Source organism: Candidatus Methanoperedens nitratireducens (assembly GCF_000685155.1).
GTDB classification, from domain to species: domain Archaea; phylum Halobacteriota; class Methanosarcinia; order Methanosarcinales; family Methanoperedenaceae; genus Methanoperedens; species Methanoperedens nitratireducens.
Window position 1 is genome coordinate 15,136 of sequence record NZ_JMIY01000004.1, and the last position, 49,256, is coordinate 64,391.

The 49,256-nt window shown below is 42.3% G+C and carries 46 protein-coding genes and 1 pseudogene; 18 read left to right on the top strand and 29 right to left on the bottom strand.

What is annotated here, in order from left to right:
• Nucleotides 1-148: 148 nt before the first annotated feature.
• Genes ANME2D_RS08485 through proC form a run of 3 tightly spaced genes read right to left on the bottom strand, consistent with a single transcriptional unit; the run spans nt 149 to nt 2,598 of the window.
• Nucleotides 149-952: a class I SAM-dependent methyltransferase gene (locus ANME2D_RS08485; protein WP_048090657.1), complete on the bottom strand. Its 804-nt coding sequence runs from the start codon at nt 950-952 to the stop codon at nt 149-151.
• Nucleotides 952-1,761, bottom strand: coding sequence for a methanogenesis marker protein Mmp4/MtxX (mtxX, locus tag ANME2D_RS08490; protein WP_048090659.1), 810 nt, complete (start codon nt 1,759-1,761; stop codon nt 952-954). The genes ANME2D_RS08485 and mtxX overlap by 1 nt, the downstream gene beginning before the upstream one ends.
• Before the next feature lie 15 nt (nt 1,762-1,776).
• Nucleotides 1,777-2,598, bottom strand: a complete 822-nt coding sequence (gene proC / locus ANME2D_RS08495; RefSeq protein ID WP_048090661.1) for a pyrroline-5-carboxylate reductase — start codon at nt 2,596-2,598, stop codon at nt 1,777-1,779.
• A gap of 113 nt (nt 2,599-2,711) precedes the next feature.
• Here proC and lysA point away from each other — a divergent pair, with 113 nt between their 5' ends.
• Nucleotides 2,712-3,992, top strand: a complete 1,281-nt coding sequence (gene lysA / locus ANME2D_RS08500) for a diaminopimelate decarboxylase (protein WP_048090664.1) — start codon at nt 2,712-2,714, stop codon at nt 3,990-3,992.
• 30 nt (nt 3,993-4,022) lie between these two features.
• Here lysA and ANME2D_RS08505 read toward each other — a convergent pair whose 3' ends face one another.
• The gene (locus tag ANME2D_RS08505) at nt 4,023-5,456 is read right to left on the bottom strand and encodes a TrkH family potassium uptake protein (protein ID WP_048090665.1); all 1,434 of its coding nucleotides are present in this window, start codon (nt 5,454-5,456) and stop codon (nt 4,023-4,025) included.
• 174 nt (nt 5,457-5,630) lie between these two features.
• On the opposite strand from ANME2D_RS08505, the gene ANME2D_RS08510 reads away from it, so the two are divergent.
• The 4 genes from ANME2D_RS08510 to ANME2D_RS08525 are packed head-to-tail and all read left to right on the top strand — an operon-like array spanning nt 5,631 to nt 11,514.
• The gene (locus ANME2D_RS08510) at nt 5,631-6,635 is read left to right on the top strand and encodes a hypothetical protein (protein WP_048090667.1); all 1,005 of its coding nucleotides are present in this window, start codon (nt 5,631-5,633) and stop codon (nt 6,633-6,635) included.
• 29 nt (nt 6,636-6,664) lie between these two features.
• Nucleotides 6,665-8,062: an FAD-dependent oxidoreductase gene (locus tag ANME2D_RS08515; protein ID WP_048090669.1), complete on the top strand. Its 1,398-nt coding sequence runs from the start codon at nt 6,665-6,667 to the stop codon at nt 8,060-8,062.
• Between the two features lie 12 nt (nt 8,063-8,074).
• On the top strand, nt 8,075-8,887 hold the full coding sequence (locus ANME2D_RS16890; RefSeq protein WP_052368721.1) for a universal stress protein: 813 nt from the start codon (nt 8,075-8,077) through the stop codon (nt 8,885-8,887).
• Nucleotides 8,884-11,514, top strand: coding sequence for a cation-translocating P-type ATPase (locus ANME2D_RS08525; RefSeq protein ID WP_048090672.1), 2,631 nt, complete (start codon nt 8,884-8,886; stop codon nt 11,512-11,514). The genes ANME2D_RS16890 and ANME2D_RS08525 overlap by 4 nt, the downstream gene beginning before the upstream one ends.
• A gap of 24 nt (nt 11,515-11,538) precedes the next feature.
• Here the strand turns inward: ANME2D_RS08525 and lysS are convergent, their stop codons facing one another.
• Nucleotides 11,539-13,047, bottom strand: coding sequence for a lysine--tRNA ligase (gene lysS / locus ANME2D_RS08530; protein WP_048090674.1), 1,509 nt, complete (start codon nt 13,045-13,047; stop codon nt 11,539-11,541).
• A 67-nt stretch (nt 13,048-13,114) separates the two neighbouring features.
• On the opposite strand from lysS, the gene ANME2D_RS08535 reads away from it, so the two are divergent.
• Nucleotides 13,115-13,576: a phosphopantetheine adenylyltransferase gene (locus tag ANME2D_RS08535; RefSeq protein WP_048090676.1), complete on the top strand. Its 462-nt coding sequence runs from the start codon at nt 13,115-13,117 to the stop codon at nt 13,574-13,576.
• A 14-nt stretch (nt 13,577-13,590) separates the two neighbouring features.
• On the opposite strand, the gene ANME2D_RS08540 is transcribed toward ANME2D_RS08535, so the two are convergent.
• Together ANME2D_RS08540 and ANME2D_RS08545 are read right to left on the bottom strand one after the other, a co-directional pair.
• Nucleotides 13,591-14,349, bottom strand: coding sequence for a CPBP family intramembrane glutamic endopeptidase (locus tag ANME2D_RS08540; protein WP_157834029.1), 759 nt, complete (start codon nt 14,347-14,349; stop codon nt 13,591-13,593).
• Nucleotides 14,346-15,209 carry a DUF1616 domain-containing protein gene (locus tag ANME2D_RS08545; RefSeq protein ID WP_048090680.1) on the bottom strand — a complete coding sequence of 288 codons (864 nt, stop codon included), beginning with the start codon at nt 15,207-15,209 and terminating at the stop codon, nt 14,346-14,348. Before ANME2D_RS08545 ends, ANME2D_RS08540 begins: the two co-directional genes overlap by 4 nt.
• Nucleotides 15,210-15,285: 76 nt before the next feature.
• Here ANME2D_RS08545 and ANME2D_RS08550 point away from each other — a divergent pair, with 76 nt between their 5' ends.
• The 3 genes from ANME2D_RS08550 to ANME2D_RS08560 all read left to right on the top strand — a co-directional run bounded on the left by ANME2D_RS08550 (nt 15,286) and on the right by ANME2D_RS08560 (nt 21,223).
• Nucleotides 15,286-16,572, top strand: a complete 1,287-nt coding sequence (locus ANME2D_RS08550; RefSeq protein ID WP_048090682.1) for a lipopolysaccharide biosynthesis protein — start codon at nt 15,286-15,288, stop codon at nt 16,570-16,572.
• A gap of 400 nt (nt 16,573-16,972) precedes the next feature.
• Nucleotides 16,973-19,051, top strand: coding sequence for a hypothetical protein (locus tag ANME2D_RS08555; RefSeq protein WP_048090684.1), 2,079 nt, complete (start codon nt 16,973-16,975; stop codon nt 19,049-19,051).
• Nucleotides 19,052-19,843: 792 nt separating this feature from the next.
• Entirely contained in the window at nt 19,844-21,223 is a 1,380-nt protein-coding gene (locus tag ANME2D_RS08560) for a hypothetical protein (RefSeq protein ID WP_157834030.1), read from the top strand.
• 39 nt (nt 21,224-21,262) lie between these two features.
• Here the strand turns inward: ANME2D_RS08560 and ANME2D_RS08565 are convergent, their stop codons facing one another.
• From ANME2D_RS08565 to ANME2D_RS08595, 7 genes are all read right to left on the bottom strand, one after another.
• Nucleotides 21,263-22,435: a glycosyltransferase family 4 protein gene (locus tag ANME2D_RS08565; protein WP_157834031.1), complete on the bottom strand. Its 1,173-nt coding sequence runs from the start codon at nt 22,433-22,435 to the stop codon at nt 21,263-21,265.
• A 108-nt stretch (nt 22,436-22,543) separates the two neighbouring features.
• Complete coding sequence (locus ANME2D_RS08570; protein WP_048090694.1) at nt 22,544-23,608, bottom strand: DUF362 domain-containing protein; 1,065 nt, start codon at nt 23,606-23,608, stop codon at nt 22,544-22,546.
• Nucleotides 23,605-24,603, bottom strand: a complete 999-nt coding sequence (locus tag ANME2D_RS08575; protein ID WP_048090696.1) for a Gfo/Idh/MocA family protein — start codon at nt 24,601-24,603, stop codon at nt 23,605-23,607. Before ANME2D_RS08575 ends, ANME2D_RS08570 begins: the two co-directional genes overlap by 4 nt.
• Before the next feature lie 114 nt (nt 24,604-24,717).
• Nucleotides 24,718-26,064, bottom strand: a complete 1,347-nt coding sequence (locus ANME2D_RS08580) for a phenylacetate--CoA ligase family protein (RefSeq protein ID WP_048090698.1) — start codon at nt 26,062-26,064, stop codon at nt 24,718-24,720.
• Between the two features lie 110 nt (nt 26,065-26,174).
• Entirely contained in the window at nt 26,175-27,131 is a 957-nt protein-coding gene (locus ANME2D_RS08585) for a glycosyltransferase family 2 protein (protein ID WP_198527386.1), read from the bottom strand.
• Nucleotides 27,132-27,257: 126 nt separating this feature from the next.
• Entirely contained in the window at nt 27,258-27,773 is a 516-nt protein-coding gene (locus ANME2D_RS08590; RefSeq protein WP_048090700.1) for a hypothetical protein, read from the bottom strand.
• A 4-nt stretch (nt 27,774-27,777) separates the two neighbouring features.
• Nucleotides 27,778-28,488 (bottom strand): glycosyltransferase family 2 protein, encoded by a 711-nt coding sequence (locus tag ANME2D_RS08595; protein ID WP_198527387.1) that lies wholly within the window; start codon nt 28,486-28,488, stop codon nt 27,778-27,780.
• A gap of 327 nt (nt 28,489-28,815) precedes the next feature.
• Here ANME2D_RS08595 and ANME2D_RS08600 point away from each other — a divergent pair.
• Both ANME2D_RS08600 and hmgA read left to right on the top strand, forming a co-directional pair.
• Nucleotides 28,816-29,211: pseudogene (locus ANME2D_RS08600) on the top strand (DsrE family protein); the annotation flags it as partial.
• A gap of 42 nt (nt 29,212-29,253) precedes the next feature.
• Nucleotides 29,254-30,462 (top strand): hydroxymethylglutaryl-CoA reductase (NADPH), encoded by a 1,209-nt coding sequence (gene hmgA, locus ANME2D_RS08605; protein ID WP_048090702.1) that lies wholly within the window; start codon nt 29,254-29,256, stop codon nt 30,460-30,462.
• Nucleotides 30,463-30,466: 4 nt separating this feature from the next.
• On the opposite strand, the gene ANME2D_RS08610 is transcribed toward hmgA, so the two are convergent.
• The 4 genes from ANME2D_RS08610 to tatC all read right to left on the bottom strand — a co-directional run bounded on the left by ANME2D_RS08610 (nt 30,467) and on the right by tatC (nt 33,308).
• On the bottom strand, nt 30,467-30,748 hold the full coding sequence (locus ANME2D_RS08610) for a hypothetical protein (RefSeq protein WP_048090704.1): 282 nt from the start codon (nt 30,746-30,748) through the stop codon (nt 30,467-30,469).
• 1 nt (nt 30,749) lies between these two features.
• On the bottom strand, nt 30,750-31,496 hold the full coding sequence (locus tag ANME2D_RS08615) for a B12-binding domain-containing radical SAM protein (RefSeq protein WP_048090706.1): 747 nt from the start codon (nt 31,494-31,496) through the stop codon (nt 30,750-30,752).
• 12 nt (nt 31,497-31,508) lie between these two features.
• Complete coding sequence (gene ilvC / locus ANME2D_RS08620; RefSeq protein ID WP_048090708.1) at nt 31,509-32,504, bottom strand: ketol-acid reductoisomerase; 996 nt, start codon at nt 32,502-32,504, stop codon at nt 31,509-31,511.
• 72 nt (nt 32,505-32,576) lie between these two features.
• Nucleotides 32,577-33,308, bottom strand: coding sequence for a twin-arginine translocase subunit TatC (tatC, locus tag ANME2D_RS08625; protein ID WP_048090710.1), 732 nt, complete (start codon nt 33,306-33,308; stop codon nt 32,577-32,579).
• Nucleotides 33,309-33,383: 75 nt separating this feature from the next.
• On the opposite strand from tatC, the gene thiL reads away from it, so the two are divergent.
• Nucleotides 33,384-34,352, top strand: a complete 969-nt coding sequence (gene thiL / locus ANME2D_RS08630; protein ID WP_048090712.1) for a thiamine-phosphate kinase — start codon at nt 33,384-33,386, stop codon at nt 34,350-34,352.
• On the opposite strand, the gene ANME2D_RS08635 is transcribed toward thiL, so the two are convergent.
• The 3 genes from ANME2D_RS08635 to proS form a co-directional block, all read right to left on the bottom strand.
• Entirely contained in the window at nt 34,336-36,249 is a 1,914-nt protein-coding gene (locus tag ANME2D_RS08635) for a beta-CASP ribonuclease aCPSF1 (protein WP_048090713.1), read from the bottom strand. The two genes, thiL and ANME2D_RS08635, sit on opposite strands and share 17 nt — an antisense overlap.
• 43 nt (nt 36,250-36,292) lie before the next feature.
• Nucleotides 36,293-36,925 (bottom strand): archaeal proteasome endopeptidase complex subunit beta, encoded by a 633-nt coding sequence (psmB, locus tag ANME2D_RS08640; protein ID WP_048090715.1) that lies wholly within the window; start codon nt 36,923-36,925, stop codon nt 36,293-36,295.
• Nucleotides 36,926-37,050: 125 nt separating this feature from the next.
• On the bottom strand, nt 37,051-38,496 hold the full coding sequence (proS, locus tag ANME2D_RS08645) for a proline--tRNA ligase (RefSeq protein ID WP_048090717.1): 1,446 nt from the start codon (nt 38,494-38,496) through the stop codon (nt 37,051-37,053).
• A 111-nt stretch (nt 38,497-38,607) separates the two neighbouring features.
• Here proS and ANME2D_RS18410 point away from each other — a divergent pair, with 111 nt between their 5' ends.
• Nucleotides 38,608-38,766, top strand: a complete 159-nt coding sequence (locus ANME2D_RS18410) for a hypothetical protein (protein WP_198527388.1) — start codon at nt 38,608-38,610, stop codon at nt 38,764-38,766.
• A 22-nt stretch (nt 38,767-38,788) separates the two neighbouring features.
• On the opposite strand, the gene larB is transcribed toward ANME2D_RS18410, so the two are convergent.
• The 4 genes from larB to ANME2D_RS17370 form a co-directional block, all read right to left on the bottom strand.
• Nucleotides 38,789-39,565 carry a nickel pincer cofactor biosynthesis protein LarB gene (larB, locus tag ANME2D_RS08650; protein ID WP_048090718.1) on the bottom strand — a complete coding sequence of 259 codons (777 nt, stop codon included), beginning with the start codon at nt 39,563-39,565 and terminating at the stop codon, nt 38,789-38,791.
• 80 nt (nt 39,566-39,645) lie between these two features.
• A complete protein-coding gene (locus tag ANME2D_RS18835) occupies nt 39,646-39,768 on the bottom strand; it encodes a hypothetical protein (RefSeq protein WP_277812927.1) in 123 nt (40 codons plus the stop codon).
• Nucleotides 39,769-39,782: 14 nt separating this feature from the next.
• A complete protein-coding gene (ftsZ, locus tag ANME2D_RS08655) occupies nt 39,783-40,922 on the bottom strand; it encodes a cell division protein FtsZ (RefSeq protein WP_048090720.1) in 1,140 nt (379 codons plus the stop codon).
• A 20-nt stretch (nt 40,923-40,942) separates the two neighbouring features.
• Nucleotides 40,943-41,173: a ribbon-helix-helix domain-containing protein gene (locus tag ANME2D_RS17370; protein WP_198527389.1), complete on the bottom strand. Its 231-nt coding sequence runs from the start codon at nt 41,171-41,173 to the stop codon at nt 40,943-40,945.
• Between the two features lie 215 nt (nt 41,174-41,388).
• Here ANME2D_RS17370 and ANME2D_RS08665 point away from each other — a divergent pair, with 215 nt between their 5' ends.
• From ANME2D_RS08665 to ANME2D_RS08680, 5 genes are all read left to right on the top strand, one after another.
• The gene (locus ANME2D_RS08665; RefSeq protein WP_048090721.1) at nt 41,389-43,287 is read left to right on the top strand and encodes a threonine--tRNA ligase; all 1,899 of its coding nucleotides are present in this window, start codon (nt 41,389-41,391) and stop codon (nt 43,285-43,287) included.
• 42 nt (nt 43,288-43,329) lie between these two features.
• Nucleotides 43,330-44,745 carry a phosphoglucosamine mutase gene (locus ANME2D_RS08670; protein WP_048090723.1) on the top strand — a complete coding sequence of 472 codons (1,416 nt, stop codon included), beginning with the start codon at nt 43,330-43,332 and terminating at the stop codon, nt 44,743-44,745.
• Nucleotides 44,742-44,918 carry a hypothetical protein gene (locus ANME2D_RS17965; RefSeq protein ID WP_157834034.1) on the top strand — a complete coding sequence of 59 codons (177 nt, stop codon included), beginning with the start codon at nt 44,742-44,744 and terminating at the stop codon, nt 44,916-44,918. The genes ANME2D_RS08670 and ANME2D_RS17965 overlap by 4 nt, the downstream gene beginning before the upstream one ends.
• A gap of 71 nt (nt 44,919-44,989) precedes the next feature.
• Entirely contained in the window at nt 44,990-46,132 is a 1,143-nt protein-coding gene (locus ANME2D_RS08675; protein ID WP_052368727.1) for a zinc ribbon domain-containing protein, read from the top strand.
• A gap of 42 nt (nt 46,133-46,174) precedes the next feature.
• Entirely contained in the window at nt 46,175-46,918 is a 744-nt protein-coding gene (locus ANME2D_RS08680; RefSeq protein WP_048090725.1) for a hypothetical protein, read from the top strand.
• 8 nt (nt 46,919-46,926) lie between these two features.
• Here ANME2D_RS08680 and ANME2D_RS08685 read toward each other — a convergent pair whose 3' ends face one another.
• From ANME2D_RS08685 to ANME2D_RS08700, 4 genes are all read right to left on the bottom strand, one after another.
• Nucleotides 46,927-47,331, bottom strand: a complete 405-nt coding sequence (locus tag ANME2D_RS08685) for a M67 family metallopeptidase (protein ID WP_048090727.1) — start codon at nt 47,329-47,331, stop codon at nt 46,927-46,929.
• A gap of 99 nt (nt 47,332-47,430) precedes the next feature.
• A complete protein-coding gene (locus ANME2D_RS08690; RefSeq protein ID WP_052368729.1) occupies nt 47,431-47,655 on the bottom strand; it encodes a nucleotidyltransferase substrate binding protein in 225 nt (74 codons plus the stop codon).
• A complete protein-coding gene (locus tag ANME2D_RS08695) occupies nt 47,643-47,951 on the bottom strand; it encodes a nucleotidyltransferase domain-containing protein (RefSeq protein WP_048090728.1) in 309 nt (102 codons plus the stop codon). Before ANME2D_RS08695 ends, ANME2D_RS08690 begins: the two co-directional genes overlap by 13 nt.
• A 27-nt stretch (nt 47,952-47,978) precedes the next feature.
• Nucleotides 47,979-48,953, bottom strand: a complete 975-nt coding sequence (locus ANME2D_RS08700; RefSeq protein WP_081810221.1) for a radical SAM protein — start codon at nt 48,951-48,953, stop codon at nt 47,979-47,981.
• Nucleotides 48,954-49,256 lie beyond the last annotated feature (303 nt).

Genomic DNA, 49,256 nt, shown 5'->3' on the forward strand with positions numbered 1-49,256 from the left:
TGTTGTCATTACCCCACATTACCCTACATTGTAATTCTTCTACTTTTCGGATAGGCTCTAAGCCAGAGTTATCCTCTACTAAAAAGAATCTAAAAGGTTATATATCTTTTCATATAGCCCATATCCTTCCCCCGTGGTGTTCCACGATCTAATTGAACTGCTGTCTTCTCAGGTCGAAGACATACCTCTTCACCCGCGGGGCAATCCCTCCGCAGGCTCTATAAAAATCGATCTGCCATCCCTTTATCTCAAGTAATCTTTTAAAATGGGGTATTTCAAAATCTTTCTTGAATGTATAAAAATGGATGATCCCTTCAGGCGCCAGTATGGATCGGGCAATATTCAGGAAATGATCCTGACCATATGGAATCGGCATCACTATCCTGTCAAAAGGTTTTTTGAAAAGATGATCTATGGAATTCGCATCGGCAAGGATAATAGCGGCATCTATATTATTAAGCTGTGCATTCTTTTTGAATAAAGCGCATGCAGTCGGATTATTATCAAGCCCTGTTATATTGACGTCTCTTTTTTTCTTTATCGGCATCAGAAACGGTCCGACACCGCAGAATAGTACAAGGACGTCCTCACCATCGCTTACCTTCTGCACTATTCTATTTCGTTCATATGCCAGTTTTCCTGAGAAATATGTTTTTGCTATATCCACATGGAAGATGCAGCCGTTCTCATTGTGGAGCGTCTCAGTTGTATCTCCCAGCAGTAGTTCAAATTCCCCGGTACGCCGTGCACCTTTGAGCTTATGCGTTTTTCTAAGGACAGCCCTTATGTCTTTCCTGTGGGATACCAGTGCTTCTGCGATAAGATATTTCTCATTATCCAGAGGCTGAGGGATATTGATAATAGCAATATCTCCTATCACCTCAAAGCCTCCGGGAAGAATAGAGATCTTTTCCCTGGATAGTCTGTCTTTTAGAAGATCCTTAAGTGACATCAAATAGCTGGATTTTTAAGTGCGCTGGCAAGCATGATAGCCCTGGTAGAATCGTCTTTAGCCCTGGATGTGTCCACAAATACCTTCTCCATCAGCACAGGGGCTCCATAACCGTATCCACCGCCAAGGAATACAAGCGTCCTGAAGATAAGGTTACCTGATATCCCATCAGGTGCCACTATAAAGTTAGCCTCTTTGATGGCATCTTCTATCAGGATTGAATAGTGCCCTGCATTGATTCCCTTATCACATACCATCTTAGTTACAAGCTCTGTATCTGCAAGCGTCCTGTCAACACGCTCATCCCTGCCTATATCTTCAAATCGTCCCCCTGAGAGAAGACCTGCTCTTACCTCGATACCAAGTCGCCCGATGTACTCTGCGCCCCGTTTTATTAACTCGATCTTATCTGCAATCGAATTTCCTTCATCGATTCCTACCGGTGCCAGAAAAAAAGGCGTTCCATCTGCGGTTTCCAGCAGCGCAACCCTGTATAATCTGTTAATACCCAGCGATTTTTTTAATGCAGAGAGCGTCTTTGTGGCACTGAGAGTCCCCCTGACCGCCCCATCTATCTTACCTTCTGCCAGTAGCTCTATTAATCTCTTTGATGGCTCTGTGGAATGGATTACCTCAAGATGAGTACCTGCTGCATTGATCTTTTCCTCATCACCCACAAGCACGACCTCAGCATACTCACATGCGTTCTCCGCGCTTTTAATAAGTTTCTCTGAGACCTCACCAATCCCAAGTCCTATCCTTGCATGGTTGCTTCTTGCTCTTCTCTCAATCTCAGAAAGTATATTCATAGACCGATGCTCGCTTTATTTCTTTTTGCCCAGTTCCTTTGATCTCTCGCATGATGCAATAACAGCATTTATCATTGCTGCACGGACACCGCGCTCTTCCATTACCCTGATGCCCCGTATTGTCGTTCCGCCAGGCGAGGTCACCATATCCTTTAGTTCTCCTGTATGTGTTTCATAGTCCAGTACCATTTTAGCTGCTCCAAGAACTGTCTGAGCTGCAAGGAAGTTTGCGGTTTTCCTGTCAAGGCCTTCATACACCGCGCCATCAGCAAGCGCTTCAATTAGAATAAAGATATATGCACAGCCGCTTCCAGAGAGTCCGGTCACTGCGTCCATGAGATGCTCGGATAATGTTACGGTCCTACCTATGGAATTAAAGATCTCACTTACAACGGCTACATCCTCATTTGATACAGTACTTCCCGGACTGATCGCACAGGCTGCTTCTCTTACAGTCGCTGCTATATTAGGCATTACCCTCACTACTCTGGTTCTCAGGGGCAGAGCATCTTCAAAAGTTTGTATCTGGACTCCAGCAGCTATTGATACAACAATCTGGTTCTTTATTGAGTCTCTTATCTCCTCCAGAACCTCCATGACCGTCTGGGGCTTAACCGCAATTATGAGTATATCTGAATTCAGGGCAACGTCACAGTTATCCTTATAAGTGTTAATCTTATATTCGCTCTCCAGCAGCTCCAGTTTCTCAGAGTCCATGTCACTTGCATGGATTCTGGAAGGCAGGACAAGTTCAGCCTGGAGTATACCTTTAATCAGGGCTTCGCCCATCTTTCCTGTACCTATAAATCCTATTCTTCTATTATCAGCGCCAGTCATTATTATCGGAACCCTGCTCAATAACGTGACTGAATCAATAAAAAGATTTTCATGGAATTAAAACTCAGAGGTAGTGAGATAACTATAATATCCTCTCAGTTAATTCTGGCACCATGTTCACTATTAAAAACCATCTTGAGGTGCAGAATAACCATCTTATAATAGGTGGCGCAGATACCACAGAACTTGCAGAAAAGTTCGGAACGCCGCTGTATGTCACCAACGAATCAAGAATCGTAGAGAATTTTTCTGCATACAGGAGAGCATTTCCGGATGCTGATATATACTATGCAGCCAAGGCCAACGGAAGTCTGGCGATCCTGAGGATACTTGCTAGGCAGGGGGCAGGCGCGGATGTCTTTAGCTTCGGTGAGCTTTATATGGCGCTTCTTGCAGGAATCCCGCACGATAAGATCCTCTTTAACGGCAATTCAAAGACCGACTTTGAGCTTCAAAAAGCCACAGAGCTGGGAGTAAGAGTATCGGTTGATTCACTGGATGAGCTGCATACCTTATCAGAGATAGCACAGAGATCGGGAAAAACAGTAGAGATAGCTTTCCGTGTGAATCCCGATGTTTCCCCGGATACGCATCCCAAGATATCAACAGGGTTGCGTACCTCAAAGTTCGGAATACCGGCAGAAGAAGTTGTCAATACCTATCGTGAGGCATCAGATCTCCCGGGGATCGCACCCTGCGGGATACACTGTCATATAGGTTCGCAGATACTGGATACTGAACCTTTTATTGAAGCTACAGAGAAGATGATGGACCTGGTGGAGCAGGTAATGAGAACTGGAATCGACCTTAAGTTCGTTGATATTGGCTCGGGTCTTGGGATTCCATATAAGAAGGGAGAACGAACGCCACAGCCGCAGGATCTTGCCAGTGTGGTTCTCCCTATATTCAATGAGAGGACGCAGGCTCTTGGGATCTCTCCTAAACTCATCCTTGAGCCAGGGCGCTACATCATCGGTGATACCACTGTCCTTCTTACCCGTGTCAATACAGTTAAAAAAGCAGCCCGGAATTTTGTAGGCGTGGATGCAGGTTTTAATCTCCTTATCCGCCCTGCGATGTATGACTCTTACCACCATGTACTTGTGGCGAATAAGGCCGCATCGCCTCCTGAGGGTGTATATACGGTCGTGGGACCTATCTGCGAAACCGGGGATGTACTTGCCAGGGACAGGGAGCTTCCAAATGTAGAAAAAGGGGATATTGTGGCCCTGCTCGATGCAGGGGCATACGGGTTCAGCATGAGCAGCCAGTATAACGGAAGGCCAAGATGCGCTGAGGTATTGGTAAAAGACGGGATAGTGGATATTATAAGAAGCCGTGAGGATATCGAGGACCTGGTTGCAAAGCAGAGGATTCCGGCACGATTGATGTAATCCTGAACTTCCACTCTTTCAGGATACTCACTATCTTTTCCAGAACGATGGAACAAACAGTACAAGTACGGTCAATACTTCAAGTCTTCCTATCCACATATTGATTAGTAGGATTATCTTCCCTATTTCAGGAATTGCGGCGAAATTTGGGCCTACAAGATTAAAGCCAGGCCCCACATTGCCAAGTGTTGTTGCAGATGCACTCATGCTGGTTATCAGATCAAGTCCCATTGCACTCAGGATCAACGTACTTCCAACGAACGCAAGTAAATAGAGGACAAAAAACGAAAGGATTGCCTGCATCACATCATCAGGGATAGATGTGTCGCCAATCCTGATAGGTCTGACCATTTTTGGATGGATCAACCTATATATTTCACGAAGACCGTATTTTATAAGAAGAATAACCCTGATGACCTTCATGGCACCGGCTGTAGAACCAGCAGAGCCGCCCACGAACATCAGCAATAGCAGTATCATCTTCGTAGAATCGGGCCAGAGATCAAAATTAGCTGATGCAAATCCTGCTGTTGTCATAATAGAAACAACCTGGAATGAAGCGTACCTGAATGCAGTCTGTAATGTTTCACCCCAGTTCCAGAGATAGAGTGTGATGATGAGTGTTGAAATAGCAATAATAAAAATATAGGCCTGGAACTCTTCATCTCTTATGAGGGATTTTCGCTCCACGCGCAGCGTTCGGTAGAACATACTGAAGTTAACCCCTGCTATAAGCATGAATATGATTATAACGGCTTCAATAAAGGGGTCACCAAATGCGGCTATGGATTCATTTTTCGGAGAAAAACCGCCCGTTGCCATGGTAGAAAACGTATGCACGATAGCATCGTACAGCGTCATCCCTGCAAATTTAAGAATAATTATTTCAAGAAGTGAAAATGTTAGATAAACACCCCATAAGATCTGTGCAGTATCCTTGAGCCTTGGTCTTAGTTTATCCTTCATAGGGCCGGTTGTCTCTGCTCTGAACATCTGCCTGCCTGCCACGGCAAGCCTGGGGAGGATCGCTATGACAAGGACAATAATTCCCATGCCTCCAAGCCACTGGGTCATACTTCTCCAGAAAAGGATGCTTCTTGAATAGATTTCAATCTCTGGCAGAATACTTGAGCCTGTTGTGGTAAACCCTGACATTGACTCAAACAATGAATCTATCGGGGATATTCCTGCTAACAAAAAAGGGATTGCTCCGAGCAGAGCTACTAAAAACCAGCCCATTGCCACAATGACAACACTCTCCCTGTGCGTGAGTTCATCAAACTCTGGCCTGTTTGTATATTCAAGTATTGCCCCCATCACGGATACCAGAATGAATGTGATTGCAAAAATCAAGATGGATTCAGGCTCATTATAATACACTGCCACCACCAGCGGAATTAACAGAGAAATCCCGAGAAATTTTATCACAGTACCAAGTATATTAAAAACGACCCTGTAGTTCATTGACGTTTTAATTCAAGTATGGTTTATTAAACCTTGCTATCAAAATACTAAAAATACTATATTTTTCTAGTTGCAGACAGGGGAGAAGAAGCAGGGTGAAAAAAGCATCCACAGCCCCGAACCGGGTTATACTTATATAAGCATAATAACATACCTTAACTTGGGAGTGAACGTATGTCCAAATTATTTAATGAAATGGAGGATTTTGATAAAATCGAGAAGAAGATCAGCGGCTGGACTTTAAGACCGGTAGATAAAGAAAAGACCGATCCTCTTGAGATGGTTGATCTGAATTCTGGTTATGCGGTTGAGCAGTATCAATGGGATTATTACCATCAGGCTTTCGCTCTGACCCAGGACAGGGAACTGCAAAAATTATTTGCCAGAATCAGCCTTGAGGAGGAAGAACATGTCTCAATACTGGGATCTATTATAGATCCGAAAATGACCTATATTGAATCAGGTATAGCACTTCAGATGACTGCAATCCAGGGATTCACAGAGGCTGCGCAACTGGAACCAGATGAATCCCTGAGGAACGCTTATAATTACATGCTCTTGGATCACCTTACCCAGATGAGGATATTCTCTGATACCGCTCTCAGCCAGGGAACCAGGTCCCAGGATATCACCAAAGATAGCCTGAGAATTATGGAAGGCAGGCCTTTTGAGAAACAGTTTATCCCAACTGAAGCTCTACTTAAACAGCCCCTGGATAAAGACACAGCAGACATAATGAGCTTTGTCAATGCGCACACTATCCTGGCAAATGAGACTCAGCTCAGGAATGATCTTCAAATGTTCAGGAAAACGCTGCCAGCACAGGATCTACGCAGGCTTTTTAATATGGTAGCTGCTGTTGAGAACCTGCATATTCTAATGCTTGAATCATTGCTGGACCCTGCGATCAGTCCGTTAGAGTATGCAATGATCAATGAATTAATGGAGATCAGAAAGCATAATCAGGGTATGCAGTCAGCTAAACATAAGGATATTAGATCTGCTCATGAATACACCATGAAAGAGGATGAGGTGCATCTGAGCCTGCTTATGGATGCTTACAGCAGTTATGGCCCTTCAGATAGATTTGAACTGACAGATAGACTCTTTGCTCAACCTGAGATGTCGACTAATAAATATATTAACCATTTTATGGATCAGATCCACCAGGCTATATAAGATATAAGCATTAACGATACATTAGAGCAATGTCAAAATCTGGTTCACCCTTACGTATTGTTGTGATTGGTGGCGTTGCTGCCGGGATGAGTGCAGCGAGTAAAGCGCGAAGACTGAGGCCAGATATTGAGATTTTTGTGTTTGAGAGAAGCGGTCATGTATCCTATAGTTCCTGCGGTATACCTTATTTTGTATCTGATATAGTTAAATCTCCTGAGAATCTTGTTGCCTATGATGCAAAATTCTTTAAGGAAAAAAGAAATATCAATGTATTTCTATATCATGAGGTAATTTCGCTACACCCGGAAAAACAATCCATTCTTGTTCGGGACCTAAAGACTGGATTGGAGAATGAATACAGGTATGACAAACTCGTGATTGCAACAGGTGCAAGAGCGAATATACCGCAGATCAAAGGGATTGAACTTAAGGGAATTTTTACGATACGAATACTTCAGGATGGAATCAAAACAAAAGATTTTATCCGGGAAAATTCTCCCGGAAGGGCGCTTATCGTTGGCGCTGGCTACATAGGGATGGAGATGGCAGAGACGCTTGTGAAGTTAGGTCTAGATGTCACAATGGCTGCACGTGGACCTGATATTCTGGGAACTATGGAAAAAGAGATAGATGAAATAGTCGAGGATGAGCTTGGGAGAAATGGGATCACACTTCTTAAATTCACACAGGTGAGGGAATTTACAGGTGAAAATGGATATGTCAGAAAAGCGATTTTTAATAACGGCAGGTCAGTGGATATTGATATGGTAATTGTGGCCACGGGTGTAAGGCCAAACTCAGGAATTGCAAAGGAGGCAGGGATTGAGATCGGATATAAAGATGCGATCAGGGTGAACCAACGGATGGAGACGAGTATTCCCGGCATCTATTCAGCCGGGGATTGTGCAGAGACATACCATCAGATCCTCGAAAGGTCGGTGTATCTTCCCCTGGGAACAACTGCAAATAAACAGGGGAGAGTAGCAGGAGAAAATATGGCAGGGGGTCATGCTTTATTCAGAGGGGTCGTCGGGACCTCCACCTTCAAGGTCTTTGATCTTGAGGTTGCAAGAACCGGCCTTTCCTCGAGAGAAGCAAAGATTGAAGGTTTTGATTATATCTCCAATGTCATTGAGCAGTATTCAAGAGCTAATTATTATCCTGGCGGTAGCAAGATACGGGTCAAGTTGATTGCTGAAAAGAACACAGGTCGGGTTCTCGGGGCTGAAATGGCGGGCAGGGATGGTGTTCCGAAGCGAATAGATGTTATTGCTACGGCTATAACTGCTAAAATGACCGCGAAAGATATAGGGGACCTGGATTTGACCTACTCACCACCATTTGCACCTGTGTGGGACCCGGTTCTGACTGCTGCAAATGACCTCAAAAAGAGAATAACTATAAAAGAAGAGCACCCCAATCTATAGATTGGGGAAAGATTGTACCGGAAAATAGTATCTGCTGTAGATGGCTCCTTCCATTCTGAGCTTGCAGCCCATCATGCTATTGCCATAGCCTCTTCCTGCGATAGCGAACTTGTGGTGCTTGCGGTTGATACAGGGGATGTAGAGCGAGAGAAGTTGTCATATTCAGTGGAACGTATATGCCAGCATTCAAAAGACTATGGCGTACAGGCAGAGGGTATTATAAGAAGAGGAGATGCTGTTAAAACAATTCTTAAAGTTGTTAACTCAGAGCGTGCTGATCTTTTAGTCTCAGCCACCCGCCGCAGTGAATATAGACTGTTTGTGAGGAGCATTACACAGAAGATCATGCTCAAAGCCCCCTGCTCTGTGATGGCAGTAAAACCAGCAGGAATCGCCAGGAGAGGGAAAAGCATGCTTCTGCCAGTCGCAAGCAGAGAGCTTGTTACTGACGAGCTGATAACACTCACCTCGTGCCTTGCAAAATTCTACGAACACAGGGTTGAGATATTTCATGTGGTGGAACTGCAGCGCTGGTACACGCTCCCGTGGAAGGAGCTGTACACAATGCGCCATCATGGTGAAGAAGAGATGATGCCGGTTGCAAAAGTACTGAGAGAACAGGGCATTGATGTTGATGTGCGGGCAGTCATCTCAGAGAGCAGCATAAACGCCATTCCCAAGGAAGCTGCAATCGGAAGACACAGCCTTGCCCTCATGAGGGCAAGCCGTAGAGGAATTTTAAAACAGGTAGTATACGGAAATCCAATAGAACGGATGTTATCCAGCATACTCTGTGATGTTTTGATCTGGAGGCCAAAGCTGTGAGAATCCAGACCCTATCAAAAGAAGAGGTACTTCGGGAACTTCATACTACAGAGCAGGGTCTGACAGAGAAAGAAGCAAGGAAGCGGCTTTTAGATTTTGGGGAGAACGAGATCGCTGAGAGGAAAAAAGTACCCTGGTTATTTCGATTTGCCTCACACCTTGTAGACCTGTTTGCAATTTTATTGTGGATTGCAGGAGGGCTTGCATTTCTTGTAAGCAGGCTTGCGGACGATGTGGGCATGGCATATATAGGGTTAGCTCTGGTCACGGTGATATTCATTAATGCTTTCTTCACCTTTTTACAGGAATACCGTGCAGAGAAGGCATCTGAGGCTTTGAAAAAATTAATGCCTTATCAGGCAAGCGTGATCCGGGAAGGAAAAGAGATACATATACCTGCAAGACAAATCGTGCCCGGGGATATAATTACCGTGAGGGCAGGAGATCGTGTGTCTGCGGATGCACGGATAATCAAGGTAGCCGACCTTGCAGTGGATATCTCTCATCTTACAGGAGAATCTGAGCCACAGGTAAGAAAAGACGTACCTAAAAAAGAATATGAAGAGCCGACCAACCTTATTTACTCAGGCTCCACCGTGGTAAGGGGAAATGGTATCGCAGCAGTTTTTGCAACAGGCATGGCAACAGAATTTGGGAAGATAGCGCACCTCACGCAGGAAATTGAAGAAGCACCAACACCGATTCAGCGGGAACTAACCTATGTGGCTCGCACAATTACATTTATAGCGGTCGGACTCAGTTTTATATTTTTCACAGCAGGAGAACTTATCGGTATAGGTACCCAGGCTAACATTCTCTTCGCCATTGGCATCATAGTGGCGAACGTGCCAGAGGGACTGCTACCAACAGTAACACTCTCCCTGTCCCTTGCAAGCCAGAGAATGGCGAGCAGGAATGCCCTTGTAAAAAGACTCTCCTCTGTAGAAACTCTCGGAGGCGCAACTGTGATATGCACGGATAAAACCGGGACTATTACGGAGAATAAGATGACCATGGATTACATCTACACTCCTTATGAGAGCAAGAGCAAAAAACTATCAGATGCAGGGCCATCTGAGCTACTGCTGGCAGCGATACTATGCAATAATGCAAAAATAGAGGATAATAAGGTAATAGGTGAGCCTACAGAAGCAGCACTCCTGCAGGGTGCATCAACCATCATGGCTGATGTGCGTAGCGAGTGGGAACGAGTGGATGAGATCGCTTTCACCTCTGAGCGGAAAATGATGAGTACTGTGAACAGGAAAGAGAACATGCTCGTTCTATATTCCAAAGGTGCACCGGTGGTGATACTTCCAAAATGTACGCGTATTGCAACAGAAAAAGGCATACAAAACATTACAGACGAGGATAGAGAACGAATAGTAGAACATGTATCGGATTACGCTGGCAGAGGCATGCGGGTAATTGCTTTTGCAAAAAAAAGCATAGAGGGAGAGTACACACGGGAGACCCTCGAAGAGAACATGGTATTCCTGGGGATCGGGGCACTGCGGGACCCGCCCAGAAAAGAGGTGCCGTATGCTGTTGAGAAATGCAAGAGAGCAGGCATAAAAGTAATAGTCATAACAGGGGACGACCCACTTACGGCTAAAACAATAGCAAGAGAGGTTGGAATAGCTAAAGAGCCAGTAACAATCACTGGCAGCCAGCTTGATATGATGCGTAAAAGAGAACTTGAGGAGGTTCTACACGGTGAGGTTCTATTTGCAAGGACAACGCCAGGACATAAGCTTCGCATCGTGAGGGCTCTAAAGGAGATGGGGAGTATAGTGGCAGTAACAGGCGACGGCGTCAATGATGCACCGGCACTTAAGGAAGCTGATATCGGCGTAGCGATGGGAAAAACAGGTACGGATGTTGCAAGAGAATCAGCAGATATGATACTGATGGACGATAACTTTGCAACTATTGTGCTGGCTGTAGAAGAAGGCAGGGCAATGTTCGATAACATAAGACGCTTCATAGCCTATATTTTCACCCATCTTGTTCCCCAGATTGTATCCTATATTCTCTTTGTGCTCCTGCGAATACCCCTGCCTCTTACGGTTATTCAGATCCTGGCAATCGATCTCGGCACTGAGATGGCACCATCAATCGCTCTTGGGGCTGAGCGACCGGAGCCTGATGTGATGAACCGCCCACCTAGAAGAAGAGGTGAAAGAATACTCACAGTGCCAATACTTCTGCGCTCATATCTTTTCCTGGGTCTCATAGAGGCAATTGCAGCCATGAGCGCCTATTACTACGTGTTAACAGGTGGAGGCTGGAGCTACGGTATGCCCCTCTCAGATGCAGATCCCCTTTATCTTAAGGCTACCACTATCACCCTTGCAGCTATAGTCATAACACAGGTAGCGAACAGCCTAACCAGCCGCACTACAAAGGAATCAGTGTTCAAAATAGGCATTTTCACAAACAAATACCTTATAATAGGCATAGCAATAGAACTGATCCTTCTATTCCTTATAGTATATACCGAGCCCTTACAGCGTATAACAGGCACAGCGCCATTAGAATTAAACGAATGGCTCATCCTTGTGCCTTTCGCAGTGCTGCTCCTTTTTGCAGATGAGCTGCGGAAATGGCTGGTAAGAAAATCATAATATCACTAGTTAAAAAATAGGTTCTTACTCACTCGCCTCTTTAAACCTTCTTACCACAAAATCCCTATCAAGCGAAGCCAGGAAATGCCCGGCGCGAGGCCCTGATTTCAGACCAAGAAGCGCAAGATACACTGCCTCAAAGACCTTTTTCCCGTCAAGCCCGGCCTCCTGCGCCACCTTATATATATTCTCATGGATCTCCTGGCCAGTCATGCCCTGCTCAAGCTCATCTGCAATGATCGCCAGGGCATGCTTCTGTTCTTTTGTTAAACTTTTTACCTGAGGGGGAAGTGTCTCCTGAACCCTGAATTTAACCGAGGGCGGTGCATATCTCAGAAGCCAGTTCCTGGCATTATCTGCCCTCTGCCTGATCGCCTCGATATCCGAAATTTCATAGCCGCTGCGCCTCAGAACGGTGAGCAGATAATCAAAACCCTTCTCATCTGCGATCTGCACAGTGGTAACCATATGCCTGAAAGGAATATCAGTTGGTCTGGATGCCTCGGTCTGGGATAGCTGGTAGGCCCGCCTGTCACCCTCAACCCTGTCATACTCATCGACAAGGTTAAGAAGGGCAAGGCCCGGGTCAAATTCGATATGTTTCTCAGGCTTCTGCCTGATTATAAGATAGCGCAGGACCTCAGGCGGCACTATCTCAAGCATCTCACTGATAGAGATCGCAAGCCCTGTGGAGGAGTGCATGGCTCCCCTGCCTTTTAGCATGATCCACTCATACACTATCGGGTAGGGAGGATCATAGTCGTATATCTCTTTGCTTATCCGTTTTCCTGTATCATATGAACCGCCTGCTGTAGCATGATCTTTGCCGAAAGGCTCAACCGTAGTTCCGAATATGGGCCATCGCGCAGGCCAATCAACACGCCAGGTAAGCTTGCCCCCGCCTCTCATGGATACAGTGCCCTGGGAGCCGCATGCACAGGCATAATCGATTGTTTCTTTCTCAATATCAAACCCTGTGACTTTAGTAGTGCTCAGGCGGCCGCATTCATTGCAGATAGGATTAAACGGGTTCCAGTCAGGTTCCAGTTCACGTCCTGCTACTTCAGAGATTATGCGGGCTATGGCATCCCTTTTGATCAGGGCAATCTTAATTGCTTCAACATATCTTCCCTGTCTGTAGAGTTCATCTGCCCTGTAGACATCAGGTTTGATGCCGAGGGAATGCAGCGCCTCAATGAACGGCACCAGGAAATGCTCGGCATAACTTTTATGGCTGCCGCAGGGGCATGGGATCTCTGACAGGGGCTTTCCAACGTGATTCTCATAAACTTTTGGAAGAAAAGGATATACCTTACGGAGGGGATCAAAGGTATCGGCGATATAGATGAGGCGAACATCCGCGCCCTTATCCCTGAGCGCCCTGTATACAGCATCTGCTGTGACTACTTCTCTCATATTGCCAATGTGGATTGCTCCCGATGGCGTTATTCCTGAAGCTACAGTGTGCTTTTTTCCCCTCGCAAGCACATTCTCTGCGATAACATCTGCCCAGTGTTTTGTTTCTTCGTTCATTGCCCCTAAAACCGCACATGAGATATTAAAAGATACCCTTATCGTTTATAAGCCCAATTTTGTAAGTATGGTGCGCGTAGTGATCGGGGGGACGTTTGACCCTCTGCATGACGGCCATAAGGCCCTGTTGGTGAAAGCATGCGAATTGAGCCGCGGCGGTGAGCTGGTTGTTGGACTGACCTCGGATGAAATGGTTAAGAGTAAGGCCCATAAGGTGAGTGACTATCGCTCGCGCTATGATCAGGTTATGCAATTTATCCGTGAGCAGGGCATCGATCCTGTAATTATAAAGCTGGATGATCCATACGGCCCCACCATACATGATGATTTTGACTATCTCATAGCGTCCCCGGAGACGCAGCCTACCGCACAGGATATAAACCGGATACGCAGGGAAAAAGGCATGAGGCCAATAAGAATAGTACCTGTGGATTATGTTCTTGCAGAGGACGGGCTACCGATATCCGCCACCCGCATCAGCAGAGGAGAGATAGATGAGCACGGGAGGATAATGAAAAAATGCCTGTAGATATTGAAGAACTTTCATGCTAATACTACAGGCAGCAGGCCAAATAAGAACACATTTGCAGTGCCGTGAATCGTCAGTATGAAAGGAAAACTTCGTGTCTTCTGGAAGATGTATCCGATCATGATACCAAAGAGACTTGCAAAAAATATCTCATTTATGAGACCGTAGCCTGCATGCATTATCCCGAACAAAATGGCGCTTAGCAAAAGTCCGTAATTTAAACCCAGTATTTTTTCAAGCCTTGTCTGAAGTATTGACCTGAATATAAGCTCTTCCACAAGCCCCACAAAAACAAACATCACTATAATTATCAATGCGACATTGTGAGGCTTAATATTATCTATAAGGGATTTAGGATACAGGATATTATACTCGGCCAGTGCCACTGCAGCACCTATCAAAATGGCAGCAGGCAGGTAGATATGCAGATTCTTAAAATCAATGCCGATCTCTCGTGATGATATCTGCTGATTCTGGATAATTGAATATATTGGTAAAAACATGATCCCGTACACCAGTGGATACCACATCAGGGTTGTTGTGAAAAACTGGGGCATTGCCAGATTTATAATCCGCATCAGAAGCAATAGAAGCAGGCTTTGAAGAATATTTTTTGCTGGTGATGAGGAATTGCTGAAAATAAGTAGAAGTATTATACCCTGAAGGTTTATTATGTGCACAGCTAAGCTGAGATACACATGCCCGAATAACATCATCAACTCTCCTGCCGCGATGCCCAGCACAGGGATATATAGCTCTTTTTTCATTTTCATTCTGTTACGTTCACCCATAGATGCAGTGATCTATAGGGAGCTGTGAAGTTGTTATCCTTGAACAGCCAGAACTCGAGCTTCAGATCATTCCCTTCTCTATCAGGTACAAATGTCATTTTATTTTCCCAAGCCTCATTATGAGCAAGCATGAACCTGGTATCAGACAGGATGATTTTATCAAGCGCAACCTGAACAGTATAGTTGACAGGATTATATTCATGGTTTACTACACCAGCAAGGATCTCTGCAGTAGAGCTGTATTTAAGGCTGGTAGGATAGTTCTCTGCTTTTCCAGACGGATCGAGAATATAGAATTCCGTGAACCTCTCCCCGATCCTGGGCGTCGTGGTCACAAAATATACCATGCCGGCTGCCAGAACTATGGAAGATATAAGAATAATGGTCAGGATCTTATCAGTTCTGCTTTCAGGAGTGTTTATTTCGCTATCAATTAGCTCATATATGCTGTGAAAAGGGACTGTGAACCGCTCATACTCAGGCAGTTTCTCCCGCCTGTACGCTGCTGCGAATACAAGGGCTATTGAGTACAGGCACAGGATCAAAAGTATAGGGATAAGCCTTATCCCGAAAGTGAAATTGAGCAGCAGACCAATAAGAGGCACTACTGCAATACTCAGGCCGAAGCTCAATGCAATGCGCTCGACAGCTTCCAGGTCCTTCTTCTTTGGAAATAGTATAGCTATCAGTACATAGCCGGGAATAAAGATCATCATGAGCATGCCAAGGATTGCTCTTACAAAGGTATCCTCTAATACAGGAGTAACGACAAAACCAAGCGTGAGCAGAACCCAGATAAGTATAATAAAGAGATCCTGGGGAAGTTTCTTGAGGATTTCCATTTTTTTACCAATGTCTTTAAATCTCTATATACTTTGTTCAGAAATCTTTTTGCCCTGCCCCACTTAAAGGGTTTTCATGCGCTTTCTCAAAAGAATCTATAGCGATTCACTTCTCAAAAACTCAATCTACCTTATGGCTACGAATCTCTCCAACCTTATTCTCGGATTTTTTTTCTGGGTAATTGCTACCAGATACTATACACCTGATGAGGTCGGGACAGTCTCGGCAGTGCTGTCCAGCATGTTACTGATCGCTATGGTAAGCTCTCTGGGTTTTCCTATAGCTTTATTATTTTACCTGCCAAGAGACCCCGCAAATGCCAGAAGGATTATCAACTCATGCATGATAGCAAGTATTGCGGCATCTCTTGTATTCTCGTTAATATTCATATCAGGGCTTGAGATCTGGACGCCATCGCTAAAACCGGTCCTTGGCGATTTAGAACCTGCAATACTTTTCGCTGCTGTTACAGTAGTATCGACTGTCTCTGCGCTCATAAGCGGGGCATTCACGGCTGGAAAGAGGTCTTTTTTCCATATGGCCAAGGAGACACTTTTTGGTTTTGTTAAAATATTTCCTCTTGTCTTATTTGCAGGCTTTGGGGCTATGGGGATTTTTCTATCCTGGGGTATAGGCCTTGTGCTGGCTGTAATCATGGGTTTTATCCTACTATATAAGGTATGGAAGGGATATTTTCTAATGCTTGAATTTGATCCTGTAATTAAAAGTATGGTAAGTTTTTCTGCCGGGAATTATATTGCAGGAATTTTTTCTTCTCTCCCACGCTTTGTACTTCCTATTATAATCATGAATATGATCTCTGCTGAGTCTACAGGCTTCTTTTTCATAGCAATGACAGTGGCGAGTTTACTCCACGGAGTTCCGCTATCGATATCAAACTCGCTCCTTGCTGAATCTTCGGATGGTGAAAAATTCTGGGGCAATGTTGGCAAGGCAGTACGCTTCAATGTAGCACTTCTCTTACCTGGATTACTGCTTTTCGTGCTTCTTGGAAAGTTTTTTCTGAATCTTTTCAATCCGGACTATGCTGAAAATGCATCGACTACTCTTATTATCCTTGCAGCAGCAAGTATTCCTCTATCACTAAGCAGCATCTTTACTGCTGTGAGAAACACCCAAAAAAGAGTGGCAAGCGTAGTAAAGATCAATGCAGTAAAAGCTGCGATTACCCTTGTTCTATCAGTGCCTCTTATTAAAAGTAGTGGCATCGAAGGCGCAGCCGCGGCTTACCTTGCAGCTAATACTATAGCAGCTATAGCTGTGATTTACAAGATGAAAAATCCGGTAGAATTTGCCTTAAAATTAGTGCTATCAAAGGCAGGTAAACACATTGATAGGTGATATCGATTATGCTGAGCCGGTATGTAAAGCAGGATTAGAACCTGCATAACTTAAAAAAAACGTTTATAAACTATAAAAACTCAAAATAGTTTATAAAAAACGTTAAAAGTTTCCCTGAAACTTTAGGTACATTTAAATCTAATTACAGATATATTTATTATTACTGGTATGATGAGATATGCTGCTTTATTGCGCTTCTTGCGTTCGGAAACTAAATCAACAGCTCTGTTGGACTTCCTGCATTACTGTGGCTATATCTTCTTCATACCTCCTCCTTCCTCACGATTTTTTTAACCCACCTGAGGATTCACTGGCAAATATGTTCTAACATGATCATTCATTTACATAATTATTATGTAAATGGAAATATTTATTACTTATCATTACCATAGTGATGATTATGTATATTAAATTTGTATTTATCTTTTTTGTCCTGCTCCTGACGTACACAACACCATCGTTGGCAGCCCCTATTCACTTCTCAAACCTTATCGCAAACCCTGGATTTGAGAGTGGTACAACAAAGCCCCTGAACTGGAGCTTTGTGACAGTCGATGGAAATACGCCCTTATGGAGTACCGTTTCTTATAGTGGCAGTAGATCTGTGAAAATAAGTGTCCCGGGGACAACCGATAGTAAAAGTGGATACCCAAAATCAGATTTAATAGAAGTTGAGTCGCTTCAGAACTACATCCTCTCGGTCTGGTTTAAGACCCAGGGGGCAGGAGGTACTAACGCGCCTGCAATAAGGGTGGTGGAACTGGATGCTAATAAAAAGGTACTAAAAAATATCGGCTTCAATTTTAAAAAGGGCACAAACGACTGGACACAGAAGCAGATTACCTTCAGGACAGGTATCAATACAAGATGGGTCTATGTGTATGCCAATACATGGGATGGTTATGGTACACTCTGGATAGATGATGTAGAGTTAAGACGCTCAAACCTCATCGCAAACCCTGGATTTGAGAGTGGTGCAACAAAGCCTCTGAACTGGAGCTTTGTGACAGTCGATGGAAATACGCCGTTATGGAGTACCGTTTCTTATAGTGGCAGTAGATCTGTAAAAATAAGCATCCCGGGGACAACGGATAGTAAAAGTGGATACCCAAAATCAGATTTGATAGAAGTTGAGTCGCTTCAGAACTACATCCTCTCGGTCTGGTTTAAGACCCAGGGGGTAGGAGGTACGAATGCGCCTGCAATAAGGGTGGTGGAACTGGATGCTAATAAAAAGTCGCTAAAAAATATCGGTTTCAATTTTAAAAAGGGCACAAACGACTGGACACAGAAGCAGATTACCTTCAAGACAGGTACCAATACAAGATGGATCTATGTGTATGCCAATACATGGGATGGTTACGGTACACTCTGGGTAGATGATGTAGAGTTGAGGCCCTATTCATATATCATTTATACAGATGGCATAAATACATATGCAAAAAATGGTTATACAGGAAAAATAGATTACAGTGGTACAGACTCAACAATTATAATACAGAATGCATTAGATATGGTAGATAATAATCCAACACTTGGTAAGAAACAATATTATGTATATTTAAAAGGTAAATTTACAGTAACCGGGATAAACGTTAAAAGTAATACAGTTTTAGATCTTAGAGAAGCAATAATCATATCCTCTGGAAATACAATTCCATTGAGACTATCAGGTACAAGTAATAGTAAAATTATTGGCGGAGTAATTGATTGTAATAGTCAAACAGATGGTAACACAAATATGCGTTGTATTAGTTTATTGAATACTGATAAAGTTACTATTGATGGAACAGAAGTTAAAAATGGTGGGTACTATGGAATTAACTTATGGCAGGCAAATAACAATATTATTAAAAACGTGTACTCACATCATAATTTCGTGGGTGGAATACATCTTGGAAGTGATACTGCCGGGCGGGGCTGGTATAATACAGTTCAAAATTCCATATTTAAAAATAACAGGATTAGTGGACTTAGTGATAGGGGAAGTACAGTACCGAATGAAAAACTCTATAATACGTATAATTCAATAACAGCGATAAATAATAATGCAACAAGTGATTCAAGAGGAATATTTTTATCTGGAACTGGATCTACTGATGCAGTATTTACATTAAACGACATTACAGTATTAAATAATACTCATGGTTTACTGGCTGAAAATGCTTCAGTTTATATTACCAATCTTAATGCAAGTTATAACAAAGAATCCGGTTTATTCATGAGAGCAGTAAGAAATTCGACAATAATAAATGTAACTGCAAATGATAATGGGAAAAAAGCATATAGTGGTGGAATACGAATTATTGATTTGTTTGGCAGAGCTTCTCAGGACATTACAGTAATTGGGACTGAAGCAAGAAGGAATTGGAGAAATATATATGTGTTCTCTAATGTTGGATCAAAAAATATAACATTTGATTCAATTGATGCAACAGACGGGGTAGACTCAAATGTGTTTATTTATGGTGTTCAGTAGCTAACTAACTCTCTTGACCGTTGGGGACGTATTTTAGCACCTGTCATTGAGGCATTGCAACAGATGTAATGGCTGTCCGGCAGGCTCATCCACATTGTTTCAGATAGGGAATTTGCCAGTCCCAGGATTGCGGGATGGCTCAAAACAACAAACAGGAACGTGGATGCAACACTGAGAATATCAGGTTTTAACTCAGCGATATCTCAGAAGAATTAAGTATATTGATGTAACAAGGTAAAGTTAATAGATTATGAAAAACAACGAGAATTTATTTAACCACTTAAGCAGGGTTATACTACATTTACCGATATTATTTCTAATTTCTATTCTTCCGATCCTCTTCTTACTGGGCTATACCGGACATGCGATCAGGACGTTATACCTGTTACCGCCAGTTATACTGAGCTTTATTTTTCTACTAAGAAATAAAAATGTTTTAGATTCCTTACAGCAAAAATCATTTTTTTTTTAAATATATCTAACACAAAAGTGTTTTTGATATTGTATTTATTATTATATTCTTATAGTTTATTTCTCTTATATGAATATTACGAGAGGCCAATTTTATATTTTTTAGTCTTATCTCTTATAAGCATGATTCTATTTTTGGAAATTCTTTCATGTAAAAATAACTTTGACAAACATTTGATATTAATACAAATTATACTTCTACAATTAAATTTGATATGGGGCCAGAACTTAAAATATTTCTTCGTTTTTGGTTATACAGATATTTTCGTACATTTATATTATATACAGAGTATATTAGATAGCTTTCATATAACTGATGCTATGGATTATTATGAATATGCGCCCATATACTATATTTTCAACGCAATGGGCATAATAATTATGGGCATTAATACAAATGTTGCATTTTTTATTTTAACAGCTCTCTCATATGTTCCCTCTACTCTTTTTATCTATTTGATATTCAAGTCATTAACAAAAAATGAAAAAATTTCTTTATTAGGGGTTTTATTCTTTGCAATAAGTAGAAAATTTATATTTCATGGAACCTATGTGATTCCACTATCATTAGGATTCGTCATATTTTTAATAATAGTATTCTTACTCATAAAAACAAATGAAATTAAAATTTTTAGATCAAAAACTTTATTTAATTTATTTCTAATACTTTTCAGTTTTATATTGATTATTGAACATCAAACAACTACTATTTTTGTAGCTTTCATATTGCTTCTATTATTGTTATCGGAGATACTAATTTACAAAAAAGATTATATAATATCTAGAAAGTATGTTCTTCTATTTATATGTGGATTTTTAGCGCACTGGTTCTTTGTGCAATATGTTATGGTAGCAAATACAGTTTACCAGATGAAAAAATCAGTTTTGTATGATAACGAAGTTTTTTCAGGAGCATTGCCAATAACATTAGGTGAATTTTTATTAAATAGTATAGATTATATGCTAATAGTATTTTTAGCATTTATCGGCATCTTCTGTGCTTATTATACGGCAGACATACATAAGAACAGAATAAGAAATATCGTACTCTTGATCTTGCCAATTGCAATATTTTTCTATATTCCAGGCCCGGCTGGTCTTCTTGGAGAAATATTCCTTACTAATAGACTCCCTTTGCTTATGATGCCGTTTGTAGTGCTTGCCATGGCATTTGGAACAATTTATTTGTATACTATACTTTATAATAAAAATAGTAGAGATAGAGCCATAGGAATCTCTATATTAATAGTTGGTTTTTTTGCTTTTTTTTCTATGTTCAATTCAGTAAATAGTCCAGAATTGAACATAAGCTGGCTAAATATCGAAAGTGACTTATACTTTAATGAAGCAGAAATATCTGGTTTTTCTTTTTTAGAAGGTATTTTTAATAATAGTATAGATGCAGTTTATTCTGATTATCATACCTGGAATTATTTTTCTAGATATTTAAGTCATTTTTCAAAAAGCTACATAATAGAGCAAACGGATGTTGGATACATAAATAAAGGATATATTGTGCTCAGGATAGAAGAGTTCAAAGATAAACTATTGTGGCTAACCGAAGGAAGGATAGTTGGTATTAAAGGACCTAAATTATATAGATATAAATATTCTGAATCGGATGAATTAATACCAACGTCCGAACTTAACCAGAAAATTTATGATAACTCGTTTATATCTATATATAAATATAGATCATAGAACTTATTGTTGGTTAAAGTTAATCGCGTAAGTCCTGAATTATTTAAATTTTTGTTTTAACTTGCTACAATAAAGCGCTATTTCTTCAGTTACACGCCCCCAGCTATATTCTTTTGTTGCTTTATTATAACCTGTGCAAGACAATTTTTCACATATTTCTTTGTGATCTAATAAATAAATTATAGCATCACTTAATTCGCCAGCATTGTCAGGAGGTTTTATAAGACCACAACCATTCAAATACTGTTTAATTCCCCATATGTCAGTAGAGATTACAGGTTTACCACAGGCCATGTATTCAAAAATTTTTAGTGGAGAGAAGTCAAGGTCTTTTTTGCTTGTATCATACGGAGCAATACAGATGTCTGCTGAGTTTATGTACCACACTATTTCTTTGTGTGGAACACGCCCGATCAATCTGATGTTTTTTTGTATTTTCAATTTATTGATCATATACAATATATAGTCCTTGAATTGACCATCCCCAACAATTAAAAAAACAGTGTTTGGGTGTTTTTTTAGGACAATAGGCACAGCCTCAACTAAATAACTTAGCCCTTGCCACTGTTCAAGAGACCCTGTAAATATAACATATTTAGTTTCAAGATTTAAATTTAATTTTTTCCGAGCTATTGCGGTGTCGATTGGTTTGAATATATTTATATCAACACCATTGTGTAAAGGTACAATTTTGTCTTGAGCTATATTAAACCTGTATTTCAGCATCTTAATAATCCCTTTACCACTGGTTGAAACAAAAACATATGAAGCGTTTGTTAATACAATTTTTTCTACAATTCTAATAACATAGGAAAACATGATTAAAATTATTTTATTTGGTCTAAAAGCATATTCTATTTCACCATATTGATGTAAAATACCGTTGACCTCTATAACATACGGGATTTTCAAGATTTTACTCAGCAGGTATGCAGAGAACGAATTAATCCCGTGACGAACATATATTAAGTCGATACTTTCTTTTCGACCTGTTTTTAGACCAATTAAAAAAGATTTTAGAATAAATTTTATTAAATTATATAAAAACTTTGGTGACGTGGTCTCTAATCCCAGCGGGATTATTTTCAAATTAAACGAATCATGAAAATCAAATGCTGATGGACATATCACAAATAATTCGTGTTCAGAAGGAAAATTATAGAGAATTCCTTTTAGGTGAATCTCTGTTGCAGTAGAATGTTTCCAGGCCATTCCTGAAAGAAATAGAAATTTCATTTCTTATCACTTTTTTGAGAACAACAGATGAGTACAAAATTAGCTGTATCCAACCATTTCTTTAAAAACCACATATAAAATTACTTATGTTTTTAGTCTTAATATAAATAAAACTTTTAATCTTATAATCAAACCTCTGACATATCTAAAGCCATCTTTTTTGAAAAGTGTCCCGAATTCAGAACTATTATAATATCCTCTGGCAAAGATCATGAGCCCACCACCTGCTAATGAAATAAATTTTGATACTCCTTCAAAATAACGATTTACCCTGAAACTGCACTTATTTAGAAATAATGCGAATCTATATGATAAATAAGAATACACAGGTATAAACTCGAACTTTCCTTCCGCAATATTCCCGATCACTTCAGGTTTTGTTGTGCCCAGACCTTTTTTTTCAGCATATCGTAAATTAGGCACTCTTTCAGGATCAAACCCCATTATTCTGGCAGCAACTGCGTCTGTTGCTACTGGATTATTCCCAACTATGATCATTCCTGCCTCTTTTTTATAACCATCGGAAGGTCCAGGTCCCTCCATTCCCACGATTCCATCGATAATACAGAAAGGTCTGTAATACTCAGCCAGATCCACCAGCACTTCTGACATGAACGGATGATACTTTGCCTTGTACTTCTCAGGCAGCAGACCAAAAAGATTCTTCATATTACAGGTTATCTTCTGCTGGATATGAGTTTTTAATTTTGCAATAGATATGATTTTAGTTGCTCCAAGTAAGGTTTCTGTAGTATTAAGCGTCTCAAAATAATGACCTTCCAGTACCACCTCATAGCGTTTATCTTTGCTCAGGTTTACAAGCTCAACCCCCAGTCTTTCAGCCATTTCTTTATAGCCCATCCGTTCAAATTCTTCATCCGCAGTAGCTACAGCATGATCACTTTCGACTATGGTAATTTTTGGATTTGCTTTTTCTCTAATAATCTTTATAAAAGCTTCAACGATTCTTGGATCGGTTGTGCCTCCTTCCCAGGCTGGTCTAAAATCACACAGGTTGGGTTTGATAACAATATTATCCCGGTCATTTACTTCAAAATGCAGGACATCCAGGGCTTCTCTTAAATTTGGTTCAATATTTGCTTCTGAATCCCGCATTTTTTTGATTAAGACTTTATCGTTATCTATCATTTCTTTGTTACCTCTACGAATATTCCCTTCTCATACGATTCATAAGCCGCAAGGGTTGATTCCAGGGTTTTATAGCCTTCAGTACCATTCACTACAGGCGTTCTATCTTCCATGATGCATTCAAAGAAATGCCTGAATTCTTCGTGATATGCTGAAATTTTTTTATCTGCCTTAATTCTTATAGGTGCCTGTGCAACAACCCCTTTGGGTGTAAAAAGCACCTCATTTTTACTTCCATTTGCATATATAAATCCTCCATCCCCGTAAACCCTTATTTCATTTATGCTCAAATCTCCCCATACAACCGCAAGGTTAGCAGCAGCTCCATTTTTGAACTCCATATAAACATTGGCTGTATCATCAATAGTAATATCCTTGTTCAGCGTTTTGATGTTCCCAAAAACGTTCCTGATATCTCCAAGATACCATCGTATTAGATCCATGTGGTGGCAACCCATTTCAAAAAGAGCTCCTCCGCCTTCTCTGGAGTACTGGAACTTAGATTTTGAGGGCCAAACAGAGGCATTTGTAAAAAAAGTTGAAGAAGCTCCTATCAAATGCCCCAGAAATCCTTTTTCTATAAGTTCGTGAACCTTCTTAAACTGAGGAATAAATCTAAAATTTAAGCCAACCATAAGTTTGACACCTGCTTTTTCAGAAGCTTCTACCATGTCTTTGGCTTTTTCAAGGCTTGTTTCCATTGGCTTTTCACAAAATATGTGTTTTCCAGCTTCTGCACATTCTATTGCTATTTGAGAATGAAATTTAGGGGGAGTTAATATGAATACAGCATCAATATCTTTTGATAAAACTTTTTTGTAATCGCTGAAAGTTTCACAATTCAGGCTATACTTGTTTTTTAGTTCCTTTGCACGTTCTTCATTTGCATCAACCAGAGCAACAATTTCAAACTCTGGCATCCTCTGGAGCGTTGGTATGTGAAAAACTTCCGCCACAGCACCGCATCCTATTATTGCTAATTTTATTTTTTTCATTTCAACTCTCCTGCCACATATCCGTTTTCGACGTTTGCTATCATAACTAACAACATCACTTCTTTTGACTGATTATTACATTTTCCGAGTTAAGGCTCATAATTTAATGGTGTTTTATTTTTGATAGATCAGACTTCTGGTAAATAAAAATTTCCCGCTATCACTTGGTTTTATCTCATTAACAAAATTGAATTCTACTTTGCAGGATTCACCCATGACAGCTTTTATCTTATTTTCAATATCTTTCAAATCATTTTCATCCTTTTCTCCATACAATACTATATAGATCCGAATAAAATTGTAATCCACCTGTATAATTTGAAATTTATTAACCCAGTTCTTAAAGTAAAATAGACCTCTAAAATATCCCCCATGAACTAAAGTGCCATCTTTCCTTTTAAAATGGTCTGAAACTCTGCCAGTAATTTCAGAAAGCATAGAGAACCCCCTGCCGCAGGAGCATATTTTAGTTGAAACTATTCCCATATCCCCTATATCGTATCTTATCAAAGGCATAGAATAATTATCAAGATTGGTCACATAAATTTTTCCAGCCTCCTCTATATTAACAGGTTCTAAATCATTATTTAATACTTCTAAATATTGTGAATATTCAAAAATATGAAGTCCTTCTTGATTTATACACTCAACAGCAATATCACCAACCTCTCTTGAGCCATACTGATTTATAACCTTAGTTTTAAATACATCTTCAACAAAACCTCTGACATCTTTATGTAGAGTTCCTGAAGTAACAATGATCGATCGGGGAGACCAGATATTAAAGTTATTTCGATCAATGAACTTTGAAAATTCGTAGATAGAATCTACATATGCCCAGACATACACAGGTTTAAAATCATTCCAAATTTTTACATAGTTTTCCATTTTTTCTTCACTCATTAAAAAACTATTTAAAAGAACTCTGTTGATTAACCAGTTGTAAAATTTAGCCTTATAACCTGTAGAACCTTTTAAGATATCTCTCTCGGAACCCCATAAATGAATCTCTTTTTCACCTATATTTTTTCCATTAACTAATGGAAAATAAACCTTCGTAGCCATTAATTTAGCCAGGTATTCTTTATCCTGTATGAATTTAACTGGAACTCCTGTGGACCCCCCGGAAGTGTTAAAATACCATTTCCTTTTATTCAAATCTTTACTCTTTAGTTCTTCAAAATTTTTCCGAATAATATCTTTTGTAAGTATTGGGATTTTTGAAAAGTTATCTAAATTGATCTTTCCATCAATAACCACGCCACTTTCGCTCAAGACTCTATTATAATATGGCACATTTCTATAAGCATGCAGAAGCAAGGTTTTTAATCTCTCTCTCTGAATGGCTTTAATCTCCTCTTTATTCTTATATTCTATACTTTTAATAAATTCTAATGTTTTAGGAATTTCACTTCCGGTCAGCTTTAGCAGACCTATAATAATTGGCTTCCTCCAGTTCATACTAAAAATCCCTCTATGATTGAACTGCCTGCCAGTTCCTGGATGTTGTATATAGCTTCATAATTAATCCAAGCCTGCAATCTAAAATCCGATTTTTAGTATTACTCTTTTCATTCTATCCTCCCGATTATATAACCAAATCCAACACTGACTGTTACCATTAACAACGCTATCGTCTCTTTTGTATTATACACAACATCTCTACCAACAAGCATGTTTCCTATTCGTGCAGGAATCGCTTTAGCTAATAAATATCTAAGATATGTCTGTTCTGTAGAGAGTGCTTTGCTACCGCCGTCCTTATTATAATACAACTTCCCAATATGCGCTTTCGATACACCCTCGTGATACCCCCTTCTCATCATATACCTGAAAGTCTGTCTATACCCGTGCACTTTATGGTAAACAATAACAGAAGGATCATAGATTATCTTTGAGCCTGGAAGTGAGTTTAATACCCTTATACAGAACTCAGTTTCCTCAGCAGTTACTAAATTTTTTCCGACCCGCCCAAGATTAATATCAAAAAATCCAACCTTATCAAAAATCTCCTTTCTGAAAGACATATTGCATCCAAGGACATTCCTTACTTCGCATCTTTTATCTGGAAAACCTTTGTATGTGAATCCTCCAATCCAGTATAGTTCCTCAGGATAATTCGGCTTCTCTTTCGGCAGGATCTTCCCAACAACACCTACTATATTCTTATCTTCATAATTTTTAATCATGTTTGAGATATAATTATTATCTGCAACGGCATCATCATCTATAAAAACAATAATATCGCCGGTTGCATTTTTAATCCCAAGATTTCGGGCCTCAGATAGACCGGGATGCTTATTGATTATTATATTTACCGATTCAGGAAGAGAATCAATTAACAATCTGTATAGTTCATAGTTCTCATCCATAACAAGAAGTATCTCTTTATCTGCATAATTCTGACTGGTTAGTGAGCTTATGCACTCAAAGGTATCAGAAAGAAATTCTATACTGTAAGTACAGACGATAATTGAGACCTTTATACTACTCACTTTTTCTTCTCTCAATACTCTCAATACTCTCAATATCTCCTCATCAATACCTCAAATAATCATCTCCAATCCGACCTTCTAATTTTAAAAATACTAAAGCATCCTCCTTATGGAGGTATGCTCTAATCATCTAAATCTTGTTTTGATTTGCTCTGTTTTTTAGTCTCTTCTCTGTCGCCTTACCAGCGCGATCATTCCCAGCAAGCCAGCCGACATGAGTACTACAGTGCTCAACTCTGGGACTGGAACCACAGTAGCTGTAACTGAAGCTTTGGTACTCCATTTCTTCTTTATGCCGTCTTTATTCTGGTATTCAATATAGATGTCATGTTTCTCGTTGACGGTTGCACCGTCCTGTGGCGTTATCTCAAGTGTGAACGTCTTAGGAATCTTTGGAGTATTATCGAATTCAAGCTCTCCATCGTTTCCAGTACCAGTCTCACTGCTTGATGAATCTTCTATCAGATTGGCCTTGATTTCATCAGAATCTGTCTCGAACTTTAACTTTGCTTTTCCATCATCGTCTGTATCTAGAGTTAAAGTGAGACTGCCTGTTGAACCTATATCTATACTCAGTTCTTTTGGATCAGCCGTCAGTTCCGCATATGCACTTGCCAGAGTCACTGTTGACATTATTGCTATTGTTGCTATCACAAGTAGTAATCCTCTTCTCACTCTTTCACCTCCTGTCAAATTTTTTAAAATATTCTTTGACTATAATACCAAGTATCTTCCACCCATCCCTGAATGAGTTGAGATTGGAGTTCCCGTTCTTCCTCCTGGCCTCAAAGGAAGGTACTTCTTTTACCCTCAGCCCTGCTTTTTTCATAAGTATCGATTGCTCGGTCTCGATCTCAAACCCGCTTGAGCTGCAGCATATCTTCTTCAGGGCCTCTCTCTTGAATGCACGGTAGCCGTAGCATAGGTCTGTGTAGTCTGTGCCGTACATGTTGTTCACCATTGCCACAAATATGCTGTTACCGAATCTCCTGAACGGTGTGAGATCTTCAGAGCCCCCACCCGGCAGTAAGCGTGATCCTTTTGCGACATCGTAGCCATCGAGCACAGGTTCAAGAAGTGAAGGAATCTCCCTAGGGTCATGGCTGCCGTCTGCATCCATCATGACTATCAGGTCGCCTGTTGCATGCTCAAATCCAGTTTTTATTGCAGTGCCTTTTCCAGAGGGTCTTTCTACTATGATTTTTGCATCATTTCTGAGCTTTAGTATCTCTTCCCTGGTCCCGTCTGTCGAGTTACCATCAACAACAACCACTTCATCAACGAATGCAGGTATATCCGAAAATACTTCTCTTATATTTAGAGCTTCATTTAATGTAGGTATTACAACACTGATCTTTTTTCTCTGCTCGTTTTTGCTTATGAGGCTCAAGATTATCACCACCGTTTTGCACAGAGAAGAGCGTCGTCCACACACTATTCACTTCATCCGATAGGTTTATAACCATGAAAACCGAAAATAAGCAGTGTTGACTGCTTTCAGTCGGTCAATGCAGGTAGCTGGCTTTGCATACGATTTACCCGGCCAGCTACCAAACATTCTTCCTAGTTACCTTCTCTGTCTCGTTTGATTTTATTAAAGTCCATTACAATATATAAGCTTTTCTACTTTGTATAATAATTTATACTGATGGTGAGCATAGTAATCATTTGATTATAATAATAAACACCATTTAAGTTTTTAAAGTCAGAGTTAAATAGTTTCTATTCCAAATATATGCTGATGCCTGCAAGGAAAGTCTCAAAAGTCCTTCTATTTCTTAAAAATATGGTATATGAAAGTACAAGCCCTATGGAAACACTGCGTTTTGCAAAATATTTTCGTAAGAAGGGACTGGACGTAGTTGTGGTTCTGTGGGGGCCGATGGGGGTTATCCTTGCAAAAAAGGGAAAGCATGGAAATCCCCCATATGATGAACATATTAAGGAATGTATGGATATGGGAGTAAGGTTCAAATGCTGCGAACTGGCATCTGCGATGATCGGTTTTGAGAAAGATGAGCTGATAGAAGGCGTGGAAATTATACATTCCTTTGAAGTAGCTGACCTGATGCTGAAGTACTGTGAAGAAGGGCAGCTTGTGATTAGCCTCTGAGTCTGATATCTTTTTAACCATCAAGATCAATTACGCTCTCTTATGTACAGAGAACTCCTTGAAAAACTCAAAGCTGGTGAGATGCGTCTTCATGAGATTGACGGGATGCTTGATACAAAAGATGCAGTTAAACTTCGGCGTGCTGCGATCTCAGAACTGACAGGAGTGGAATTTAAGCATATCGATCAATTCTCGTTCGATGCAGAGGATATAACAAAGCGCAATATTGAGAATATGATAGGTGCCATACAGGTTCCGCTCGGGGTTGCAGGGCCGCTTTTAATCAACGGTGAATATGCAAGCGGCAGATACTATATCCCCCTGGCAACTACCGAAGGCGCACTGGTTGCGAGCACACACAGGGGATGCTCGGTCATTACTGCCTGCGGCGGTGCGAACGTAAGGATATTCAAAGATGAGATGACAAGAGCTCCTGTTTTCAGGGCAAATGATGTAATAGGCGTAAAAAGGCTTGTGGAGTGGGTTAAAGAGAATTTCCAGCGCTTGAAGGAGAAAGCAGAAGAGACCACGCGTTTTGGCAGGCTGCTTGCGGTTGATCCATTTGTAGCAGGGAGGAGTGTTTTCCTGCGGTTCTCCTATGATACAGGGGATGCCATGGGTATGAACATGGTCACAATTGCCACGAATGCGGCTGTTGATCTCATTATAGAGGAAAACGATGTGGAACTTGTTGCATTATCAGGTAATATGTGCACAGATAAGAAGCCTGCTGCAATCAATGCTATAATGGGCAAGGGTAAAACAGTATCTGCTGATGTGGTACTGAGCAGGGAGATAGTTCTTGGGAAACTGAAGACCACTCCTGAGAGAATGGTAGAGGTGAATTACAGAAAGAATCTTGTAGGTTCAGCCCGTGCAGGGTCGCTTGGATTTAATGCCCATGCTGCAAATATCGCAGCAGCCATGTTCATCGCCTGCGGACAGGATGCAGCCCATGTTGTTGAGGCAAGCAATGCCATGACCACGATTGAACTTAAAGATGAGGATCTCTATTGCTCGGTCACTCTTCCTTCGCTCGCTGTGGGAACAGTCGGGGGAGGAACGCGTATCGGTGCACAGCAGGAGTGCCTGAGTATGCTGGGTGCAGCAGGCGCAGGTGACCCTCCGGGTGTGAATTCAAAGAAACTCGCCGAGATAATAGCAGCAGCGGTCCTGGCAGGTGAGATCTCACTCATCGGAGCGCTGGCGGCCAGGCACCTTGCAAAGGCTCATGCTGCACTTGGGAGATAAATAATCATTTTTTAAAAGCACTGCTGAAGAGTGTCGAATAAGAATATCCCTCTTTGCCTTTTTTGCATCCATCATCGAAAATGAATGATTGACCTATATTAAATTCTCTCCAGAGTTCTTGAGCAAGAGATACTCTTTTCTGATAAGGATATATCCCTCCTTTATCAGATATATAATCAAAAAAGATATCATACGGAGATAGCTTTATCAATTTCTTGATGCTAAATTTTCTGTAGTTTCTGAACATTCTGGATTTAATAAAGATATAAAACGGTACAAAGGTCATCTCAACACAATATGGTTTGATGGATTTTGCAAATTCTAATGTCTCTTTTTATCTCCTGCAATACGTCCTCAGGATTTCGGCACCTGTATTCGCCAAGGACATAGGGCAGTCCGCAGAAGTTACAGCTTTGAGTACAGCCTCTGGTGAGCATGATAGGCAGCATCCTCACCGGGTATGCATCAAGGTCAAAATCATCAAATTCCGGAAATACCGATAATGGTTGATTCTGCCTCGTTTTAGAGCCCCGAAGGGTCTGTAATATTGGTTTTCTTCTAGACACAACATTTGCATGATCAACTTTACGGCCAGACTTGATACATTCAATCAGAATTCTAAACGCATCTTCTCCTTCCCCGACTATACAAAAATCTATAAATTTAAAATTTCTCATTAGATCTTCATGCATATAGGTCGCATGGGGCCCGCCTATTACGTTATATATCTCAGGGTTATGTGCCTTGATCCTGTTCATAATATAAAGGGCAGTATGGTAATTCAGGTGAAATAGAGAAAAACCCACTATATCTGGATTAAAGGCAATGATATCTTCGATATCTTCTCTAAACAGGTCAGGGGCTTCCTTTATGAGTTCTTCCTGTCTCAAAAAACCTTTTTTGCCCCCATGCCTCATATTCAGGTCAAATATCTTACATTCAGATATATCCTGGATTGCAGCTTTAATGTAAGATATGCCTATAGGGGGACATGGAGCGTCCCAGAAAGGTGTGAATACCAGTGCTACTTTCATATTATGGATAGCTCAATCCTTCTTAAGCCAGGGCATCATGGCGCGGATCTCTTTCCCTACCTTCTCTACAGGATGCTCGTTCTCCTGTCTCTCAAGCGCGTTCAGCACAGGCTTGTTTGCCCTGCCTTCAAGTATGAACTCCCTTGCGAATTCACCGCTCTGTATCCTGCGCAGTGCCTCTTTCATAGCCTGGCGCGATTGCTCATTGATGATCTTCGGTCCAACGGTCAGTCCTCCGTACTCGGCGGTATTGGATACATAATACCACATCTTGCTCAAGCCGCCTTCATGAATCAGGTCGACTATGAGCTTTAGCTCATGCAGTGTCTCAAAATATGCAACCTCAGGCTGGTATCCCGCTTCAACAAGCGTCTCAAAAGATGCTTTTATCATACTTGTACAGCCGCCGCACAGGTCAACCTGCTCACCGAAAAGATCAGTCTCGGTCTCTTCCTTGAACGTGGTCTCTAACACGCCTGCGCGTGTGGCGCCGATTCCTTTCGCATAGGCCATGCCTGTATCCCATGCACGTCCTGTCGCATCCTGGTATATTGCAAGAAGTGCAGGGACACCGATACCTTCGGTATATGTGCGCCTGACAAGGAAGCCCGGCCCTTTCGGTGCGACCATTATCACATCCACGTCCTTTGGAGGCACGATCTGGTTATAATGTATATTGAACCCGTGTGAGAAACACAGCGTTTTGCCGCTGCTCATATGCGGGGCGACCTCACTGTAGTATATAGTGCTCTGTATCTCATCAGGTATGAGCATCTGTACAAGATCTCCTTTTATTGCAGCATCTGCAATACTCATGACCGCAAGACCATCACTCTTTACCTGAGACCATGATTCACCGTTTTCCCTTACGCCTACAACCACATCAAGCCCCGAATCATGAAGGTTCTGTGCCTGACCGGCACCCTGACTGCCGTAACCTATAATAGCAATCGTTTTATTTTTCAACACATCCAAATCTGCATCCTTGTCATGGAATATTTTTAACATAGTTGATACCTTCCTTCTCCTTTGATTGCATTAATATGTATATTAGTTTTGTTAATTGTATTCTCTAAAACATCAAAAGAATCTGGCTACCATGAGGCTGAACTCAAACAGGATCACAAGTACTGCAGCCACGATCAACTCAGAAAATATTGTTGGGTCTGGCGATATAAATAATGAAACTGCCAGAAGAGCACCGTATATTATCTTTCGCTTTCTTTTTAGAGGCTCAAGTTTCAAGAGATCCATCTTTAAAGCAAATATCAGCAGGAGAGGGAACTGGAAAATAAGACCGAAACCCACAACAAGCGTAATCATCGTGTAGATCGCCTTTATAACTGAGATCTGCGGGGCTGCTACATCGATTGAATAAAAGACTGTATATTTAAACGTGAGAGGCACGACAACAAAGTAAGCAAGTGCTGCACCCGCTGAGAATAGAATGAAGGAGAGAGGTACAATCTTGATAAAGAATCGTTTTTCATTCTCGTACAGTCCTTTTCCTATGAACATGAACGCCTCGTACATTATGAGCGGTATCCCAAAAAAAAGCGCACATGCCAGGGAAAAGGTCAGTTTTGTCATGAGCACCTCCATCGGAGAATACATGACCATGGGCACAGTTACCACCTCCTCCGGTATCAATCTCAACGCCTGTTTCCATATCAACTGCAGCAACTCGCCAGAGAACATGAAAGCAACTACTGTAATAATAACGATCGGAACTGCAGTAATGATCATCCTTGATCGCAGTTCTTTTATATGTTCAACAAGCGGTAGCTCTTCGTCGCCCGGTACAGTGTTCATTTAAGTCTACTGATCCTTTATTAATAATAAATATGATGCAGAGAAAGCTATAGATACAGTGGTAGATATTTACTTGTGAAAATTAACCAGCTTAATGAGAGGGCATTGATTGCGCATATCTCCAGGTTACTTGCAAGGCCAGGAGATAACGTCGTCATAGGGGCTGGTGAGGATGACTGCGCTGTGCTTGATATTGGTATCGGGGATTATATCGTCATAACTACCGATATGCTCCACCGAAAAACAGATTTTCCATTCCAGATGAGCGGCAGGCAGATCGGATGGATGTCGGTCGCGGTAAATCTGAGCGATCTTGCTGCTAAAGGTGCAAGACCTATCGGTGTTGTAATGGCAATGGGCATACCGCCTGATACTGAACTTGAATTTGTCGATGAAATAGTAAAGGGAATGGATGAGTGCGCCTCAAAATACGGGACGCAGATCATTGGCGGTGATACGGACGCACATGATGAACTGACAATGGCAGGTACTGCGCTTGGCACCGTGAGAAAAGAACTGCTTATTCGCAGAAGCGGGGCAAAGGTAGGGGATATCGTATGTGTGACAGGATACCCTGGCTCTGCTGGAGCAGCTCTTTTTGCTCTGAATAGGGGAATACCACCCGGTCAGGAGGTATTAAAGGCATTGTTTGAGCCCGTACCCAGAATATACGAGGGTATTGCCCTTGCAGAATCCCGCTCGGTTACATCTATGATGGATATCAGCGACGGGCTTGCACTGTCACTTCATGATATGAGCAGGGCAGGCAATGTGGGTTTTAAAATATATGAGAGCAAATTGCCTGTCCTGCCATATGTTAAAAAGCTATTGAAAGGCGATGAACTGCTGGAGGCAGTGGTTTTTACAGGTGGGGATTTTGAGCTCTTATTCACCGTGGCTCCAGATAGGATCGATAGAGTGAGAAGAAGCTGTCCTCTAACTGCTATCGGTGAGGTTATTGACAGAGGAGTATTTATTGATAGGGCAGGCAGGCTGGAAGAGCTAAGAGCACGGGGGTATGAGCACTTTAAGCCAGCCTTATAGTCTCAAGGTTCATCGGGGCCCGGGTCTCTATCTTGAACTTTCTGTATATTGAGCTTGCAAGATCCATACAGTTCTTCTCATCCCCGTGCTGGGTTATGATATGTTCTGCCCTCGGTCTCATCCTTCTGACATATTCCAGAAGCTGTACTCTATCCGAGTGGCCTGAGAATCCATCAACCGTATCTATACGCATATTGATCTTGATAGTCTCTGTCCTACCTCCACCTGCATACACGGGTACCTCTTTCCATCCTTTCTGAATGCGCCGTCCAAGTGTTCCTTCTGCCTGGTAGCCTACAAAGACCATGGTGTTCCTCTCCTCAGGACCGAGCGATCTTAAGTATTCCATGACTGGTCCACCGTTGAGCATACCTGAGGTTGCCAGGATAATACAGGGTTCACGACTATCGATTATTTTCTGACGCATCTCCTTTGAATCTACCTGAACAAAGCATTTTGAAAGGAACGGGTTCATTCCCTTATGGAATATCTGGTTTCTAAGTTCATTGTTTAGATATTCAGGGTGTGTTGTATGAATTGCTGTTGCTTCATAAATCATACCATCAAGATAAACAGGAACATTCCCAATTAATTCCTTACGTATAGCTTCCTCAAGCACAATCATGACTTCCTGGCTTCTTCCCACGGCAAAGGTCGGTATAAGCAGACATCCTCTATTCTCAAGGGTCTCTTTTGCTAACTGCTGCATGTGCCGCTCAGCATCTTTTCTTGAGGGCTGCATATCCCTTGATCCACCATACGTTGCTTCCATCACAACTGTTTCTATGCGTGGAAAATCAGCAACGGCAGGATCAAACAGCCGTGTCTTCTCGTACTTGAAATCACCTGTAAAGGCAATATTGTATAGACCGTCCCCTACATGGAAGTGCGCTACCGAGGAGCCCAGTATATGTCCTGCATTATGCAATGTCAATTTCATATCCGGGCCGATATCGGTGACATCGCCATAGTTCAATGTTATCGTGTGTTTTAGAACCTCACGGATCATGGCCGATTCATAGGGGATCTTCCTTCCCTCACGGGCAGCCACATCGATATAATCTAATTGGAGCAGTGCCATCAAATCGCGTGTAGGGGGAGTGCAGTAAACCGGTCCCTCGAACCCGTACTTGTACAGTAAGGGCACAAGTCCTGCATGATCAAGATGTGCATGTGTCAGGATTACTGCGTCTATCTGACCTATCGGATGCACTTCAGGTACGTAGAGATAAGGTGTACCGTTCTCATCTCCGCTCACTGAAACCCCGCAGTCAATTAGTATCCTGGTCTCAGGGGTTGATAGTAAGAAGCAACTGCGTCCAACCTCACGGCAGGCACCCAGGGTTGTCAATCTTACCCATTTATCTTTGGATGATACTCCGCGGTGTATCTTCCTGCCTATTGTTTTCAGTATAGCCTTACGTTCATCTTTATTGGCACGCATGAACTGGCGTATGTTGCTCACTGTAGCGGACTTCATGGGAGGCGTACGAACTACCTTTGGTGTCCATCCGATCTCTTTTGTGATCTCCCTCAGTGTTTCACCGTGTCTGCCTATTACAAGACCTGGTTTTTCAGCTTCAATTATGACCTCACCTGTATCCACATCAAAATAATGGTTTGAGATACCGGACTCAGGAGGGACAATTTTTGAGATTGAGGTAATTGCTCCCTCTGGCTGGGCAAGAACCTTTGGATCCGGTCTCACAACCAGTCGTTTTCTCAGATCCTTTGCAAGAGATTTTATAAGGTCGCCGCTATCTGCGAATTTTCTTGGCTCTTCTGTATAAATAACCAGCTCTGGTCCCTCAAAATCTACATCCGATATGGTTATATCTTTAGGAAGTTGTGCTCTTATTTTCTGTTTTAAGTCGTTAAGTACTTCATCAACTGTCATCGTTGTTCTCCTTCAAAAATTGGGAAAAATAAAAATAAAATCTTTAAGATTTTATAGTCTCAAGTAATTTTTTAATCTCGTTTTCTTCTAACTCTTTATAGCCCTCAGCAGTTATTGTTATTACACGTATGCCATCGCCTGATGCAGAATCGCGCTTCATGACATTATGCAGGGCACGTACGACCAGCTTAATTCCATCCTCAATCGGCATCTTTTCAACATATCTATCTTCAAGTATACCGTATGCGATTGGTGAACCTGATCCTGTCGCTACTGCTTTCTTCTCTTCGATTACTCCACCGATAGCATCCAGTGAATAGATGCTCGGTCCGTTTTTATCTACTCCACCGACAAGAAGCTGGACAAAGAATGGATAATACCTTGAACTGTTCAGGATATTAGCAAGTAAACTTACTACTCCTTTTACAGTCATAGGTTCTTCCCTGCGCATTTTATAGAGCTTGGCCTCGACCTGCATCCACTTTACAAGCCTCTGGGCATCTCCTACCGATCCTGCGGTGGTCATAGCTATAGTGTCATCGATTTGATAGATCTTCGTGGCATCCTTACTTGCAATAAAGTGTCCCATAGTAGCCCTTTTCTCGGCAGCTAAGACTACACCTTTATCGCAAACTAACCCAATTGTAGTAGTTCCTTTATATTGCATGTTGTCCATTTTTAAATACCTCTCAAATACCTCATTAGTAAAAAATGAGAAAATTAGCAATCTATAATTCGTTTATAGATATTTAAAGGTTTTTGCCTTTAAATATACAACGGATTATATATTCATTCCTTCTTCTAATAAGTCTTAGCCATTATCGCCATGTGCTGCGTTTCTCTCTTGCATACAGGACAAATTCCAGCGCCTCTGCCAGGCTCGCCTTCAGGAATGCCAAGAATACCTGCACCGACAGCATTTTCCATCGAAAGCCCGCATTCACGTTCGCCGCACCACGGTATCCTGGCGATACCCTCCGGGATTTTATCCCTTACTTCTTCTATTGTTGTACAATCGAATATGCGCTCTTTTAATGATTGCTCAGCTTTTTTAAACAAATTGCCGTGGATATCCTGGAATCGCTTCTTTATCTCTTCTGCAATATGATCCAGCGGGATTGTCTCCTTGCTTCCGCTATCCCTTCTGGCAACAGTGGCCACATTATTTTTAAGATCGCGCGGGCCGATCTCCACTCTTAGCGGCACGCCCTTCATCTCCCATTTGTAATACTTGGCCCCGGGGCGCTCATCACTCTCATCAAGAACCACGCGGATGCCCCCTGCCCTCAGAGATTCCGCAACAGCACGGCATGCCTGAGTTATCTCATCGCTCTTTCCGAACAGGATCGGGATGACCACAACCTGGATGGGTGCAACCTCTGGCGGGAATATCAGTCCTTTATCATCCCCGTGAACAGAGATCAGTGCAGCTATGCACCGCTCTGATATCCCGTAGCAGGTCTGCTGGGCGTACTGCTGCTCTCCGTTTATGTCCTCATACATGATATCAAACGTTTTTGCGAAATTGTTCCCAAGATGATGTGCAGTTCCTATCTGCAGCGTTTTGTTATCTGGCATCAGCGTGTCCACAGCCATTGTGTAATCTGCCCCCGGGAATTTATCCCAGTCCGGGCGTTTTGAGACTATAGTGGGGATTGCCAGCCGCCTGTATAACTCCTGATAGATGCGCGTCGCTTCTTTTACCTGTTCTGATGCCTCATCCCATGTGGCATGCACTGTATGGGCTTCCTTGAATGACGTTATCTCGCGCAGGCGGATAAGGGGACGTGTGTGTTTTGTCTCGTACCTGAATGTATTCACAATCTGGTAGATCTTAATCGGCAGATCGGCATGGGAGCGCACCCACACTTTATACATAGGATAGATAGCCGTCTCACTTGTGGGACGCAGGGCAAGTGGGATATCAAGTTCATTTTGACCTCCGCGTGTGACCCAGTAGACCTCATCTTCAAAACCCTTGATATGTTCTGCTTCCTTCATGAACTCGGTCTCAGGGATCAGCAGAGGAAAAAGCGTCTCCTGATGGTCTTTATCAAGCAGCTCACGTATGATCGCGTACGTTCGCTTCCGTACCTCAAAGCCAAAAGGGAACCAGACATACAGCCCTTTTACGGGGTAACGCACATCCATTATCTCCCCTATCATAAGGATTTCATTATACCATTCGCTGAAATCTGATTTCTTAGGAAGTGCTGTCTTCTTTTCTTCGATCTGCTTTTCTGCCATGAACGTCACCGTATGGGGTGTTACTATGTCTTATTAGCTATAAGACTTTAGCATTTTGAAAAATAGCCACAAGACTATTATTAACCTTTACCATAGAGTACAGAGATTTTTATGAATGATGTTAATATTGTTCTGGAAGTAGATGGGAAAAAAATCCCGCTGAATGAATTTGTCAGGAAGATGTTGTGCGGAATGGTAGCAGGTTCGATTAATGCTCTTCATGGTGTAGATGAGAACTGGAAGACAGCAAACATCAGTATTAAGAGATAGAGCAGATATACACTTTTGATTTCTATGCTTTATTTCTGTGCTTTGCAGCCAGATTCGCGATCCTTGCTGCAAAAGCACCGGCAACAAACCCTGCATCTATATTTACCACTGTTAGAACAGAGCAGGACTGGAGCATAGAAAGAAGTGCTGCTTCGCCTTTACCTCCTGCGCCGTAGCCTGTTGAGACCGGAACCCCGATAACAGGTGCATCGATCAGCCCTGATACGATCGCCGGGAGCGTGCCCTCACGGCCTGCGGCAACAACAACGGCATCCACGCCTGCCTCAACAAGCCCTGTTAATCCGGGGAACAGTCTATGTATCCCTGCTACACCGACATCATATATTGTAGTGACTGCGCAGCCCATCTCCTGTGCTATTACCTTTGCCTCTTCTGCAACAGGAATATCAGCCGTACCTGCTGAAATAACACCTACCCTTCCCCCTGTTCTATCAACAGGATTGCCTATAACAACAACCCTGGCACGCTCTGAGTATCTAATATCCATCCCCATCTCTTTTGCCAGTGACCCCAGTGCCTGATAGTTCTCATCACTGATCCGGGTTATAATAACTCTTCCTTCATTTTTTAAATGAACCCGTGCTATGGATACAACCTCATCGCAGGCCTTGCAATCAGCTATTATAGCCTCAGGAATACCTGTCCGCTTTGAGCGGTGGATATCCACCCTGGCAATATCCGATAATAGTTCAAAATTAGTTATCCGAAGGGTGCGTTCAGCTTCTTCAAGACTTATCTCATTATTTTTTAGTTTTTTCAATGTATCTGATAAATCCATATGCTAAAGTAGGCCTTCATATGGATTAGTCTTGTGCACATAAAATATAAAAAGGATCCAACAATGCTCTTTTGCCGGATCTATGCTTTTATCTTTTTATCTTTATGATCGCATGGGACCCCGTAGTCACATGCACGCGCCTCTTCCCATTTCCTGTTAATGATGCGTGTAACGCAGTCTATTCTTGAGTTCTTACACTGCATGTTATCACCCTTTCTCACACTATCTGGTCTATTATTGAGATATTAGGCCCTCTTGGTATCCTGGATCTTCCAACGGGCACAGGAGAACCGGTGCGTGAAGATTCTTTAACTCTACTGCTGCCTGGCCCCATGATCTGGGCTGATTTGATACCGGTCATTATAGCCATGCACCGCACTTTACTCTCGTAATCCTTCCTTACCCTGGCGCCCCAGATCACATTGGCATGGGAATCAAGTTCGTAAGTCAGTGAAGATGCGATCTGTTCAGCCTCATGGAGAGACATATCAGTTCCTCCTGTGATATGCAGCAGACACCCGGTTGCCCCATTTGTGTCCACATCAAGCAGTGGATGGTTCAGTGCTGCCCTTACGACCTCTTTTGCCTTATCCTGCCCTTTTGCTTCTCCGACAAGCATTACAGCAAGCCCTCCGCCCTTCATTATAGCCCTGACATCAGCATAGTCAAGGTTGATCAACGATGGCTGTGTTATGGTTTCGGATATACCCTTTACAGTTTCTGATATCAACTGGTCCATTACCGAGAATGCCTGATCAATCGGAAGGTTTGGTACGTAATCCAGCAGCCTGTTATTGTCAAGTACAATGACTGTATCTGCTGAGTTCCTTAGATCATCAAGGCCCTCTTCTGCTTTGATCATCCTTGCTCGCTCGACCCTGAACGGGCTTGTCACCATACCGATAACGATCGCTCCCTGGTCTTTGGCGATCTGTGCGACCACAGGAGCTACACCTGTTCCTGTTCCGCCGCCCATACCTGCGGTGACAAATACAAGGTTTGCGTTCTTCAGTACCTCTTCAAGCGTTCCTCTTGCAAGTTCAGCAGCTCTCTTTCCGACCTCAGGGAATCCGCCTGCCCCGAGTCCTCTTGTCAATGATTTACCTATCAGGATCTTCTTATCCGCCTGAGTGATATCAAGGTGGATCTTATCCGTGTTTATTGCGATCGTATCTGCGCCGGCTACGCCTATGTTGTATAGGCGGTTTACTGTGTTGTTACCACCGCCGCCGCATCCGACCACAACGATCTTTGGTGTCCCGAAATCTTCAACCTCGTCCATTGCGCCTGTCGCAGCTCTCTTCAACTGCTGTTCTTTTTCTGCCATTTTAAGAGCATCTTGTACAAATGATTCCATTTTTCATCCCCTCTAGTTTTCTATTGTTCGTCCTTTAAGCGCAGGAAGCTATCAGCATTTTTTGATTGTTCTTGCGCTTTCTCGAATAGTTTTATCCTGCCGACCAATTTTTCACTTCTCTGATCGATCAAGTCCCTTATAGCCGTCCTGATTGCTTCACTTGCGGACGGAAATTCACCATACTCGACCAGCATATCGATCATTTTTAATTGCTGTTCCGGGAGCCTAAGTGTTATTCTTTGCATTTGCATTCTTGGTATCTCCCTCGGCAGTAGACATATACCTGTACGCCTCGTATCAGACACTTGTCTGACATTTGTCTGACACATGTATTACACTATACTATATAAGTTTACCTATTAAATATCATCATTATGATCATAGATTTAAAATATTAACCCGGCATTGATAGAAAACCAACAAAACTTTAAGCTTGATTATCATGTAGATACACGAAAGTGATAGAATGCAGATTCTACTTATCCATTCTGATTATATAGAGTACGAAACAAAAAGAAGCACACCGGTTGCTGAAAAAATAGAGGACAGCCTCAAAAAAGGACGCATGGAAGAAGCTGTGGCTGTTTTTGTGGCGGTCGAGAGAGATGATGAAGGAAATATTGAATACGCAACCTGTAAAGCTTTTGAGGAGATAAAAAAAGTCGCAGAGCAGGTTAAGACGAATCGTATAATGCTCTACCCGTATGCACATCTCAGCTCAAGTCTAGCATCCCCGAAAGCCGCAGTTGATACACTAAAGAAACTTGAGGGATTGCTTAAAGAAGCTGAATTTGAAGTAAAACGTGCACCTTTTGGCTGGTACAAATCCTTTACTATAAAATGCAAGGGGCATCCCCTATCAGAGCTCTCAAGAACAATACGGGCAGGTGAGAAAAAATGCGCAGCAGTAGTAAAGGAAAAAGAGGAAGTGGTCTCAGAGGCATTAAAATCCGAGGCAAAGGCAACATCGTACTGGTATATATTAACACCACGGGGAGAACTAATAAAACCCGATGACTTTGATTTTAGCGGACACGGTAATCTTGCGAAGTTTGTGAATTATGAGATCCATAAGAGCAGGGCAGTTGATAAGATACCCCCGCATGTAGAGCTTATGAGGCGGCTTGAACTTTCTGATTATGAACCTGGCTCTGATCAGGGGAATATGCGTTTCTATCCCAGGGGAAGATTAATGAAGAGCCTGCTTGAGAATTATGTCCTGGAAGAGGCTGCAAGGAAGGGGGCAATGGAAGTCGAAACACCCCTGATGTATGATATGAACCATCCCACACTGAAGAAATATCTTGACCGTTTCCCTGCCAGGCAGTACTCAATAGAAGCTGATAAGAAGCAGCTTTTCCTGAGGTTTGCGGCATGCTTTGGCCAGTTCCTTATGAACCATGACATGACCATATCATATAAGAACCTCCCGCTTAAGATGGTTGAGCTTACCCGCTACAGCTTCAGGAAAGAGCAAAGCGGGGAACTTGTGGGGCTGAGGCGGCTTCGGGCATTCACCATGCCTGATATGCATACGCTCTGTAAAGATATGGATGAGGCGATACGCCAGTTCAATGAGCAGTACAATATGTGTATAGATGTACTCTCAGACATCGGTTTAGACCTCTCAGATTATGAGGTAGCTATCCGCTTCACACGGGATTTTTATGAAGAGAATAAGGATTTCATAGTCGGGCTTGTAAAGACTGTGAACAAACCTGTACTGATAGAGCTCTGGGACCAGAGGTTCTTCTATTTTGTCCTCAAGTTCGAGTTCAATTATATTGATGCCATGGACAAGGCAAGTGCACTTTCTACAGTCCAGATCGATGTCGAGAATGCTGAAAGGTACGATATAAAGTATATTGACCCGACAGGAGAGGAAAGAAGGCCGCTCATCCTGCACTGCTCACCGAGCGGGGCTATTGAGAGATGTATGTATGCACTTCTTGAGAAGGCATATATGAATTCAGAAAAAGGTATCGTCCCCATGTTCCCTGTCTGGCTCTCCCCAACGCAGGTGCGCATAATCCCTGTTACACAGAAGCATATCGAGTATGCCGAAAAAGTGGCAGAAGGGCTGGACTGCAGGGTAGATATTGATGACCGGGAAGAGACAGTGGGCAAGAAGATACGCGATGCTGGAAAAGAGTGGGTCCCGTATGTCGTGGTTGTTGGTGATGAAGAGGTAAATAGTGGTAATATCACTGTTACGATCAGGAGTGAATCATTACCCAACAAACCTGCAAATGTAAAGATGACCGTACAGGAACTCAATGAGAGGGCATCAGATGAGATCTCCGGTCTCCCGTACAGGGGACTCGCACTTGCGGCCCGGTTATCTGCAAGGCCGAGATTTATGTAATCAGGGTTAACTTTAATACTTTAGGAACTTATTCAGTTAATCATGCCTTGCGAAGATTTCACTGAAAAAATTGGTGATTATAAGAACCTGCGCAAACAAAAAAAGCTTTTCGGGACATTTGGTTTTCGCGGTATAGTGAATGAGGGAATGGACGCAAATAAGGTAAAACAGGTTGGTGCAGCCCTGGCAGTATACCTTGGTGAGGGTAAGACCGTTGCCATAGGAAAAGATCCAAGGATCTCCTCAGATATGCTTGAGGAGGCATTGGTCGCCGGGATCACAGACCATGGGTGCAATGCACTGACCCTGGGTATAATAACGCCAAACACGCTCTCTCTTGAGGCGGGCAGGCAGGCTGATGCTGGCGTGATGATCACAGCCTCACACAATCCACCCGAGTACAACGGTATAAAGTGTCTGGGTAAAAGTGGAAGGGGTTTTTCTCCAGAAGAGGACCTTGCCCTTGAGAGGATATATTTTGGTGACCTGAATAAGATAACAAAAAAAGGAGAAAGATTGAGAGATAACGGAGCCAGCGATAGGTACCGTGCTCACATAGTCAGGTATGTCACAGGGCTATTTCCCACAACACCTATGAGACTCGTGGTTGATGGCGGAGGAGGCTCAGCATCATCTGTGACGCCCGAAACACTTGAGAGATTGGGGCACAGGGTGATCAGGTTCAACTGCGAATACGACGGCATGTTCAGGGAGAGGAATCCTGAGCCTACAGACGCAAACCTTGAAAAACTCAAAAAACTTGTGATAAGGGAGGGCGCAGATTTTGGGGTTGCACATGATGGCGACGGGGACAGGACTGCATTCGTGGATGAGAAAGGAAGATTCGTTCAGGGAGATATCTCTGCCGCGATAATCGCAGACCATGTACTGCGCCAGAGCAAAGATAAAGAGAAGAAGATCGCTGTGACGATAGCGTTCTCCAACCTCATAGAACACGTTGCAAAAACCCTCGGCGCAGAAGTGATCTATACCCCTGTCGGTGAGCCGTATCTTGCGCAGGCAAAACTGCTATGTGGCGCTCAGATAGGTCTTGAAGAACATGGCTCAGTACTGCTTGAGTGGAGCCGTGAAGGCCCTATGCTCGCAGGACTGATGGCAGGGATACTATCGAAGGAAGAGAAGAGTCTATCTGAGCTTGTTGCTTCATATCCAGGATATCACCAGATAAAAGATGCAAAAATACTTCCTGAGGGTATGGATACGCAGGCAGTTCTTGATGGATTGAAGCAGGAGATACCAGGGGACTATGAGAGTGCCACGGATATGGATGGTATAAGAGTGGATTATACAGACGGATGGTTCCTTGTGAGGGCAAGCGGGACAGAGCCAAAGGTAAGGGTTTTTGCAGAGGGCAGGACTGAGGATATAGCGAGAAGGCTTAACAGGACTGCAATGGAAGGATTAGAGAGAGCAGTTGGGGCATTTCACAGAATTTGATAAAGATTGGTATAGAGGACAATGCCACATTTGGAACACATTATCAGTATGGTGAAAACCCAAAAAATGAGAGTGTAACTGTACAGTTTAGCGTGTATGAAAAAATAAACAATGTGAATATAGAAATTCTTTTTTCTGATGGAATGTGGTTCACTAGGATGGAAAATGAATAAATCGTGGGCGATATTGCTGAATTAAATAGAGATGCCTATATAGAAGCGTTCAAGGAAAAATTAGTTAAATCATGAAACTTTCTATTTACGCTAAAAACATGAAGAAGCGATATAAACAGAACAATCACGGGTCAATGAGGCGTACATCACGGATATATCTGAATGACCTTAACAAATCGAAATCCGATACAATGAGAGTGTTCCTTAATTTATATCAAAACATAATCAACTACTGCATCTGTCTTTTCTGGTCAGCATCCGACTTCACGGAAAATTTAGCAGATAAGGGCATAACTAAATCAATAGAGGAACGATTTGGAGTAACCGCAAGATTGAGCCAGTGTACATCGAAACAGGCTAAAGAAATAGTCCGCTCGCAGATGAAAAAAAGTAAAAGGTCTCAAAGGATGCCGAGATTTAAATCACATATGGCTAACCTGGACAGCAGGTTTGTGGAGATAGAGAAATTCAACGGTCATTTCGAGATTTGCATTAAAACAGGTTCTGGTGTACCAAAAATGGTAATTCCATTCAACTGGACTAAACATACAAACAAATTCAGGGATAATGGCTGGACGTTATCTAACTCGGTGCGGCTCGGTTATGATAAAAAAGGAATATTTATTGATCTAATTTTTGAGAAAGAGAAAACCCCATTAAGGCAGGAAGGCAATGTCATGGGAGTCGATAGGGGATTCAACTGCATGATAGCATGTTCTAATGGACAGATGATAGGAAAAGGACTGAAAGAAATAATCAAGAAGGGTGGAAAAAGAAGAAAGAGTTATCATCATTTTATAGAGACAGAAACGAACAGGTGTCTTAAGCAGTTAGACACCGACAACATCAAACTTATTGCTCTTGAAGAACTCAAGAATGTAAAAGCCAATAAGCGTGGAAAGTTTTCACGTAAAGTTAACAGGCTTCTATCTTTTTGGCATTATGCCAGGGTCGGCAAACGATTAGAACAGCTTTGTGAAGAGAAGGGGATATGCATAGCACATAAGAGTCCTTGGAAAACTTCGCAGAGATGCTCTGTTTGTGGCAACATCGATAGAAGAAATCGCAAAGGTGAGAGGTTTTTGTGTCTTAAATGCGAATCTGAAATGAATGCAGATTATAATGCATCCAAGAATCTTGAACTTCTGGGATTGGCGGGAGTCTATAGTCTCCGTTCACTGACAAACAACTTTGTGGGGAATAAATCTCTATGAATGTTGTAACTATTTATACCTGAAAGAAGAAAAACCTGATTAATGGCAAGATTAGTGTGGGCCGGTACAGTACTTGTAGTGATAGTTATATTAAGCGCTGTATTAAGCGGGTGTATACAAAGACCCGAGCAGCAATCGAACTCAACGCAATCAGATGAGATGACGCTCAGGGATAGTTTTCCTGATGGTAGACCTGAACTTAGATGGGCATTTTTTCCATACTTCAATCTGGATAATCTTGAAGGAAAAAGAGACAATAACGCACCTGATGGAGATAACGGCATCGGTGCATTGAGTAATGCAAATGCAGGGGGGTTTGCAAGTTTGAGCTATGCTGTTACAGGAGAGGTAAATAACTTCTATCTTGAAGCAATGATCTACTGCCCTGTTACAGAAGGTGACACAGGCCAGTTGTCAGGAATAGCTTTTCTTATAAACCCGGTGGAGGGTAATTTCTACAGGTTCGTCTGTGATTTCAAATCCTCTGACCCGACACTGAACATTGCCTATGTTGGACTGGATACAAGGAATTTCCCTGTTTATCTGAAGTTCTGGGACCCCGGGGGAATTCCAGGTGGAGTTCCGAAGGAAGAGGGCTGGCATAAGATGGCTGTACGGGTTAAAGACGGAAAGGCGACGGCATACTGGAATGGGAATGAACTGGAAGGCAGCCCGGTTAATGTTGATAAGATCCCGGGAGGGTTTGTCGGAGTTTACACAAATTATGTCGGAGGGCTCGGGAATGCAACCACAAAGGTGGATAGCTTTATCCTGAAGGTGGAATGACAGCATTTTCATTCATATTCTACTATTTTTATAGCTTTTATTCCATTATCCCATATATAAGCCCTCATCCCATCGGCGCCTGCGATAAGCCATACTGATGTAACGTTCTCCATTGTCTCCCTGTCCCAGAGCGAAGGAACGGCAGACGAGACAGGGTGGGTATGGTATATCCCGATGATCTCTTTGCCCTTTTTCTCAGCATCGTTCCAGGCATCATAGTGTTCCTTCGGATCAAGCTCAAAACTCGTCCTTGTGCGCCTAACATTGGTTACAGGCAGGGCTTTTTCTACATGCGCCGTACTATCGTTGATAATCCCTATAAGTACGCCGCAGGCTTCATACGGCTTATTTGCTTCAAGCTCTTCCTGTATCAGCGCCATATCATGATGTGAGATTTTGATTTCATAAATCATATATTAATTAAGACTTTTCAGGAGATTAAAAACCTTCTCAGTATCAGAAGCTTGATTTTCTTCAATGCTGGGAGAAATGTGCTCAAGTTTTTCAGTCATCTATACCTCTTTCATGAGGTGCTGATATACTCTATCCATAAGTTTGTGATAATCCTCAATTACCCTGAGATATTCTCTTAAGAATTTCCAGAATATCTCAAAGCTGTATTCAAATCTTTGAATAGCTGCATCCCTTACTATTACAGAGTAGGGGGTGTCTATTATCTCTTTTAAGGTTATTAATGCCTTTCCTGCATCTTCTGCTGTTAACTTCAGCTTTTCCATAATACTCCTTCTTTCAGTGCTTTTTCTCTGAAAACCTTTGAAACTTTAGAAAGGTTCACCACTTCAACTTTATATGGAATATTCATCTCCTCAAGTTTTTCTTTTAAAAGAATTAATTTTTTCTTGCTGTACTCATTCTTTGGGAGTATGCCTATATCTATATCAGAACGTCTGCTGTAATCTCCCCTTGCTCGTGAGCCAAAGAGAATGATCATGACATCTTCTCCCCTCAAAGCATCGAGTACAGTTTTTTTTACCTGTTCCAGGCTTTCCTCGTAAATATCTGATATCAGCATTTTATACGCTCATCTGCGGTTCCATATTCAAAGGTCGATATGAGGGTTAAGGTCGCACCCTGTGCACGGCAAGCACATGGTCTTCGCCGCACCTGCATCTAATCCGTATTTATCCAGGATTCTTCGCGCCATTTTTGTAAGTTTCAGCAATCTCTCTTTTGTCGGGCGTTCTGCTTCCAGTTCCCCGAACCGCAGGGGATGAACTCCTACTGCCCTTAGTATCGGAATAACACCTATCTTTGCAAGTTCCTCATACTGCTCTTCTACAATCTCATCAGTCTCTCCGAGCCCGACTATAAAGTTCGTGAACACATAGTTTTTTCCGAATATACTGACAGCATCCCTCAGGCACTGGAGCGTGAAATCAAGAGGAGGTTTTTTACAGTACCTGTCGTAGATCTCCCTGTCCATGGTCTCCACATTGTATTTGATCTCACTTGCCCCTGCCTCTTTTAACAGGCGGGATGAGTCTTTTGTGGGATAGACAGAGACGCCTATTGGAACATTGTATTTCCTTAATGCTCTGACCAGGAGAAGTGCCCTTTCCACTTCTTTCTCTGGCGATTCTTCAACTCCAGAGGTTATCGATATCCCTTTCATATTTCCAAGACTGTGTGCCTCTTCGACCAGTGCCAGCAGCTCATCGGTTGATTTGACCTTACCATCAAGCCTGGGGACAGGACAGAACTTGCAGTCGTAAATGCAGCGCTCGCTCATTGTGATATATGCCTGCTCAGGACAGTGGATAAGTTCCTCTTCAATAGTCCCCCTTACAAGCTCCCTGCCGCCTTTTAATATCACTATGTCGCCGTTATCTCTGATGGCCCGCAGAGGCGAGCCCTCGTCCATTACCAGCCTTACCCTGCGTTTCCCAGATCTGAAGAAAAAAGCCTTACCACCTGCACCCGGTCCTGCTGTAGGGATGGTAATCCTCCCAAGCAGGGAGCTATCTATATCAATAGCACCGATAGAAATAAGCTCGGCTTTGATTTCTGCGTTCATTTCCATGTTTTCAGGATACTTTTTTGATACATAAATACTTGTGGAATTCCAGTACTTCCGAATCCAGCAAAAATTATTTATATTCCGACATGCTAAGAATATATGGTACAGCAATTGTACTTTTGGAGGGGATTCGGTTAATAAAAGTGGAGGTAAAATATGGCAAGATATATGATAGAGGAGCCTCACACTCCAGAGGAGTGCTTGAAGGCGCTGGATGAAACGCTGGCAAAGGGATTGTTGGACAAAGCAGAGTTCGGATGCAATGCCGGAGTGCATACGAGCTGGACGATAGTGGAAGCT

Bases quoted from the DNA above. Each gene is read 5' to 3' on its own strand.
- ANME2D_RS08685 (WP_048090727.1), bottom strand. From the start codon at position 47,331: ATGATTTATGAAATCAAAATCTCACATCATGATATGGCGCTGATACAG.
- tatC (WP_048090710.1), bottom strand. From the start codon at position 33,308: ATGAACACTGTACCGGGCGACGAAGAGCTACCGCTTGTTGAACATATA.
- ANME2D_RS08680 (WP_048090725.1), top strand. From the start codon at position 46,175: ATGGCAAGATTAGTGTGGGCCGGTACAGTACTTGTAGTGATAGTTATA.
- ANME2D_RS08575 (WP_048090696.1), bottom strand. From the start codon at position 24,603: ATGAAAAAAATAAAATTAGCAATAATAGGATGCGGTGCTGTGGCGGAA.
- ANME2D_RS08485 (WP_048090657.1), bottom strand. From the start codon at position 952: ATGTCACTTAAGGATCTTCTAAAAGACAGACTATCCAGGGAAAAGATC.
- psmB (WP_048090715.1), bottom strand. From the start codon at position 36,925: ATGGACAACATGCAATATAAAGGAACTACTACAATTGGGTTAGTTTGC.
- proS (WP_048090717.1), bottom strand. From the start codon at position 38,496: ATGGCAGAAAAGCAGATCGAAGAAAAGAAGACAGCACTTCCTAAGAAA.
- ANME2D_RS08695 (WP_048090728.1), bottom strand. From the start codon at position 47,951: ATGCTGATATCAGATATTTACGAGGAAAGCCTGGAACAGGTAAAAAAA.
- ANME2D_RS18835 (WP_277812927.1), bottom strand. From the start codon at position 39,768: ATGCAGTGTAAGAACTCAAGAATAGACTGCGTTACACGCATCATTAAC.
- lysA (WP_048090664.1), top strand. From the start codon at position 2,712: ATGTTCACTATTAAAAACCATCTTGAGGTGCAGAATAACCATCTTATA.
- ANME2D_RS08580 (WP_048090698.1), bottom strand. From the start codon at position 26,064: ATGAACTGGAGGAAGCCAATTATTATAGGTCTGCTAAAGCTGACCGGA.
- ANME2D_RS08675 (WP_052368727.1), top strand. From the start codon at position 44,990: ATGAAACTTTCTATTTACGCTAAAAACATGAAGAAGCGATATAAACAG.
- ANME2D_RS08700 (WP_081810221.1), bottom strand. From the start codon at position 48,953: ATGAACGCAGAAATCAAAGCCGAGCTTATTTCTATCGGTGCTATTGAT.
- ANME2D_RS08615 (WP_048090706.1), bottom strand. From the start codon at position 31,496: ATGAAAGTAGCACTGGTATTCACACCTTTCTGGGACGCTCCATGTCCC.
- mtxX (WP_048090659.1), bottom strand. From the start codon at position 1,761: ATGAATATACTTTCTGAGATTGAGAGAAGAGCAAGAAGCAACCATGCA.
- ANME2D_RS08545 (WP_048090680.1), bottom strand. From the start codon at position 15,209: ATGGAAATCCTCAAGAAACTTCCCCAGGATCTCTTTATTATACTTATC.
- ANME2D_RS08510 (WP_048090667.1), top strand. From the start codon at position 5,631: ATGTCCAAATTATTTAATGAAATGGAGGATTTTGATAAAATCGAGAAG.
- hmgA (WP_048090702.1), top strand. From the start codon at position 29,254: ATGTACAGAGAACTCCTTGAAAAACTCAAAGCTGGTGAGATGCGTCTT.
- larB (WP_048090718.1), bottom strand. From the start codon at position 39,565: ATGGATTTATCAGATACATTGAAAAAACTAAAAAATAATGAGATAAGT.
- ANME2D_RS08555 (WP_048090684.1), top strand. From the start codon at position 16,973: ATGTATATTAAATTTGTATTTATCTTTTTTGTCCTGCTCCTGACGTAC.
- ftsZ (WP_048090720.1), bottom strand. From the start codon at position 40,922: ATGGAATCATTTGTACAAGATGCTCTTAAAATGGCAGAAAAAGAACAG.
- lysS (WP_048090674.1), bottom strand. From the start codon at position 13,047: ATGAACGAAGAAACAAAACACTGGGCAGATGTTATCGCAGAGAATGTG.
- ANME2D_RS08515 (WP_048090669.1), top strand. From the start codon at position 6,665: ATGTCAAAATCTGGTTCACCCTTACGTATTGTTGTGATTGGTGGCGTT.
- ANME2D_RS08570 (WP_048090694.1), bottom strand. From the start codon at position 23,608: ATGATAGATAACGATAAAGTCTTAATCAAAAAAATGCGGGATTCAGAA.
- ANME2D_RS18410 (WP_198527388.1), top strand. From the start codon at position 38,608: ATGAATGATGTTAATATTGTTCTGGAAGTAGATGGGAAAAAAATCCCG.
- ANME2D_RS08635 (WP_048090713.1), bottom strand. From the start codon at position 36,249: ATGACAGTTGATGAAGTACTTAACGACTTAAAACAGAAAATAAGAGCA.
- ANME2D_RS08610 (WP_048090704.1), bottom strand. From the start codon at position 30,748: ATGACCTTTGTACCGTTTTATATCTTTATTAAATCCAGAATGTTCAGA.
- ANME2D_RS08670 (WP_048090723.1), top strand. From the start codon at position 43,330: ATGCCTTGCGAAGATTTCACTGAAAAAATTGGTGATTATAAGAACCTG.
- ANME2D_RS08565 (WP_157834031.1), bottom strand. From the start codon at position 22,435: ATGGCCTGGAAACATTCTACTGCAACAGAGATTCACCTAAAAGGAATT.
- ANME2D_RS08505 (WP_048090665.1), bottom strand. From the start codon at position 5,456: ATGAACTACAGGGTCGTTTTTAATATACTTGGTACTGTGATAAAATTT.
- ANME2D_RS08690 (WP_052368729.1), bottom strand. From the start codon at position 47,655: ATGGAAAAGCTGAAGTTAACAGCAGAAGATGCAGGAAAGGCATTAATA.
- ANME2D_RS08540 (WP_157834029.1), bottom strand. From the start codon at position 14,349: ATGAAAATGAAAAAAGAGCTATATATCCCTGTGCTGGGCATCGCGGCA.
- ANME2D_RS08535 (WP_048090676.1), top strand. From the start codon at position 13,115: ATGGTGCGCGTAGTGATCGGGGGGACGTTTGACCCTCTGCATGACGGC.
- ANME2D_RS17370 (WP_198527389.1), bottom strand. From the start codon at position 41,173: ATGCAAATGCAAAGAATAACACTTAGGCTCCCGGAACAGCAATTAAAA.
- ilvC (WP_048090708.1), bottom strand. From the start codon at position 32,504: ATGTTAAAAATATTCCATGACAAGGATGCAGATTTGGATGTGTTGAAA.
- proC (WP_048090661.1), bottom strand. From the start codon at position 2,598: ATGACTGGCGCTGATAATAGAAGAATAGGATTTATAGGTACAGGAAAG.
- ANME2D_RS08665 (WP_048090721.1), top strand. From the start codon at position 41,389: ATGCAGATTCTACTTATCCATTCTGATTATATAGAGTACGAAACAAAA.
- ANME2D_RS08560 (WP_157834030.1), top strand. From the start codon at position 19,844: ATGGATTATTATGAATATGCGCCCATATACTATATTTTCAACGCAATG.
- ANME2D_RS08550 (WP_048090682.1), top strand. From the start codon at position 15,286: ATGCGCTTTCTCAAAAGAATCTATAGCGATTCACTTCTCAAAAACTCA.